Here is a 55634-nt window from a genome sequence, read left to right as displayed (position 1 = left end):
GCCGGGGTAGACCGACGCCCGACCCGGCTGGGCCGACAGGCCGCCCGCATCTGCGCCGATGGTCGCCGCATCTGCGCCGATGGTCGCCGCATCTGCGCCGATGGTCGCCGCGCCCGCGCCGAGGGTCGCCGGGATCGGGAGGTCCGCGCCGAGCGTGTGCACGCGGATGCCGGGTTGGGAGTCGACCCGCGCCGATCTCGGGATGAGCACGTGTACGTCGTCGGCGAAGGATGCCGCGTGCTCGATGCCGTGCAGCCAGGCCGCCGAGGGGCCGGCGAGCAGCGCGTCGGGCGGCAGCCGCAGCATGGCGGCGCGACAGGCCAGCCCGTGGTCGCGGTGCAGGCGGACGTCGGCGTACACGTCATGGCGTACGCGCAGCCAGGACGCGCCGCGGAGCTGGTGTCGGGTGAGCAACCCGCGCCGGACGGCCTCCGAACCGCGGAAGACCTGCCACTCCAGTGCGCCGGGCCGGTGAGGTTGTGGGGGCATGTCCACAGCGTCACGGTCATCCGACCCGTCGCGACACCCCTGTGGACAACCGCCGCACGCCACGCGCTGTCCCCCTGTGGACAACCGGCCCGATCGGGGCTCGATGTGGTAAGGGCGACGCGATGTCGGCGACATGGTGGTATCCGGCAGCCGGTACAGCCCCATGTCGCCGACATGGCGGGCAGCCCCGCCGCCTGCGACCGGGCAGCCCCGCTGCCTGCGGCCGGGCGGTCCTGCTGCCTGCGGCCGGGCGGTCCTGCTGCCTGCGGCCGGGCGGTCCTGCTGCCTGCGGCCGGGCGGTCCTGCTGCCTGCGGCCGGGCGGTCCTGCTGCCTGCGGCCGGGCGGTCCTGCGCCTGCGGCCGGGCGGCGGGTCAGGTTGCGAACGCCGCCGCTACGGCGGCGGCCGCTGCCAGCACCTGTTCGCCCACCACCTCCGGGTCCAGCGGTGCCAGCGCCACCACCCCGACGCTCGCCTCCAAGCCCGGTACGCCGAGCACCGGCGCGGCCACCCCGTACGCCCCGGGCTGCAACTCACCCGTGGTGCTCACCGGGCCAGCCGTGCCCGCCCGGCCGGCGAGGATGGCCCGTCCGGCCGCCCCCCGTTCCAGCGGGTGCCGCGTCCCCGTCCGGTACGCGACGTGGAACGACGTCCAGCTCGGCTCCACCACCGCCAGGGCGACCCCTTCTCCGCCCTCCACCACCGTCAGGTGCGCGGTCGCCCCGGCCTGCTCGGCCAGGCGGCGCAGGGCCGGCAGCGCCCCCTCGGCGAGCAGCGGCTGGGCCCGCCGGGCCAGGTGCAGCACTCCGGCGCCGAGGCGCAGGCGGCCGTCGGCGTCCCGCCGCACCATGCCGTGTCCGCTCAGCGCCCCGACCAACCGGTACACGGCGGCCCGGCCGATGCCCAGCCGGTGCGCCGCCTCGGTCACGGTCAGCCCGGCCGGCGCGTCGGCGACCAGGTGCAGCAGCCGCAGCCCCCGGTCCAGGGTCTGCGCCGTCTCGCCTCCGCGCGCCGTGTCGCCTCCGCGCGCCGTGTCGCCTCCGCGTGCCGTGTCGCCTCCGCGTGCGGTGTCGCCTCCGCGTGCGGTGTCGCCTCCGCGTGCGGTGTCGCCTCCGCGTGCGGTGTCGCCTCCGCGTGCGGTGTCGCCTCCGCGTGCGGTGTCGCCTCCGCGTGCGGTGTCGCCTCCGCGTGCCGTGTCGCCTCCGCGTGCCGTGTCGCCTCCGCGTGCCGTGTCGCCTCCGCGTGCCGTGTCGCCTCCGCGCGCCGTGTCGCCTCCGCGCGCCGTCTCGCCTCCGCGCGCCGGCGCGTTCCCGGCGCCGTCCGTCCGCTCCGCCGCCCGGGCCGTTCCGTCCGGCCGTCCCGCCTCGTCCACGAGGGGCAGCCTATGACCCGGCTCCGCCTCCGACCGTCCCGGTTCGCCGCGCGCCGCGGCGGGCGGCGTGCGGCCCAACTCGGAGCGACCCGGGGAAGCGCGGGCGGCTACCCTTGTACGGTGACGCTACGCCTGTATGACACCGCCACCCGATCGGTGCGGGACTTCGTCCCGCGGGAAGCCGGCAAGGTGGGGGTCTACCTGTGTGGCCTCACCCTCCAGGCGCCCCCGCACATCGGTCACCTTCGCTCCGGCGTCAACTACGACGTGCTGCGCCGCTGGTTGCTGGCCTCGGGCTTCGAGGTCACCTTCATCCGCAACCTCACCGACATCGACGACAAGATCCTGATCCGGGCGATGGACCAGGGCCGCCCGTTCTGGTCGATCGCGTACGCCAACGAGCAGGCGCTGGACGCCGCGTACCGGGCGCTGAACGTGCTCCCGCCGACGTACGAGCCGCGGGCCACCGGGCACGTCCCGGAGATGCACGAGCTGATCGCGAAGCTGATCGGCACCGGGCACGCCTACCCGGCCACCGACGGCTCCGGCGACGTCTACTTCGACGTGGCCTCCTGGCCCGCGTACGGGTCGCTGTCGGGTCAGTCGCCGGACGCCATGCAGCCGGCCGACGACGCCCCGGAGCGGGGCAAGCGCGACCCGCGCGACTTCGCCCTCTGGAAGGGCGTCAAGCCCGACGAGCCGGCCGACGCGTACTGGCCCTCACCGTGGGGGCGCGGACGCCCCGGCTGGCACATCGAGTGCTCGGCGATGTGCCGGCGCTACCTGGGCGCGGAGTTCGACATCCACGGCGGCGGGCTCGACCTGACCTTCCCGCACCACGAGAACGAGATCGCCCAGTCGCAGGCCGCCGGCCTGCCGTTCGCCCGCTACTGGGTGCACCACGGGCTGGTCAGCATCGCCGGCACCAAGATGGGCAAGTCGCTCGGCAACGCCCTCGACCTGGCGTACGTCGACTCGCTCGGGGTGCGCCCGGTGGAGCTGCGCTACTACTACGCCGCCGCGCACTACCGCTCCCGGATCGACTACTCCGAGGACGCGCTGCGCGAGGCCGGGGTGGCGTACCGGCGGATCGAGGGGTTCGTGCAGCGGGCCGCCGAGCGGGTCGGCACCGGGCAGCTCGGCACGCTGCCGCCCGGCTTCGTCGCCGCGATGGACGACGACCTCAACACCTCGGCGGCGCTCGCCGTGCTGCACGAGACGATCCGGGACGGCAACACCGCGCTGACCGCCGGCGACGATGTGACGGTCCGCACCGCGCTCGCCGACGCCCGGGCGATGCTGGATATCCTCGGGCTCGACCCCCTCGACGCCGTCTGGACCGGCGGCGGCCGGGCCGGCGACCTGCGCGACGCGGTGGACTCGCTGGTCGCGCTCGCCCTGGAGCAGCGCGCGCAGGCCCGGGCCCGTAAGGACTGGGCCGCCGCGGACGCCGTCCGCGACCAGCTCAAGCAGGCGGGTGTGGTGGTCGAGGACACCCCCCAGGGCCCCCGTTGGACTATTGGAGAGCAGGACTGATGGCCGGCAACTCGCAGCGCCGTGGCCGGCGACTGACGCCGAAGGCGGGCGCCCCCAAGGGCTCCGGTGGCAAGAACCGAGACGCCCTCGCGGGCCGCGGCAAGACGCTGCCGGCCGACGAGCGACCCTGGCACAAGGCGTACTCGGGCACCGAGAAGCTGCCCCAGCGCACCGCCTGGAAGCAGGAGAAGGAGCGCCGGGCGGCGGCCGAGGAGGGGCGCGCCCCGAAGGTCGGCCAGCCGGGCAGCAAGGACACCACCTGGGGCAGGGGCGGCGGGCGCGGCACCGCCGCTGCCGGTCGGGGCGGGGGCGCCGGCCGGGGCGGCAAGCCGACGGGCCGCACCGGCCCCCGGGTCGCCCCGGGCCGCAAGTCCAACCCGGCCAAGGACAGCCCGGAGCTGCTCGTCGGGCGCAATCCGGTGCTGGAGGCGCTGCGCGCCCAGGTGCCGGCCACCGCGCTCTACACGGCCCAGGGCATCGACATCGACGACCGGGTCAAGGAGGCCATCCGCACCGCGGCCGACCGGGGCATCGCGATTCTGGAGGTCAGCCGGGCCGAGCTGGACCGGATGACCGGCGGGGTGCTGCACCAGGGCGTCGGCCTCCAGGTGCCGCCGTTCGGGTACGAGCCGTTCGAGGACATGGTGGCGGCCGCGCTGGAGCAGGCGTGCCCGCTGCTGGTCGCGCTGGACGGGGTGACCGACCCGCGCAACCTCGGCGCCGTGATCCGGTCCGCCGCCGCGTTCGGCGCGCAGGGTGTCTTCGTACCCGAGCGGCGGGCGGCCGGGATCACCGCGACCGCCTGGCGGACCAGCGCCGGCGCGGCGGCGCGGGTGCCCGTCGCCCAGGTCACCAACCTGACCCGGTCGCTGAAGGCATGCCGGGACGCCGGCTTCATGGTCGTCGGGCTGGACGCCGACGGCGGCACCGACCTGTACGACCTGGAGGCGGCGGTCGGCCCGCTGGTCGTCGTGGTGGGCTCCGAGGGGCGCGGGCTGTCCCGGCTGGTCGGGGAGACCTGCGACCTGACCGTGCGCATTCCGATGGTCTCCGACGTGGAGTCGCTCAACGCCAGCGTCGCCGCCGCCGTCACCCTCGCCGAGGTGGCCCGCCGGCGCGCCGCGGAGGCGTGACCCGGCCGCGTCATCCGCGTACGACGAAAGGGGGCGGCCCGCCGGTCGGCGGGCCGCCCCCTTTCTCGCGTACGTCAGATCCGGTTGCCGGTGCCGGCGTGGAAGACGTGGGTACGGTCGGCGCGCGGCTTGACGAACACGGTGTCGCCCATGTTCGGCATGTTGCGCCGGTCGGTGCGGACCACGAACCGCTCGTTCTGGCCCTCCAGCGCGGCGTGGCCGTAGATGTTGGCGTCCGAGCCGAGGTCCTCGACCAGCTCGACCACGACCGGCATGCCGCCCTCGGTCGGGCTGACCAGGTCGCAGTCCTCCGGGCGGAAGCCGACGGTCACCTTGCCGTTGGCGCCGTCGGCGCGGGCCGCCTCGGTCTGCTCCCGGGTCAGCGGGATGACCAGCTCGGCGAACTCGGCGCCGTTGTCGGTCAGCGGCACGGTCTTGATGTTCATGGCGGGGGAGCCCATGAAGCCGGCGACGAAGACGTTGGCCGGGGTGTCGTAGAGGGCCCGCGGGGTGTCCACCTGCTGGAGGTTGCCGTCGAGCATGACCGCCACGCGGTGACCCATCGTCATGGCCTCGACCTGGTCGTGGGTGACGTAGACCGTGGTGATGCCCAGCTTGGCCTGCAGCGACGCGATCTGGGTACGGGTCTGCACGCGGAGCTTGGCGTCGAGGTTCGACAGCGGCTCGTCCATGAGGAAGACCTGCGGCTCGCGGACGATGGCCCGGCCCATGGCGACCCGCTGACGCTGACCGCCGGAGAGGGCCTTCGGCTTGCGGTTGAGGAAGTCCTCCAGCTGGAGCAGGCCGGCCGCCTCCTTGACCCGCCGGTCGATCTCGTCCTTCGGGGTCTTGCGCAGCTTGAGGGCGAACGCCATGTTCTCGTACACCGACATGTGCGGGTAGAGGGCGTAGTTCTGGAAGACCATCGCGATGTCGCGGGCCTTCGGCGGCAGGTGGGTGACGTCCCGGTCGTCGATGTAGATCGCGCCGTCGTCGACGTCCTCCAGGCCGGCGAGCATGCGCAGGCTGGTGGACTTGCCGCAACCGGAGGGACCGACCAGGACGAGGAACTCCCCGTCGCCGATCTCGAGGTCGAGCTGGTTCACTGCGGGACGCTCGGTGCCCGGGTAGATCCGGGACGCCTTCGCGTAGGTGACCGTGGCCATGCTGGAACGCTTCCTTTCACCGGCAGGAACGTGCCGGACGATCCGAGTGAAGGAGCGACCGGCGTCGTGCGACGCCGGCCTTCCGGGCGACGACCAGGCCAACCTGACGGCGACCTGGTGTCATCCGTGCCACTGCACGGTAAACGGCTTTCCGTGACCTGCCAAGACGGGGAGCATGGGGTGGGACGGACGGCATGCGCATTCCGGTCACTCGGGCACAGGCAGGCATCAATCTCCGCGTAGACCGGTCCGCCTGCCGACGAATGGCCGGCAACGGGTCGGCAAAACGGCGTTTTCCGTGCTCGGAGGGCCTGCCGAGGCGGATCTTCCGGCCTGCGTCGCTTATGCTGGCCACGAACGACGCGCCCCTGTAGCTCAGCTGGCCAGAGCACTCGCCTTGTAAGCGAGATGTCGCCGGTTCGATCCCGGCCGGGGGCTCCAACTCCATCGGGCTGTCCGGGACGGGTGGGTGCCGACCGAGAGCCGGCGGTTGACAGTGACGCTGACAGCCACCGGCTCACGGCAGCCCCCCGGCCCGCTGCCGCTCCCGACGTTCGGGGAGTTCGGCGACACCATTGCCCTCGTGGACGACACGGTGCGGGAACCCCAGGGCCTGACCCTCGTGCCGGTCCCGGACCGGCCGGGGCCAGCCTGTCGCAGTTGCGGGACGTGCACGATCGCATCGGGCTCGCGCATCGCTGGTCGAGCCTGGCATGGTCGCCACGAGACTGGGTCGACTGGCTCAGCGACCCGGCGTTGCGGCACTGGTGGATCCAGGTGAACGGCAACCTGGCCGGCTGGGGCTGCCTGCGCTGGCATCCGGGGCCGGAAGTGGAACTGGACACCTTCGGCCTCACGCGCCACCTGTGACGGCTCGTATCCTGGCCAGGTACGAAGGGGTGGGCATGAGTCGGGCGGTCGAGGAGTCCAACCGGGCGATGCTGCGCGCCCGCGACGCCATGGACCGGGCGTACGCCCAACCTCTGGACATCCCCGCGCTGGCCCGGATAGCGCACGTCTCCGAGGCGCACTTCATCCGTACCTTCCGCGCCACGTTCGGCGAGACCCCGCACCGTTACCTCCAGCGGCGCCGGGTCGAGCGGGCGATGTACCTGCTGACGCGGACCGACCGGGACGTCACCGACGTCTGCTTCGCCGTGGGCTTCGGCAGCCTCGGCACCTTCAGCCGAACGTTCCGGCAGATCGTCGGTGAGTCTCCGACGGAGTACCGCCGGCGCAAGGTCCCGGCGAACGTGCCGTCGTGCTTCGTGAAGGCGTGGATGAGACCGAGCAGTTTCGGATAAGCGGCAGGTCAGGCCAATGCCATAGCGTTCCGGGCATGACGATGAACGCGATCAGCCGCTCCCAGATCTACGTGCTCGACCAGGACGAGGCCCTCGACTTCTACGTGGGCAAGCTCGGCATGGAGGTCAACACCGACGTCGACCTCGGCTTCATGCGCTGGCTCACGGTCAACCTGCCCGGCGACCCGGAGCGCGAGGTCCTGCTGGAGAAGCCCGGGCCGCCGGCCCTCGACCCGGCCACCGCCGAGCAGGTCCGGGAGCTGCTCACCAAGGGCGCGCTGGGCGGCCACCTCTTCATGACCACGGACGACGCCCACAAGACGTACGAGGAGCTGGTGGCGAAGGGCGTGGAGTGCTACGACGAGCCGACCGAGCGGCCGTACGGCATCGACTTCGGCATCCGGGACCCGTTCGGCAACAAGATCCGTATCGGCCAGATGTTCCCGCGGGCCTGAGGGGCCCGCGGCGGCACGGCGACGAGGGGCCGGGGAGGCGCGGGTTGGCATCGCGCCTCCCGACCCGTGCGAGGTGACGATGGCGAGCCGCCTGCTCTATCTGGCCCGGCACGGCGAGCAGGACCGGCCCGCCGACGCCACCGAAGACCCGCCGGATGTCGGGCTTCTCCGACCGGGGCCGGCGGCAGGCGCTGCTGCTCGGCGAGCGGCTGCGTGGCGTACCGTTGCGCGCCGTCCACCACGGCCCGCTGCCCCGGGCCGCGGAGACCGCCACGCTGGTCACCCGGTCCCTGCCCGGGATCCCGGTGTACGCGACCGAGTTGGCCGGCGACCATCTGCCGCACGACACCGACCCGGCCGGCCTGCCCCCGGCGTACGCGAACCTCCTGGCCAAATTCTCCGCGCGCGAGCGGGTCGACGGGCCGCGGCTGACGGCGGACGCCGTACGACGGTTCGCCGGGCCGCCGGCCGACGGTGACGACCGGATCCTGGTCGTCACCCACACGTTCCTGATCGCCTGGCTGGTCCGGCATGCCCTGGACGCCCCGGCCGGGCGCTGGCTCGGGCTGAACCACCACAACGCGGGACTGACGGTGATCCGCTACTCCGACGCCGCCCCGCCGACCCTGATCGCGGCGAACGACGTGGCCCACCTGCCGCCCGAGCTGCGCGGCACGGGGCTGCCGGCGGATCATCGGGTGTGAGCGACGCCGCCCTGCGGCTACCGTCGGAGCTTGTGACGCCGCCGAACACGCCCGACCTGCCGAGGACCTACTTCGCCTTCCCGGGGCCGTTGCGCGACCAACTGGTCGCGGCCGTGCTCTCCGGGGCCAAGACCTCCACCACCGGCCTGCTCGCCGACTACGAGCGGGACGGCGAGCCGCTGTCGGCGGTCGGCGACCGCTCGGTGGTGGTCGACTCCGCCGACCGCCCGGTCGCGGTGATCGAGGTGACCGACGTGCGCGTGGTCCGGCTCGGCGACGTCGATCTCGACCACGCGCGCGACGAGGGCGAGGGGTACGACTCGGTCGCCGCCTGGCGGGCCGGCCACGAGGAGTACTGGCACGGCCCCGACTACCGCGGCTACCTCGGCGACCCGGAGTTCACGGTGGACGACGACATGCTGGCGGTCGCCGTGCGGTTCCGGCTGGTGCGGCGGCTCTGACAGGTCGCGAGGCGGGCCCCCGGGCTCCGGTTGATCGGCGGCTCCGGCCGACCACCGGTCAGCCGGCCGCCGGCGTCGGCCGGGCCGGTCGGCGTGCCTCGGCGACGGCGGATCGCTGGGCGGCTTCGATCGCTGGGCGGCTTCGATCACTGGGCGGCTTCGAGGATGAGGGCGGCCAGCGCCGACGCGGCCTCGGGCGGGGTGCCTGCCGCGGCGCAGTCGAGCCAGTTCACCGTGGTCGCGCCGATGGTGAGGCGATAGGCGAAGGCGTCGGCGCAGTGGCCGTCCGGTTCGGGGCTGGCGGCGCTCCGTAGCGTGGGGTCGGCGGCGAGCCGCCGCAGCCGGTCGAGATCGGCCGCGCCCAGTCGGCCGCTGCTCCGGGCGCCGGTGTGGTCCACGGCCGTCCACCGGCCGTCCCGCTCCACGGTGACCGTGTGGTGCTGTCCGGCGATGCCGCCCGAACGGCGGAGGGTGACCCGGACGGCGGCGGCGGAGGGGGTGCCCGCCGGCGCGGTCGCGGTGGGCGTTCCGGCGTCGGGCGGGGCCGGTGCGCTGGTGGTGGAGGGCGACGCGGCGGCCGCCGAAGGCGGCGGTGCGGGTGGGTCGGGCTGCTTCGTCGAACACCCGCTCAGCGCCACGAACAGCACGGCGATCGGGGCCAGGCGCGCGGGGAAGGGTCTCATGCCGGTCGGACGTGTCCGGACTCTGTGTGGTTCCTCACCTGCGGTCCCTCCCCCGAACGGCCAGTGTTGGGATCGGGAATCGGCTGCCCTCTTCTCTTTTCCTCGATGCATAGCTATATCTACATACGTGACTACCCTCGTCACGCATTCCTTGCAGGAGGGCACGTGAAGAAATCCCTCGCAGCCGTCGGCGTAGCGCTGCTGACCGGCGGCCTGCTGACCGTCGCCACAACCGCGCAGGCAGCACCCACCGCCGCGGCCCCGGACTCCTCGCCCGCCACCCGCGCCGAGTCGATCCTCCGCAGCAACCCCGGCGCCGTCCAGGGCGCCAGCGGAGAGGCGTACCAGGCCGTCCGCACGAAGGTGGACGCCGACGGCGCGGCGCACACCAAGTACACCCGGACCTACCACGGGCTGCGTGTCTACGGTGGTGACTTCGTCATCCACACCGCGGCGAACGGCGCGTACGCCGGGTCCTCGGTGGGCCTCGCGGCCCCGCTGGCCCTCAGCGTGACCCCGAAGGTCTCCTCCGCGAAGGCCAAGGAGGCCGCCCGCCAGGAGTTCTCCGGTTCGCTCACCGAGGTGGGTGCTCCCGAGCTCTTCGTCGACGCCAGCTCCGGCAAGGGGCGGCTGGCCTGGGAGACCGTCGCCTCCGGCTGGCAGGCCGACAAGCAGACGCCGTCGCGCCTGCACGTCATCACCGACGCGGTCACCGGCAAGGTCATCGGCTCCTTCGACGAGATCGAGTCGGTCGCCGGCACCGGCAACAGCATCTACTCCGGCACCGTCACCGTCGACACGACGCTCTCCGGCAGCACGTACCAGATGGTCGACCCGTCGCACGGCAACGGCACGACCTGCGACATGAACAACGGCACGTCGACCTGCACCACGTTCACCGACGCCGACAACGTCTGGGGCAACGGCACCAACTCCAACCGGCAGTCGGCCGGCGTCGACGCCCACTTCGGCGCCGCCAAGACGTTCGACTACTTCAAGCTGGTGCACGGCCGCAACGGCATCTTCGGCGACGGCCGGGGCGTGCCGAGCCGGGTGCACTACGGCAACAACTACGCCAACGCCTTCTGGGACGGCTCCCGGATGACCTACGGTGACGGCGCGAGCAACGCCCGCCCGCTGGTCGCCCTCGACGTGGCCGGCCACGAGATGGCCCACGGCGTCACCGAGGCGCTCTCCGGCCTGGTCTACTCCGGCGAGTCCGGCGGCCTCAACGAGGCCACCAGCGACATCTTCGGCACCGCGGTCGAGTTCTACGCCAACACGACCTCCGACCCGGGCGACTACCAGATCGGCGAGAAGATCAACATCAACGGCGACGGCACGCCGCTGCGCTACATGTACAACCCCGGCCTGGACGGCGCGTCGCACACCTGCTGGTCGACCAGCACCAAGAACGTCGACGTGCACTACTCCTCCGGCCCGGGCAACCACTTCTTCTTCAACCTCGCCGAGGGCACCGGCTCCACCGCGTACGGCACCTCGCCGCTCTGCGGCTCCGCCCCGGCGGTGACCGGCATCGGCCGGACCAAGGCGGAGAAGATCTGGTACCGCGCGCTCGACGTGTACTTCACCTCCAGCACGTCGTACGTCAACACCACCAACCCGGCCAACACCGCCCGGGCGTACACCCTGCGCGCGGCGACCGACCTGTACGGCACCTGCTCCACCGAGTACAAGACCGTCCAGGCGGCGTGGACCGCGGTGAACGTGGCCGGCAACGACGCGCCCTGCTCGACCGGCAACGACTTCTCCGTGACGCTGTCGCCGACCGCCGGCTCGGTGAACCCGGGCAGCGCCGTCTCCACCACCGTGTCGACCGCGACCACCAGCGGCTCCGCGCAGACCGTGACGTTCTCCGCGTCCGGCCTGCCGAGCGGCGCGTCCGCGTCGTTCAACCCGGCCTCGGTCACCTCGGGCGGCTCGTCCACCCTGACCATCAGCACCTCGGCCAGCACCGCGCCGGGCACGTACACCGTCACGGTCACCGGCGCGGCCACCTCGGGCAACCGCACGGCGACGTACACGCTGACCGTCAACGGCACCGGCGGCTGCACCAGCCCGGGCCAGAAGCTCGGCAACCCCGGCTTCGAGTCCGGCAACACGGTCTGGACGGCCAGCGCCGGCGTCATCGGCCAGAACGGCAGCGGTGGTCAGCCGCCGCGCACCGGCACCTGGAACGCCTGGATGGACGGCTACGGCACCAGCCACACCGACACGCTCTCCCAGTCCGTGAGCCTGCCGGCCGGCTGCGCCTCGTACACCTTCAGCTTCTGGCTGCACATCGACTCGGCCGAGAGCACCACGACCACGGCGTACGACACGCTGCGGGTGCAGGTGCTCAACTCGTCCGGGACGGTGCTGGCGACCCTGGCCACCTACTCGAACCTGAACAAGGCCACCGGGTACAGCCAGAAGTCGTTCTCCCTGGCCGCGTACGCGGGCCAGACCGTCACCCTGAAGTTCACCGGCACGGAGGACGTCTCGCTGCAGACCTCGTTCGTCGTGGACGACACGGCGGTCAACGTCTCCTGACGTAGCCGGACCGCCGGCGGGCCCGGCGGCCACCCCACACGGGTGGTCGCCGGGCCCGCGCCGTTATGGTCGCCGCACCGGTCGGCGCGCTCCCGAGCGCCGGGGGTCGGGCGAGGCGAGGGGGCGGTGACGGTGTCGGACGCGGAGTTGACCGTGGCGACGGCCGGGCCGGTGGCCAGGATCGTGATCTCCAATCCGGGGCGGCGCAACGCCATGACCCCGGCGATGTGGCGGCGGCTGCCGGTGCTGCTGGACCGGCTGGAGGCGGACGAGCGGGTCCGCGTCCTGGTGCTCACCGGCGCCGGCGGCACCTTCTGCGCCGGCGCCGACCTCGGGGATCTCGACGAGCTGCTGAACGCCGGGGACGCCAGCATCGCCGTCGCCGCGGAGGAACGGCTCGCCGCGTTCGACCGGCCGACCGTGGCCGCGATCGAGGGCGCCTGCGTCGGGGGCGGCTGCCAGCTCGCGGTGGCCTGCGACCTGCGGATCGCCGCCGCCGACGCGCGGTTCGGCGTGCCGCCGGCGCGGCTGGGCCTGGTGTACCCCGCGCCGACCACCCGGCGGCTGACCCGCCTGGTCGGCCCGTCCGCCGCGAAGCACCTGCTCTTCACCGCCGAGCTGATCGACGCCGAGCGGGCGCTGCGGATCGGCCTGGTCGACGAGGTGCTGCCGCCCGACGGGCTCTCCGCGCGAACGGACGCGCTGACGGCCACGATCGCGGAGCGCTCCCGGCTCACGATCGCCGCGGCCAAGGAGATCGTCGACGACCGGGCCGGCCCGGCCCGCATCGCCTGGTGGCACCGGAAGGCGCGGGAGAGCGGGGAGGCCCGCGAAGGGGTGGCGGCGGCCAACGAGCGCCGGCCCCCCGTGTTCCGCTGGACCCCGCCCACCGCCGGCTGACGCCCACCGCCGGCTGACGCCCACCGCCGGCTGACGCCCACCGCCGGTTGACGCCCGGGCGTCGCTCGCGGTGGGCGGGGCCGTGGAGGTACGCCCCGGAGGGGCCGACGGGTGCCGCGCCGGGGCGTACCCCGATGCGGCCCCCCGATGCCCGCCGGCCCCGCTCGTCACCGCCCGGCGAGCGACGCCCAGCTCGGTACGACCGGCTCGCGCCGCAGCGGCATGCCCGCCTCGGCCGGCGTCAGGTCGCCCTTGCGCTGGTTGCAGCCGTAGCAGGCGGCGGTGGTGTTCCGCCAGGTGTTCCGGCCGCCGCGCGAGCGGGGCAGGATGTGGTCGACCGTGCTGGCCGGCCCGCCGCAGTACGCGCAGCGCCGGCCGTCGCGGCGCAGCACCCCGGCCCGGGACCAGGGCGGGCCGGCGCCGAACCGCCAGCGGGTCACCGGCTCGACGCGTGCGGGCACGCGTCAGTCGGGCCACCCGCCCCGGAGACCAACGGATCGGCAACCGTCGACGGGTAGCCTCGACGACACGCTGGTGACGTGCGACAACGGCATGACCTGCTCCCGGCGTACTGGTTGACCTTGCGCGATCACGGTAGGTCGGCGGGCGCGCGGCGGGCAACGCATTTCGATCCGCCGACGCGCGCCGGGTCAGCGCCGGGCGAGCAGGCCGCGGGGGCGGATCGAGCGGACCGGCTCGGCCGCCGCGCCCGCGGCCCGCAGGATGTGGTTCGCGGCGACGATCCCGGTGGCCGCCGCCCGCTCCATCAGCGCGCTCGGGAAGTCCGTCCGGATGCCGTCGCCGGCCAGGTACAGCCCGGCGGCGTCGGTGCGTACCGCCGGTCGCCCGGCGTGGCTGCCCGGGGTGAACGCCGGGGCCTGGGCGGCCACCCGGGCCCGCAGCTCCCGGACCCGCAGCCGGGCCGCCTCCGGCCAGAGCGCGGCCAGCTCGCGCCACATCCGCCGCGCCAGCTCCTCGGCCGGCACGCCCGGATCACAGGCGTACGCGTGCAGCTCGACCACGGAGCCGCCGACGCGCTCCGCCCAGCGGCGAGGCTCGCGCTCCAGCCGGTGGTAGAGGGTCACCGAGTCCAGCGTCGGCTGCCGGGACACCCCGCTGAACACCGCCCGGCCGGGGCCGACGTCCCCGTCGCACCAGTACCGCGCCACCGCGTACGGCGGGCCGGGCGCGCCGAACGACGGCATCCGCGCCGCCAGCCCCGGTGCCGCCCGGGCGAGGCCGGGGGAGTTCGCGACGAGCGCCGCCAGCGCGGGCGGGTCGACGGCGAGCACCAGGTGCCCGGCCGCGTACGCGGCGCCGTCGGCCGTGGTCACCCGCCAGCCGTCCGGGCCCGGGTCCACCCGGCCGGCGGCGGCCCCGGTGACCACCCGCCCACCGCACCCCTCCACGTACCGGGCCAGCGGCCGCCAGATCGCGCTCGCGTAGTCCTCGTCCGGGCAGTCGAAGGCCAGCCCCTCCGGGTTGCCGAGCAGATAGAAGTGGAACTGGGCGACCAGCTCGGCGGCCGACATCTCCGCCTCGCGGTTGAAGAACGAGTGCGCGAAGACCTCGAAGAGCATCGCGCGGGCCCGATCCGGCAGCCGCAAGGAGTCGAGCAGCTCCTCCGCGGTGCTGGTGTCCAGCTCCGCGTACGTGCGTACCGGGTCGTAGGCGAGCAGCGACAGCGCGGCGTCCCGGTCCATCGCGCGCAGGTCGGCCAGGCGCACGCTGGGGCTGCCCAGCAGCAGGGCGAGCAGGTTCGCCGGCGGGGCCGGCGGCAGCCGGCCGAACTCCTCGGCGGGCCACCGCGCCGACAGGACGGGGTAGCCGGGGACCGGCCGGAGGAAGCCCAGCGACGGGTCGACCCGGCGCAGGATCGAGCGCCAGTTGTAGTACTGCCGGAAGAACGCGTGGAAGCCGTGCTCGACCGTCTGCGGTGTGCCGTCGGCCAGCGTCTCCGGCCATGCGCCCAGCCGGCCGCCGAGCGTCGGGGCCGCCTCCAGCACCGTCACGCCCACCCCGCGCTCGGCGAGCACCACGGCGGCCGACATGCCGGCGATCCCGCCGCCGACGACCAGGGCCGCGACCGGTTCCGGCACGCGGGGCGCACCACCGCCGCCCGGGTCCACCACGTGCTCCCGTACGCCGAGGAGGCGTCCGACCAGCCGCGACACGTCCATCCGCTCAGGCCGCGCAGCGGCGGGGACGGTCCGAGGGCGGCCAGACGTACTCCAGGTCGGGCGGGACGTCGCCGAACAGGGGCCGGTAGTGCTCGGGGTCCTTGCGCAGCAGCGAGGAACGGTGGCTGCGGTGCAGATCCTCCCGACCCAGCCAGGGCGGCAGCTCGCCGGCCTCGGCCAGCTCCGGCTGGATGCGTACCCTGCCGAACCCGCAGGCGGCGGCGAGGTCGGTGGCCAGCGTGGCCGCGCAGGTGTCGGCCCGGCCGGGCTCGCACCAGACCGCGCAGACGTCCAGGCCGTACCGGACCAGCGCCTCCTCGTACCCGGCCCACATCTTCACCGCCGGGTGGTTGCGCCAGCCGTACGTCGGCCAGGTCAGCCCGCGCAGCACCTGGATCGTCTCCACCCGCTGCTTGCCGAGCCGCTTCTGGTCCAGCGTCCGGGCGCTCGCCAGGAAGTCCGGGTACGGCAGGAACGTCTGCATGCCACCGTTCTACCCGCCGGCGTGCCCCGCGCGTTCGTGATCACGGGGCTGCGCCGGATTCCGCCCGCTGACTACGATTCGGTCATGGGGGAGCCGCTGCGGGACCGCGCGCGCCGCGCGACGGGTTGGCGGCTACGGATGAACGGGGAGCACCGGCCCCACTACGTCGTCTGCGGCTCGGATCCGCTGGCGTACTGGGTGGTGCGGGCGCTGCTCGCCACCGAGCTGGAGTTTGGCCGCGTACGGATCACGCTGGTGGTGCCGGAGCGCCGCCGCTCCGACGGCCCGGACGGCCGGGACGTCGACGGCATCCAGGTCGTCCGCGCCGACCGGCTCGACGAGGCGACGTTCCGGCGGGCCGGGCTGGCCGGCGCCGACGGGCTGGCCCTGCTGCACCAGGACGACGTGGGCAACATGCACGCCGCGCTGTGCGCCCAGGAGGTCGAGCCCCGGCTGCGCCTGGTGGTACGGATGTTCAACACCAGCCTGGCCAACGGGGTGCGGCAGCTCTTCCCCGACTCGGCGGTGCTCTCCGACGCGTCGATGGCCGCCCCCGCGTTCGTGGCCGCCGCGCTCGGCGAGGTCGCCCCGACCCACTTCCGGCACGGCGGGCGCACCCTGTACGTGGCCCGCCGCGCCGACGTACGCCCGCAGGACGTGGTGTGCGGGGTGGCCGACACCAGCGACCCGGCCCGCGCCCGGGTGCTGCCCGCCGACGAGGCGAGCGCCGACGTGGTGCTCGCCGAGGCGACCGGTCAGCCGCCCGGCACCGAGCTGGCGGCCCGCCGGCTCGCCCGGGCCCGGCGCCGCCGCCGGCCGGTCGCCGTGCTGCTGCGGGCGGTCCGCAGCTTCGCGACCCGTAAGATCGGGATCGCCGTGCTCGTGCTGCTCGGGGTCATCGCCGTGCTGGGCTGGCTCAACGCCCGGGCCGCGCGGGTCGGCTGGGCCGACGCGCTCTACCTCACCCTGGTCACCACGCTCACCGGCGAGGACCCGAACGTCGACAAGCCGGTCGCCGCGCAGGTCATGCAGGTGGTGCTCAACCTGGCCGGGCTGGCCCTGATCCCGCTGATCACCGCCGCGGTGGTCGACGGCATCGTCAACGCCCGGCTGGCCCTGCACACCGGTTGGCTCCAGCCGCACCGGTCCGGGCACATCGTGGTGGTCGGCCTCGGCAACATCGGCACCCGGGTGATGGCCCAGCTGCACGACTTCGGCGTCGAGGTGGTGGCCATCGACAAGAACCCGGAGGCCCGCGGCGCCTCGCTGGCGCACCGGCTCGGCGTGCCGCTGGTGGTCGGCGACGCGGCGCTGGAGGAGACCCTGCGGTCCGCCTCCGTCGCGACGTGTCAGGCCCTGGTCGTGGTCTCCACCGACGACGGGGTCAACCTCCGCGCGGCGCTGAACGCCCGGGGGTTCGACCCGGACCTGCGGGTGGTGCTGCGCCTGTTCGACGGTGACTTCGCCGAGCGCGTCCAGAAGGCGTTCGGCATCGGCATCTCGCGCAGCGTGTCGTACCTGGCCGCGCCCTCGTTCGCCGCCGCGCTGCTGGACCGGGCCGTGATCGCCACGATCCCGGTGGGCCGGCACGCGCTGCTGGTCACGGAGGTGCCGGTGGCCGCCGGGTCGCCGCTGGACGGCCGCCCGCTCGCCAGCGTGGCCCACCCCGGCGAGGTGCGCCTGCTCGCGCACGCCCGCCCCGGGCAGAAGGCGGACTGGTCCGCCGACCCGCGCCTGGTGATCACCGCGGGGGACCGGCTGACCGTGCTGGCCCGCCGGGCCGGGCTGACCGCGCTACTGCGCCAGACCACCCCGCCCCCGGCGCCCCATCAGCCCGAGGCCCCGGGCGCGCCCCTGCCCCGGGCGGGCGATTAGTCAGCGGGCGGCCGGACGGCGCCGGCGGCCCGGGGCGGCGGCACCACCCGGTCAGCGGCCGAGGCGGCGACGCAGCGCGTACCAGGCGGCGCCGAGGGCGAGCACGCCGAGGCCGGCGAGGACGCTGGCCGCCGGCAGGCTGACCGCGAGCGTCACGCAGCCGACCAGCCCCAGCGCGGCGAGCAGCCGCACGGGCAGCTTCCGGTCCGGGTCCCGGCCCAGGGTGAGCGCCGCCGCGTTGGTGATCGCGTAGTAGACCAGCACCGTGCAGCTGGAGAAGCCGATCGCCCCGCGTACGTCGCCGGCGGCGACCACCAGCGTCACCACCGCGGCCACCGCCAGCTCCGCCCGGCGCGGCACCCGGTGGACGGCGTCGACGGCGGCCAGCGCGTGCGGCACGTCCCGGCGGCGGGCCATCGCCAGCAGCGTCCGGCCGACCCCGGCGAGCAGGGAGAGCAGCACCCCGGTCACCGCGACGGTCGCCCCGGCGCGGACCACCCAGGCCAGGCCGGGCAGCCCGGAGGCGGTCACCACGTCGGCCAGCGGCGCGGCCGACCCGGCCAGCCGGTCGGCCCCGAGCACGCCGAGCGCGACCACCGCCAGCACCAGGTAGATCGCGAGCACGACGCCGAGGGCCAGCGGCACCGCGCGGGGGATGGTGCGCTCCGGGTCGCGTACCTCCTCGCCGAGGGTGGCGATCCGGGCGTACCCGGCGAACGCGAAGAACAGCAGCCCGGCGGCGGCGAGCACGCCGTGCGCCCCGCCACCGGGGCTGCCGAGCCGGGTCGGGGCGAACCCGCCGCCGACGATCCCGGTGGCCGCGACCAGGGCGAGCACGGCCAGCACCACGCCGACCAGGACCTTGGTGGCCGTCGCGGTCTTGCCGATGCCGCGCAGGTTCACCGCGGTCACGGCGATCACCGCGACCACCGCGACGAGCCGGGCCCGCCCCGGCCAGAGGTACGCCCCGATCGTCAGCGCCATCGCCGCGCAGCTCGCGGTCTTGCCGACCACGAACCCCCAGCCGGCGAGGAAGCCGGCGAACGGGCCGAGCCGTTCCCGGCCGTAGACGTACGTGCCGCCGGACTCGGGGTAGCGGGCCGCCAGCCGGGCCGAGCTGGTCGCGTTGCAGAAGGCGACGAACCCGGCGACGGCGAGCGCGACGAGCAGCCCGGATCCGCCGGCCGCGGCGGCCGCCGGCGCGAAGACCACGAAGACGCCCGCGCCGAGCATCGACCCCAGACCGACGACCACCGCATCGGGTACGCCCAACCGCCGTGCCAACCGTTCCACGGACCGGACCCTAGGGGGTCGAGGTGAACAACGCGGGACGGTCGGGGCTGTCGAACCGTGCCGGCAGCGGCAGGTCGTCCCAGGGCACCCGGCGCAACACCCGGCCGATCAGGAGGCCGAGCAGCAGCCCGGCCACCGAGTCGGTGAGCCAGTGCCAGCCCAGGTACGTGGTGGTGCAGAGCACGACGACCGGCGGGACCAGCCGGACCACGGTGACCAGCCGGGGCGGCACGGCCCGGCCGAAGCTGCGCAGCAGCGGGGCCAGCAGCAGCGCGATCACCGTGTACCAGACGATCGCGTTGGCGACGTGCCCCGACGGGTACGACTGCGCGTACTTCAGCGGCAGTTCGTGCTGGAACAGCGGCAGGGTCTGCTCGGGGGCCAGGAAGGGGTCCTTGGTGCTGGCGCTGGGCGCCGGCCGGGCGGTCCACACCTTGAGCGGGCCGATGGTCAGGTAGTTCAGCACGAACGCGCACACCGGCGGCAGCACCGGCAGCACCGACCGCACCCGGACGGCCAGCAGCACCCCCGCGCCCAGCGCGATCAACGTCAGGGGGCTGCCCTGGCCCAGGTAGTTGAGGACCACCGCCGTCCACTCGGCCGGCGCCGGCCGGTGTGCGTCCGCCCAGTCGGCCACCGCCCGGTCGACGCCGAGGAGCCGGTCGGCGGCGAGCGCGGCCGTGAGCCCGGCCAGGGCGGCGAGCAGCAGCGCGTCGAACCACCAGCCGGCCGGGCGCACCGGCCGCAGCCGTACGGTCCTGCTCTTCTGCACGCGCCCACGCTACCGGCCCGCCCGGGGGCCGGCTGTGGGGCGAGCCACGATGGGAGGCGCTCAGCGGAACCAGCGGTCATGCTTGTCGCGTGCGGATCACCTCTGCCCTCGTGGACCCGGCGCTCCTCGACCTGCCCTGGTCGACCCCGCTGGAGGAGTGGCCTGCCGAGCACCTGGTGGCGTTGCCGCAGGGCATCTCCCGGCACATCGTCCGGTTCGTCCGCCTCGGCGGCTACGTGTACGCGGTGAAGGAGACCGGCGAGCGGGTCGCCGAGCGGGAGTACGACCTGCTCCGTGCGCTGGAGCGGATCGACTTCCCCGCGGTGGAGGCGGTGGCCATCGTCGCCGACCGGCAGGCCGAGGACGGCGAGCCGCTCGACCCGGTGCTGATCACCCGGCACCTGCAGTTCTCCCTGCCGTACCGGGCGCTGTTCTCCCGTACGCTGCGCCCGGAGACCATGGGCCGGCTGCTGGACGCGCTGGCGGCGCTGCTCGTCCGGATGCACCTGACCGGCTTCTTCTGGGGCGACTGCTCGCTGTCCAACACGCTGTTCCGGCGGGACGCCGGCGCGTTCGCCGCGTACCTCGTCGACGCCGAGACCGGCACGCTGCGCGCCTCCCTCTCCAACGGTCAGCGGGGCGAGGACCTGGAGATCGCCCGGGTCAACATCTTCGGCGAGGCGCTCGACCTCGAGGCCGCCGGTCTGCTGCACGAGTCGATCGACCCGGAGATGGTGTGCGAGGAGGTCGTGCAGCGGTACGAGCGGCTCTGGCACGAGGTCACGTACGAGCAGCAGGTCGAGCGGGACGCCCGGCACGACATCGAGCGCCGGATCCGCCGCCTCAACGAGTTGGGCTTCGACGTGGCCGAGGTGTCCATGTCGACGATCTCCGACGGCCGGTACCTGGTCCGGCCGAAGGTGGTCGACGCCGGCTACCACACCCGCCGGCTGCTCCGCCTCACCGGCCTCGACGCCGAGGAGAACCAGGCCCGCAAGCTCCTCAACGACCTGGACGCCTACCGGGCCGAGAGCGACCTGAGCGACGAGCAGCAGGCGGCGCACCGCTGGCTGACCGAGGTCTTCGAGCCGGTGGTCCGGGCGGTGCCGGCACACCTGCGCCGCAAGCTGGAGCCGCAGGAGCTGTTCATCCAGATCATCGAACACAAGTGGCTGCTGTCGGAGAAGGCCGGCCGGGACGTCGGCATGGCCCCGGCGGTGCAGTCGTACCTGTCCGACGTGCTGGTGCACCGTCCGGACGAGCAGGCCGTCCTCGGCGTCGAGGTGTAGCCCGCCGGCCGGTGAGATCGGGTGCCGGTCGGGGCGCCTGTGGAGCTGCCCGCACGAACGGGGCACGCCGCGCCCAGTGCCGGGGCCCAGTGCCCGAGGCCGAGGCCGAGGCTCGTGCTCGTGCCCGAGCCTGGGCCGGGCGCCGGGGGCCGGGGGCCGGGGGCCGGGGGCCGGGGGCGGGGCCGGGAGGGCCGGGGCGGGCGCACGGGTGGGGCAGCTCCAAAGGCGCCGGCTACCGCACCGTATCCCCCCTGTGGAGCTGATGACGCCGACGCATCGGCGCGGCTCGGCGATCAGGCCCCGCGGTCGCCCGCTGCGGTCGGAGCGGTCACTCCACCCAGGCGCCGCCGCGCATCACCCGGACCACGTTCAGGTCGTCGTCGAGCACGACCAGGTCGGCGCGGAGCCCGGCCTGGAGCGCGCCGACCCGGTCGCCGAGGCCGATCGCCCGGGCCGGGGTGGTGGCCACCATCCGGCAGGCGTCGGCCATGGGGATGCCGGCCCGCACGGCGTGCCGGAGGGCCGCGTCCATGGTGAGCGTGCTGCCGGCGATCGCGCCGTCGCGGGCGAGGCGGGCCACCCCGTCGGCCACGGTGACGGCCTGGCCGCCCAGCTCGTACTCGCCGTCGGGCATCCCGGCCGCGGCCATCGCGTCGGTGATCAGGGCTGCCCGCTCCGGCCCGGCCGTCGAGGTGGCGAAGGCGAGCATCCCGTCGTGCAGGTGCACCCCGTCCGCCACCAGTTCGCACACCACGTTCGGGGCGTCCAGCAGGGCGACCACCGGCCCGGGCTCGCGGTGGTGCACCGGGCGCATGCCGTTGAACAGGTGGGTGCCGACGCTCGCGCCGGCGGCCACCGCGGCGCGGGTCTGGTCGTACGTGGCGTCGGTGTGCCCGACGGCGGCGACCACGCGGTGGGCGGTGAGGAGCTTGATCGCCTCCAGCGCGCCGTCCCGCTCGGGGGCCAGGGTGACCATCCGGACCGCGCCCTCGCCCAGCTCGATCAGCGCGGCCAGTTCCTCGGTGGACGGGTCGCGCAGGAACTCCGGGTTCTGTGCCCCGCAGCGGGCGGCGGACAGGTACGGCCCCTCGAAGTGGACGCCGGCCAGCAGTCCCTCGGCGACCAGCGGCCGGAACGCCGCCGTGGCGTCGCGCATCAGCTCGAACGGCGAGCTGACCAGGCTGGCCAGCAGCGTGGTGGTGCCGTGCCGCAGGTGGAACGCCGCCGCCGTGCGGGCGGAGTCGGCGTCGCCCGTGGTGAAGGTGTGCCCGCCGCCGCCGTGGGTGTGCATGTCCACGAAACCGGGCACGATCCAGTGGCCGTCGCGCGCCGCCGGGTACTCCGCGACCGCGGTGATCCGGTCGTCCTGCAACTCCACGCAGCCCTGCCGGAGCACGCCGGTCGGGGTCACCACCTTGCCGCTCACCCGCAGGGTCATCAACGTCTCCAGAGTGTCGAGGTCGGTCGGGGGCGGGGGATCGGCCCGGGCCGGTCGGTCAGGGGTGGGGCCGGGCGTCCAGGGCGAGCAGCGCGGCGCCGAGGCAGCCGGCCTGGTCGCCGAGGGCCGCCGCGACCAGGACCGGCTCCCGGTGGAACGTCATCCGCTCGCGCAGCGCCGCCCGCAGCGGGTCGAACAGGTGGGGGCCGGCCTGGGCCAGGCCGCCCCCGATGACGACGCGTTCCACGTCGAAGAGGGCCTGCGCGGTGGCCAGCCCGTCCGCCAGCGCCTCGACGGCCTCCCGCCACACGCGGACGGCGGTGGGCTCCCCGGTGGCGGCCCGACGCGCCACGTCGGCGGCCGAGGCCGGCGAGTCGGCCAGCTCCGCGTACCGGCGGGCGATGGCGGCCGCCGAAGCCACCGCCTCCAGGCAGCCGGGCCGCCCGCAGCCGCAGCGCGGACCGCAGGGGCGTACCAGGATGTGGCCGAACTCCCCGGCGGCGCCGTGCGCGCCGACGGCGGCCACCCCGCCGACCACGTGCGCGGCGGCGATCCCGGTGCCGATCGCGACGAAGAGCAACTGCCCGCTGCCCTGGCCCGCGCCGAGCCGCGCCTCGGCCAGGCCGCCGGCGCGCACGTCGTGGCCGAGCGCCGTCGGCAGCCCGAGCCGCGCCACCGCCAGGTCCCGCAGCGGTACGTTCCGGAAGCCCACGTTCGCCGACCACACGGCCACCCCGCGAACCTCGTCGACGACGCCCGGCACCGCGATCCCGAGCGCGACCGGGTCGAGCCCGTCGGCCCGCGCCTTGCCGGCCAGCCCCTCGGCGACCTCCAGGATGCTCCTGACCACGGCGTCCGGGCCGCGGCCGGCGTCGGTCGGGTGCCGCTCGGCGTGCACGATGTCGCCGTCGGGGCGGACCAGGGCGCACTTCATCCCCGTGCCGCCCACGTCCAGCGCGACGACGACGTCCCCTGAGCTCACGCCAGTACCACGGACCGGGCCAGGTGGCGTGGGGCGTCCGGGTCGAGGCCGCGGCTGGTGGCCAACTGGACGGCGAAGCGCTGGGCCAGGATCAGGTCGGCCATCGGGTCCAGGGGCGTACGCCCCGCCGCCCAGCTCGTCAGCACCGTGCGGCAGCCGTGGGTGCGGCTGTGCACGAAGGCGGCGCCGGTGGCGGCGACGTCCTCGGGCAGCCCGTCGGGGATCCCGCCGAACGCCCAGACCAGCCGGCCCGGGGCGGCCACGGAGATGGGGCCGTGCCGGTAGTCCATCGCCGGGTACGCCTCGGCCCAGAAGGTGGCGGCCTCGCGGCACTTCAGCGCGGCCTCCTGGGCCAGCCCGACGGTCCAGCCCCGGCCGAGGAAGGTGACCTGCTCGATCCGGGCCGGGTCGATCGGCAGCGGCGCCCGGACGGCGACCTCGGCGTCGGCGGAGAGCGCGACGAGGTTGTCGCCGAGGTGGGCGCGGAGCAGGGCCAGCGCGGTGGTGGCGAACCGGGTCTGCACGACCGCGCGCTCGTCGGCGAACGGCATGGTGACCGCGGCGGCCGCCAGCTCGACGGCGGGGGAGCCCGGGTCGCCGACGAGCACCGTCGTGGGGAGTTGGCCGCGCAGCGCGGCGAGCAGCTCCAGCACCTCGGTGGTGGTGCCCGAGCGGGTGATCGCGACCAGCCGATCGTAGTGGCGGCCGGGCGGGAACTCGGACGCCTGGAAGGCGTCGGTCTCGCCCTGCCCGGCGGCCTCGCGCAGCCCGGCGTACGCCGTCGCCATGAACCACGACGTGCCGCAACCGACGACGGCGACCCGCTCGCCGGGGCGCGGCAGGTGCTCGGCGACCGTGGGGGCCAGCAGCGCCGCCTCCCGCCAACAGTCGGGTTGACTCGCGATCTCCGCGTGGACGAACGCCATGAGAACTCCTCGCCAGGGGCGGTCCTGCGCGATACGGCGCGTTAGGGCCGTCTTTCGCGCGTCATTCTGCGCGAATCCAGGTGGCTCTGGCAACAGGCTCCCGGATCGCGCAGGCCGGAGTTTTGCGCCTTCGTAGTTTCGCGCACTACTGTGCACGCAATCAATCACCCTTCGTGCAGAGTCAGTGGAGGCCCCCGCGGTGGACCGGTACGCCCGATGGAACGCCCTGCTGGAGATGCTGACCGACAGCGGACGGGTGACCGTCGAGGAGGCCGCCGAGCGGCTGGACGTCTCGCAGGCCACCATCCGGCGCGACTTCGACCAGCTCGCCCAGCAGCAGATGATCACCCGTACCCGGGGCGGGGCGGTCGCCAACGGCGTGTCGTACGACCTGCCGCTGCGCTACAAGACGGCCAAGCACTCAGCCGAGAAGCAGCGGATCGGCGCCGCCGCCGCCGCGCTGGTCTCCCCGGGCACCGTGGTGGGCCTCAACGGCGGCACCACCAGCACGGAGGTCGCCCGGGCCCTGGCCGTCCGGCCCGACCTGAACACCAGCGCCGAGGGCGCCCAGCTCACCGTGGTCACCAACGCGCTGAACATCGCCAACGAGCTGCTGGTCCGGTCCCGGATGAAGGTGGTGGTGGCCGGCGGCGTGGTCCGGCCGAAGTCGTTCGAGCTGGTCGGCCCGCTGGGCGGGGCGCTGCTGCGCGAGGTCACCCTGGACGTGGCCCTGCTCGGCGTGGACGCCATCGACCCGCAGCTCGGCGCCGCCGCGCATCACGAGGGCGAGGCGGCGATGAACAGCCTCATGGTGGCCCGGGCGAAGCGGGTGGTGGTCATCGCCGACTCGTCCAAGCTGGGCGGTCACGCGTTCGCCCGGATCTGCCCCGTCGACCGGGTGGAGACCCTGGTGACCGACTCGGGCGCCGCGCCGGAGGTCGTCGCCGCGTTCCGGGCGGCGGGCGTCCACGTCGTCTGCGCCTGAGGTGTAAGGAAGGGCCCCTTCTTAACGCCTGCGGTAGAGAAGGGAACCCCTCTCACCGCCGCACCGGTGAGGCGGTGAGGCGCCGTTGTGCATACCGCGTATTGCGAGCAGATGTATACCGCGTATGGTGTGCTTCGTCACCGACACTCATCGGGGGAGGTACAGCTTTGCCGGCTGTCCTGGAGATAGAAGGTCTACGCAAGACATACAAGAGCCGCCGCCGGGGCGTACGGCACGCCCTCGACGGCTTCGACATGCTGGTGGAGCAGGGGCAGGTGCACGGCTTCCTCGGGCCCAACGGCTCGGGCAAGACCACCACCCTGCGTACGCTGCTCGGCCTGATCCGGCCCAACGGCGGCCGGATGGCGATCCTCGGGCAGGAGGTGCCGGACGCCCTGCCCGCCGTGGTCGGCCGGGTGGGCGCGATCGTGGAGAGCCCCCAGTTCTTCCCCCACTTCTCGGCGCGGGACACCCTCTCGCTGCTCGCCGGGGCGGGCGAGGTGCCGCGGACCCGGGTCGAGGAGGTGCTGGAACTGGTCGGCCTGCGGGACCGGGCCGCGGAGCGGGTCAAGACGTACTCGCTCGGCATGAAGCAGCGCCTCGCCGTCGCCTCGGCCCTGCTCAAGGAGCCGAAGCTGCTCATCCTCGACGAGCCGGCCAACGGCCTGGACCCGGGCGGCATCCGGGAGATGCGCACCCTGATGCGCGACCTGGCCGCGTCGGGGATGACCGTCGTGCTCTCCAGCCACATCCTCGGCGAGATCCAGCTGATCTGCGACTCGGTCACCATCATCTCGCTCGGCCGACGGGTCGCCTTCGGCCCGGTCGAGCAGGTGCTCGCCGCGCACTCCCGGGGCGCCGTACGGGTCCGCCTGGAGGCGGTCGCCGACCTGCCCGCCGCGGCCGACGCGCTGACCCGGGCCGGCGTCCAGGTGACCGCCCGGCCCGACCACCTCATGCTCGCCGGCGTCGACAAGCCGGCCGCCGTGAGCCGGCTCCTCGCCGAGAACGGCCTGTACGTCAGCGAACTGGCGCCGGTCACGGTCGACCTGGAGAGCGTCTTCCTGGAGCTGACCGCCACCGCCCCGGTGCCGGGACAGCACCGCCAGGTCGACCAGTCCACGAAGGTGGGCGACGGGGGCCAGCCCAACGTCGCCGGAGGAGGGTGGGGCGTGTGAGCCTCTATCGCACGGAGCTGCGCCGGCTGGGCAAGCGGCGCTTCGCCCGCTGGATGACGCTGGCCGGTCTGCTGGTGCTCGGGGCGGTGCTGGTCGGGATCTTCCTCACCAACCACAAGATCGGCCCGGCCGAGCGGGCCGAGGCGCAGCGCAAGGCCGAGCGGCAGTACCAGCTGCAGGTGCGCCAGGTGGAGCAGGAGCGGACGGCCTGCGAGCAGGCCAGGGCGTCCGGGCAGGCGCAGGACGGTCGGTTCCCGCCGGACTGCGAGATGATCGAGCCGCCGCCCCCGGAGAGCGCCGACCCGCAGTGGTTCCTGCCGTCCACCTTCGACTTCCGCGCGAGCTTCGGCAGCACCCTCACCACGTTCACCGCGATCCTGGCCCTGGTCGGGTTCGTGGTCGGCGCTTCCTTCGTCGGCGCCGAGTGGAGCTCCGGCGGGATGATGAACCTGCTGCTCTGGCGGCCGCAACGGCTCAGGGTGCTGCTGACCAAGCTATCGGCGCTGCTGACCGGCGCGCTCGCCGTCACCCTGCCCGCCGCCGCCCTGTGGACGGCCGGGTTCTGGCTCGTCGGGACGCTGCGCGGCACCACCGCGAAGACGACCTCCGGGGTGTGGCAGTCGTTCGCGCTGACCGGGCTGCGCGGGCTGACGCTGATCGTGGTCGCCGCGACGGTCGGGTTCGCGCTGGCCTCGCTCGGCCGGCACACCGCGATGGCCCTCGGCGGGGCGATCGGGGTCGTCGTGGTCGGTCAGTTCGGGCTCGGCATCGTGCTGGCGATGGCCGGGGCGCGCTTCGTCGAGGCGTGGCTGCTGCCGACGTACATGCTGGCCTGGATGGACAAGAAGGTGACCCTGGAGAACTGGCGGTCCTGCGCCGTCTCGTACACAGGTGAGTGCAAGCCGGAGACCCTGGAGCTGACCTGGCAGCACTCCTCGGTCCTGTTCGCGGTGGGCCTCGTGCTGGCCCTCGGCGCGGCACTGGTGGCCATGCGCCGGCGCGACATCGCCTGACGCCGCCCGGCCCCGCTCCCGCCCGCCCGGTTCGCCGTCGGGGCGGGGGCGGGGCCGTTCCGCGTCCGCCGCCCGGCGGCCGCCGGTGGCGGACCGCCGTGGGGCGCCGACGGCGGCCCGCCGTCGCGCGCCGGTACTGGCCCGCCGTCGCGCGCCGGTACTGGCCCGCCGTCGGGCGCCGGTGGCGGCCCGCCGTCGCGTGCGACGGACCGCGCGTCCGATGCGGTCCTGGTCGGCCCTGGTTAGGCTGGGGTTCCCCCCGGTCGGCGCGTCCCCGCCGGCCCTTCGCACGCCCGCGTGAGGAGCGCCATGCCGCCTGCCGACGTCTCCCCGGCCGCCACCGACCGGCCCGAGCCGTCCGGCCCCGGCGGACCCGAGGGCGCCGGGGGCGTCCGCGAGGGCGGCGGCCCCACCGTCCCCCCGCCCCGCTCCGCCCCCGAGGCGTCGACCCGGCCGTCCACTCCCGGCCGGGAGGCCCCGAGCGGGGACGGGCCGGGCGCGGAGCGCGCGCCGACCGGCGGCACGGACGACCTGACCGAGCGGGAGCGGAAGATCCTCGCCTTCGAACGGCGGTGGTGGCGGCACGCCGGCGCCAAGGAGCAGGCGATCCGGGACACCTTCGAGCTCTCCGCGACGCGCTACTACCAACTGCTCAACGCGCTGCTGGACAATCCGGCCGCGCTGGCCGCCGAGCCGGTGCTGGTCGCGCGGCTACGCCGGCTGCGTGCCTCCCGGGCACGCAACCGGCGCCGCTGAGCCCCTGCCGGATGGCCGTCGCCGCGCCGACGCGGCGCCGTCGTCCCATCGCCGGTCAACGCGTTTCGTAACTGCGCAGGCCGTTGCCGATGGCGAAGAACGTCGGAGCCCACTCCCCGATGAAGATGCCCCACCGGTCCGCCCGGGCCACGCCCGCGCGCTCCAGGTGGGTGGAGAGGAACCAACTGCTGAAGGCCAGACCGATACTGATGAACCCGGCCAGGTACGCGTGCTCCGCCTTGACGCCCGACTGGTGCAACCGTGCCAACATGCGATCCCCCTGTCGCCGTAGAACGGCTCCCGGCTCCGACCGTCCCGGCCCGGCGAGCGCGTGCGCCGCGGCGCCGGCCCGGTCCGGGAGCCACCGCCCCCGACGCTACCGCCCACGGCTCGGGCGTACTGCCGGGTCGCGGCGAAGGACGTCGGCCGCACCCCCGGCCGGGCATGTCCCCGGCGCGGCGGGGTAGCCGGCCCGCGACGGAGGGAGCGGAGCATGGCGGCAGCACAGGGGGGCGTACCGCCGGGGGGTGCCCGGGCGGGCCGGGCGGCGCGCGGGCCGGCGGCGGCGGAGGCGGCGGCCGCGCCCGGCACCCGGGCCGGGACGGCGGGGCCGCTGATGCGGGTACGGTCGGCGTCCGCGCCCGCCCCCGGGCGCGCGGTGAACGAGGACCTGGTCCTCCGGCACGGGCCGGTGGTCGGGGTGCTGGACGGGGCGACGGTGCCGGAGGGCTTCGACACCGGCTGCGTGCACGGGCCCGGCTGGTACGTCCGGCACCTCGCCGCCCGGATCGGGCTGGCCGTGGCCGCCCGCCCGGCGGCCACCCTGATGAGCAGTCTCGCGGCGGCGATCCTCGCGGTCCGGGCCGACCACGGCGGAGGGTGCGACCTCGACCACCCCGGTACGCCCTCGGCCACCGTCTGCCTCCTGCGCGAGAGCGGCGACGAGGTGGACTGGCTGGTGCTCTGCGACAGCCCGCTGGTGCTCGACGTCGGCGGCCGGGTCGACGTGGTCTCCGACGACCGGCTGGAGACCGCGATGGCGGACCTGCGCCGGATGGCCGCGACCATGCCGGCCGGCGACACCGACCCGGCGACCCGCTTCCGGCGGTCCGTCGCGGTGCAGCGGGAGCGGATGAACCGCACGCACGGCTACTGGGTCGCCGCGGCCGACCCCGACGCCGCGTACCACGCGGTCACCGGGACCGTGCCGCTGCGCGGCCCGGCCGGACTGCGCCGGGCCGCCCTGCTCACCGACGGCGCCTCCTGCGCGGTGGAGCAGTTCGGGCTCCTGGACTGGGCCGGCCTGCTGGACCTGGTGACCGCCGAGGGGCCGGAGGCGCTGATCGGCCTGGTCCGCGCGGCCGAACGCGACCGGCCCGACCTGCTGCGCCGGCAGAAGGCCACGGACGACGCCTCCGTCGTCCTGTGCGAGTTCGAGCCGGCGTGAGGCGGAACACCCACCCGGTCCGACCGGCCCGAACCGGGCGCCGGACCGGTGGCGCGGGGCGGAAGGGGTGGACTCGGGCGGATACGGGCGGCAGACTGCGGCACGTGGCAGGTGCGGTACGGCTGGAGCCGGTGGACGAGCGGAATCTGGAGCCGTTGCTCTCGGTTGCCGTCGCCGAGGCCGAGCCGGACGACGTGATGCCCCCGGTGGAGGCGCCGGCGGGCTGGTCGCACGCGCGCCGGGAGGCGTTCCGGGACTACTACCGCAACGCGTTCGCGGGCTTCGACGGCCCGACCCGTACCCGGATGTACGCGATCGTCGTCGGCGGCGAGGTGCTGGGGATGATCCGGATGACCCGCTGCGCCGAGCCCGGGACGGTGGAGACCGGCATCTGGCTGGGCCGGTCCGCCCGGGGTCAGGGAATCGGCGGGGCGGCCCTGCGTGAACTGCTGAACCAGGCGGCGGCGGCCGGGATGCGTACGGTCGTGGCGAGCACCACCCGGGACAACGCCGGCGCGGTTTCGGTACTGCGGAAGTGCGGCGCGAAATTGCACGAGGACGGCGAGGCGGTACGCGCGGAAATCTGCCTCGACGCAATTCCGCCGGCCCTCTGACGCACCCCGCCCAAAACCGTATGGCGGTTTTCCTGCCTTGCTGTTCCCTCTGGGCTCGGCGTCCGGTTTGCCGCACGGCGTGACCTATCCGCCCCGGTTTCCGGATGCCTCTCCCCGGTTTCCCGTGCCCGCCGAGCAGGGATGTTTCGCGAATATGGGTCGGGGTACTGCCGGCCGGGTCCGCTGAAGCGTGACGCCCAGGTGGGGGCCGTCGCAGAGCTGAATCCCCGGTAGCTCTTCCGGCCATTGCCGAAAATGGCGTCCCGGGGCCGGGGAGCTAAGGAGAAACGGATGAGGAGCGAGGTTCGGATCGGACTCGCGGTGGGTTTCGGATATCTCCTCGGCCGCCGGAGAAAATTGGGCAGGGTGCTCACCCTCGCCGCCGCCGTGGCGATCGGGCGGGCCAGCCGGAACCCGGGCGGACTGCTGCGCTACGGCCAGGAACTGATCGAGTCCTCCCCGCAGTTGAGCAATCTCAGCCGCCTCGGCGGTCCGCTCGCCTCGGCTGGCCGGGCCGCCGCCACGAGCGCCGCCAACAGCGGCATCGAGGCCGTGAGCGGGACCCTGCGCAGCGGCGCCGACGCCCTGCGGCGCAGGTCGGCGGGCGGCGGTCAGCGGGACGCGGCCGACCGGGACGACGAGCCGGCGGACCGGTCGGAGTCGGGCGCGGAGACCGCGGAGCCCGCCTCCGCCCGACGGAGGCGCTGACCGTGGCCGAGAACCGCAAGCCCGGCGGCCTCGTCGACCAGGCCCGCGACCGGCTCGGCGGCGAGCTGCGCAACCTGGCCTCCGCGATCGGCGAGCGCGCCGCGTCCGTGGTGACCGAGAAGGTGACCGGCGCGACCGGGCGGCTCAGCGAGTACGCCCGGCAGGGCGGCGGCCCGGGCCTGATCGCGGCCGCGACCGGCGTGCAGCGGCTGGCCGAGGGCGACTCCCCGACGCGGGCCATGTTCCATGCCGGCCTGGCCGGCGGTAAGGAGAAGCTGATGTCGGCTCTCGGCGGTGGCAGGGGCGGCCGGGACGGGAAGAAGAAGCTCAAGGTCACCAACATCGTCGAGTCGGTCGAGGTCGGCGTGCCGGTCCGGGTCGCGTACAACCAGTGGACGCAGTTCGGCGACTTCCCGAGCTTCATGAAGAAGGTCGGGTCCGTCGACGCCGCGAGCGACGAGAAGCTGACCTGGAAGGCCCAGGTGTTCTGGTCGCACCGGAGCTGGGAGTCGACGATCGTCCGGCAGATCCCGGACCGGCTGATCCACTGGCGGTCCAAGGGCGAGAAGGGCTCGGTGGACGGCACCGTCAGCTTCCACGCGCTGGCCCCGGACCTGACCCGCATCCTCGTCGTCCTGGAGTACCACCCGCAGGGCCTCTTCGAGCACACCGGCAACCTGTGGCGCGCCCAGGGCCGCCGGGTGCGGCTGGAGCTGAAGCACTTCGTGCGGCACGTGATGACCAGCACGGTCCTCGACCCGGACGCGGTCGAGGGCTGGCGCGGCGAGATCGCGGACTCGCGGGTGGTGCGCGACCACGAGACCGCCCTGCGCGAGGAGCGGGAGCAGCGGCAGGAGGAGCCGGAGGGCCGGCAGCCCGCGGGGGCGCGGGGCCGGCCCGAGGAGGAGCCGGAGGAGGAGCGCGAACGGCGGCGGCCCGCCGGGCGCGCCCGCCGTCGTCCGCCCGAGCGCCGCCCTCCGGAGGAGGAGTACGACGAGTACGACGACGAGTACGACGCCTACGACGAGGGCCGCTACGAGGAGGAACCGGAGGAGGAGCCCCCGCCGCCGCGCCGGCGGCAACCGGATCGGGCCCGCCGTCCCCAGCCGCGCGAGGAGGCGGAGCGCCCCCGCCCGGCGGTCCGCCGGTCCCCCGAGCCACCCCGGCGGCCCGTCGTCCGGCGCAGGCGAGAGGAGCGTGAGGAATGACCGTCGCGACGACCGGTGAGGCCGGGGGAGCCCTGGAGCGTCAGGGCTCCGGCACCAGCCTGGCCGACGTGGTGGAGACCGTGCTCGACAAGGGCGTAGTGATCGACGCGCAGGTGTCGGTGGCCGTGGTCGGCATCCAGTTGTTGGAGATCAACGCGCGGGTGGTGATCGCCGGCGTCGACACGTACCTGCGGTTCGCCGAGGCGGTCGACCGGCTCGACATCATCCCGAAGGACCAGAAGGGGCTGCCGGACCTCGTCCAGGGCGCCACCGAGTCGGCCGGCAGGGCCAAGGCGGCCGCCGGGATCGGCAAGACCGTCGGGGCGATCGGCGACGCGGTCCGCGACGTCGTCGGCGGGCACGGCCCGGACGAGGAGGGCCGACGTGAGGGCGGCGGGCGCGAGCGGACGCGCCGGCGCCGGGACGAGGAGCGTTGAGATGGGGCAGGAGACCGGGCTGTTCGTCTACGGCATCGTGCCGTCCGACGTGGAGCCGACCCCGGACGCGCCCGGGGTCGGCGACCCGCCGGGCGAGGTCAGGGCGATCCGGCACGGCGAGTTGGCCGCGCTGGTCAGCGAGGTGGGGCTGGAGGAACCGCTGGGCCGGCCGGCGGACCTGACCGCGTACCAGGAACTGCTGGACGGGACGGCGGCGGTGGCCCCGGTGCTGCCGGTGCGTTTCGGCACGGTGGTCACCGGGCCGGACGCGGTGGCCGACCTGCTCCAGGCCCACCACGAGCGGTTCGCCGCCGCCCTGGACGAGCTGGAGAACCGGGTGGAGTACGTCGTGCACGGCCGCTACGAGGAGCGGGAGCTGATCGGCGACGTGCTGGCGGACGACCCGTCCGCCGCCGACCTGGCCCGGCAGGTACGCGGGCAGCCGGAGGAGGCCACCCGGCCCGAGCGCATCCGGCTGGGCGAGATGATCAGCCAGGCGGTGGAGCTGCGCCGCGAGGCGGAGAACCGGCAGGTGCTGGACGCCGTGGCGGGGCTGGTGGTGGACAGCGTCGCCCGGGCCCCGAGCAGCGAGCTGGACGCGGTGCACCTCGCGTTCCTGGTGGACGCCGACCGGGCGGACGACTTCGTCGACGCCCTGGAGCGGTACGCCGGGCAGCGGGGGAACCTGGTCCGGCTGCGCCTGCTCGGCCCGCACGCCCCGTACGACTTCGTCGACGCGCACCAGCTGGTGGGCTGAGGCGTGGACATCCTGTGGACGCTGCTGACCCTTCCGTACGCCCCGGTGCGCGGGGTGACCGCGGTGGTGAAGGTGATCGCCCGGGAGGCCGAGTCCCGGCAGCGGAACCCGGCGAACATCCGCCGCGAGCTGGAGGAGCTGGACCGGGCCGCGGCGGCCGGCGAGATCACCGAGTCGGAGCGGGACCGGGCCCAGGCGGAGGTCCTCGACCGGCTCACCGGCGCGGACCACCCGGCACCCGCCGGTGAGCGGCGCGGGGCCGGCGACGGCGGGCGGCGGGGCACCGCCGCCCCCGTCGTGCGGCGGCCCACCGGGAACGGCGGGCGGCGGACCCGGCGAGGGAGGTGAGCGGGATGACCCAGGGGCGGGACCGGGAACGCCGGCGCGGCCCGGCGGAGCCGGACGACGACCGGTACGACGACGAGGCGGAGTACGTCGAACCGCTGTCGGCCGTCGAGGCGGCCCGCGAGGGGCTGCGCATGATCGCCGCGCTGACCGGCCGGGACGTGCAGGGCACCACCTCGCTGGAGGCCACGTCGGACGGCTGGCGGGTGGGCGTCGAGGTGGTCGAGGACCACCGCGTCCCCGCCTCGACCGACCTGCTCGGCCTGTACGAGGTGGACCTCGACGTCGACGGCGAGCTGCTCGGGTACCGGCGGGTGCGCCGCTACCAGCGCGGGAAGGGGGAGGTGGGCTGAGATGACCAGTGGGCGCGTGCCGTCCGTCGTGCAGAACTCCGGTCAGGTGCTGCCGGCCGGTCACGAGCCGGCGAACCTCGGCGACATCCTCGAACGGGTCCTGGACCGGGGCATCGTGATCGCCGGCGACATCCGGGTCAGCCTGCTCGACATCGAGCTGCTGACCCTGAAGCTGCGCCTGGTCGTCGCCTCCGTCGACACCGCGCGCCAGATCGGCATCGACTGGTGGGAGCACGACCCCTGGCTCAGCTCGCGGGCCCGGCCGCCGGTCGAGGCGGGGCCCCGGGACCCGGAGGAGGTGGAGGCGAGCCGGCGGCCCCGGGTCGCGCGGCGGGCCGCGGAGAGGGAGGACTGGGATGAGTGCGACGGCTGAACCGCCGACCGGAGCCCGTCCGGCCGCCCCCGGGGCGGCCGTCGGGTGCTGGCTGCACGGGGTGGTGCGGTCGGCCGGGCCGGCCGTGCTGGCCGGCATCACCGGGATGGACGGCGGCCCGGTGCGCGCCGTACCGGGCGCGGGTCTGGTCGCCGTGGTCAGCGCCGCGCCGCTGGCCGAGTACGGCGAGGAGCCGCTGCGCCGGAACCTGGAGGACCTGGCCTGGCTGGAGCGGGCCGCGCGGACGCACCACGAGGTGGTGGCCGCGCTGTCCCGGGCCGGCGCGGTGGTGCCGACCCGGCTCGCCACCGTCTACCACGACTCCGACGGCGTCGCCCGGCTGCTCGCCGAGCGCGCGGCCGGGCTGGCCGCGACCCTCGACCGGCTCACCGACCGCACCGAGTGGGGCGTCAAGGGGTACGTCGGTCCGGACGCCGCCGCCCGGGCCGCCTCCGGTGGCGCCCGGGGTGGTACGGCCGTCGGCGGGGCCGGGGCGGCGTACCTGCGGCGGCGCCGGGCGGAGCTGACCGCCCGGGACGAGGGGCAGCGGGCCGCCGCCGAGGCCGCCGCGACGGTGCACGAGGCCCTCGCCGGGTACGCCGTGGCCGCCCACCGGCACGCCCCCCAGGACCGGCGGCTCTCCGGGGCGCCCACCGCGATGGTGCTCAACGGGGCGTACCTGGTGGACACCGCCGCGCTGAGCGGCTTCACGGCGCTGGTCGCCGCCCTCGCCGGCCGCCACCCGGAGGTGCGCCTGGAGCTGACCGGCCCCTGGCCGGCGTACTCGTTCGCGGAGGAACGCCCGCCGGAGCCGGCGCGGACCCTCCGGGAGGCGGCGCGGTGACCACGACCCTCGCCCCGAGCAGCGCCGACGATCCGCTGGCGTACCGGCCGGTGGCGCTGGTCGACCTGCTCGACCGGGTGCTCGCCGCCGGCGTGGTGGTCACCGGGGACATCACCCTGGCCATCGCCGGGGTCGACCTGGTCCGGATCTCGCTGCGGGCGCTGATCGCCTCGGTCGGCGCGCTCACCCCGCCCGAGCTGCGGGAGGCGGTCGGACCCGGCCCGGAGGGCCCCGTCGCCGGCGGCGGGCAGGGCGGGGCATGACCGGGCCGATCCCGCAGGGCCGGCGGGACGAGGCGGCCGAGCTGGCCGCCGCGCTGGGCGAGCCGGACTGGCGGGCCCCCCGGGTACGACCGCTGGACCGGCGGCTCGCGGTGGACCGGGACTCCGTCGAGCGGGGGCTGGCCAGCCTCGTGCTCACCGTGATCGAGCTGCTGCGTCAGCTGATGGAGCGCCAGGCGCTGCGCCGGGTCGACGTCGGCGACCTCACCGAGGAGCAGGTGGAGCGGATCGGCGTCACGCTGATGGCGCTGGAGGAGCAGATGACGGCGCTGCGGGAGCATTTCGGCCTCGCCCCGGAGGACCTCAACCTCGACCTCGGCCCGCTGGGCCCGCTGCTGTAGGCGGGGCCGGTCAGGTCGCGCGGGCCTGCGCGTACGCGGCCAGCCACGCCACCTGGGCGGGGCCGAGCGACGGGCGGACCCGGCGCCGGGCCGCCGCGACGTGCGCGGCGGTGACCGTGGACGCGCTCAGCGACTCGCGCATCGCGGCGAGCGCCGCCTCCCGGACCAGCGCCGCGCAGTCCGCCGCCGAGAAGCCGTCCAGCCCGTCGCCGAGGGCGGCCAGGTCGACGTCCGGCGCCAGCGGGACGTTCCGGGCGGCGGCCCGCAGGATCTCCGCCCGGGCCGCCCCGTCCGGCGGCGGCACGTAGACCAGCCGCTCCAGCCGGCCGGGGCGCAGCAGCGCCGGGTCCACCAGGTCGGGCCGGTTCGTCGCGCCGACCACCACGACGTTGCGCAGCGCCTCCACCCCGTCCAGCTCGGTGAGCAGGGCGGCCACCACCCGGTCCGTGGTGCCGCCGTCGCTGGCCTGGCCGCGTACCGGGGCGAGCGCGTCGACCTCGTCGAGGAAGACCAGCGTGGGCGCGGCCTCCCGGGCGCGGCGGAACAGCTCCCGGACCGCCCGCTCGCTCTCGCCGACCCACTTCGACAGCAGCTCCGCGCCCTTCACCGAGAGCACGTTCGCCCGCCCGGATCCGGCCAGCGCCGTGACCAGGTACGTCTTGCCGCAGCCGGGCGGCCCGTACAGCAGCACCCCGCGCGGCGGGCGCACCCCGAGCCGGGCGAAGGTGTCCGGGTAGGTCAGCGGCCAGAGCACCGACTCGGTCAGCGTCTCCTTCACCTCCGCCATGTCCCCGACGTCGTCGAGGGTGACGTCGGCCAACTCCAGCGTGGATGCCGCCATGCTGGTCGGCCGGACCACCTCCAGGGCGGCCGCGAAGTCGGCCATCGCCACCGTCGGCGCCTCGGCCGCCTTCTGCCGCAGCGCCGCCCGCACCCCGGCCTCCCGGACGAGCGCGGCCAGGTCGGCGGCGACGAACCCCGGCGTACGGCCGGCCACCTCGTCGAGCCGGACGTCGCCGGCCAGCGGCACCTGCCGGGTCAGCGCCGCCAACTGCTCCCGGCGCAGGGCCTGGTCGGGCAGCGGGACGGTGATCCGCAGCGAGAGCAGGTCCGGCCCGCGCAGCGCCGGGTCGACCTGCTCGGGGCGACTGGTCGTGCAGACCACCGCCGCCCCGGCCCGGACGGTCTCGGCGACCACCTGGCGGAACACGGTGGCCAGCGGGCCGGGGCGCTCGGCGGGGGCCACCGCCTCCACGTCGGTGACCAGCAGCACCGCCGGGCCGTCGGCGCGTACGGCCTCGGCCGCGGCCCGCAGCCGCCGCGCCGCCGCGTCGTCGGTGAGCGCGGCCAGCTCGGGCGCCCACAGCGGGCGGAGGCCGGCACCCACCCGGGCCGCGACCGCCCGGGCCAGGGCGGACTTGCCCGACCCGGCCGGCCCGGCGACCAGCACCCCGAGCGACACGCCGGTGCCGAGCCGGTCCAGCACGTCGCGGTGGTGGAACCCGAGGTCGAGCAGCTCGGTCAGCTCCTCGGCCTGGGCCCGCAGCCCGGGCAGCTCGTCCACGGTCGGCGCGCCGTCGGGCCCCTCCGGCTCCGGCGCGGCGGCGTCGCGTCCGTCCAGCCCGGCCCCGGCCGGCGCGCCGTGGGGCCCGGTGACCCCGGCCGCGGGCGACGGCGCCCGGGCCGTGTCCGGCGGGCCGCCGCTGCGGGTGACCGGCCCGTGCTCCCAGCCCACGACGGTGTCCATGGTGACCAGCGCGCCGACCGCCGGCTCGGCGGCGGCCACGGTGAGCAGGGTGCTCGTCCAGGCGTACCCGACGGTGCCGGAAAGGCTGCGCCGGGCGCCCTCGACGAGGGTGCGTGCCGAGGGGTCCGGCAGGACGTCCTGGGGCAGCAGGGAGACGTCGTCCCCGGCCGTGACCACCTTGCCGAGCAGCGCGAGCCGGAGCATCTCCGGGGAGACCGCGGCGACCACCGGCACCGGCCCGGTCAGCGTCACCCGCCGCGCCGCGGTCACCGGCGCGCGACGTACCGTCACCTGCCCACCGTCGCGGACGCCCAGGTTGCCCAGCAGCAGGTCGTCGGCGTAGAGGAGGGCGGTGCTCGCGGTCGCCGCGGCCGGCGCGACGATCCCGGCCGTCACCCGCCGGCCGGTCAGCCGGACCGGGTCGCCGGGGCGCAGCGCCAGGGCGGTCAGCACCTCCGGGTGCAGCCGCACCACGCCGCGCCGGGCGTCCAGCGCGGCCGGTCGCAGGCTGGCGGTCAGGGTCAGCTCGGGCTCGGCCACCCGCCCGAGGGTAGCCGCGGCATGCTCGCCAACCGGCGACTCGCCAGGCACATCGCCGACGCTGGGCGCACTGAAAGGCAACGGATCTCAGCCAACGCTCAGGAACGGGCCCGTACCGTTGCCGCATGAGATCGCCGTTGACGGCCGCGCGGGTCCGGCGGACCCTGGCCACCCGCCGCCGCCGGATCGTCGCCGGGGCGGTGGTGGTGGCGTTGGTGGCCGCCGCCGCGCTGTGGGCGACCCGGCCGGAGCGGACCGGCTTCCGCACCGAGTCCGCCCTGGTCACCGTGCGCTCCGGGCCCGCCGGCGACGAGCCGGTCGATCTGGACACCACGTTCTACCTGCCGGACGGCGCCTCGGCCGGTCACCGGGTGCCGGCGGTGCTGCTCGCGCACGGCTTCGGCGGCACCAAGGACTCGGTCCGCTCCGACGCGGAGGACCTGGCCGCCCGGGGGTACGCGGTGCTCACCTGGACGGCGCGCGGCTTCGGCCGCAGCGGCGGCCAGATCCACCTCGACAGCCCCGACCACGAGGTCCGGGACGCCCAGCGGCTGCTGGACTGGCTGGCCGCCCGCCCCGAGGTGCGTACGGACACCGGCGGCGACCCCCGGGTGGGCGTGGTCGGCGGCTCGTACGGCGGCGGCCTGGCGCTGCTGCTCGCCGCCCAGGACCGGCGGGTCGACGCGATCGTCCCGATGATCACCTGGAACGACCTGTCCCGCGCGTTCCTGCCGGAGAGCACCGGGAAGCCGGCCACGGAGGGCGTGTTCAAGAAGGGCTGGGCCGGCATCTTCTTCGGCGGCGGCGGCAACGCCGGCTCGGGTCCGGCCGGCCTCTCCGGCAACTCGGCCGCCCAGCTGGAGGGCGCCCCCGCGTCCGCCGGCCCGCCGAGCCCCGGGCCGGGCGCGGGGCCGGGCACCCGGTCGGGGCGCGTCCCGACCGGCGCGGCCGACCCGTCCTGCGGCCGGTTCGCCGCCGACGTCTGCGCCGCGTACCTGCGGATCGCCACCACCGGCCGGGCCGACCAGGCGGCGCTGGACCTGCTGCGCCGGTCCAGCCCGGCCGGCGTCCTCGACCGGATCAAGGCGCCCACCCTGCTCGTGCAGGGCGAGGCGGACACCCTCTTCCCGCTGAGCGAGGCCGACGCCAACGCCCGGGGCATCGCGGCGGGCGGCACCCCGGTCCGGGTGGCCTGGTTCACCGGCGGCCACGACGGCGGCGACGGGCCGGCCAACGACTCCGACCGGGTGCGGTTCCTGACCGCCCAGTGGCTCGACCACCACGTCAAGGGCGAGGGGGCCCCGCCGGGCGGGGACTTCACGTACTCCCGGATCGCCGGTTTCGACGCCCTCGACCGCGGCCTGGTCGCCACCGGCTACCGCACCCGCGACTACCCTGGCCTCACCGGCGACGACCGCCGCCAGGTCGCAGTGGCCGGCCCGGCCCAGCCGGTCGCGAACCCGCCGAACGGCAACCCGGCGGCCATCTCGGCGGTGCCGTTCGCGGGCGCGCTCGGCTCGCTGCTCGACGGCGTGGCCGGCGACATCCCCGGCCAGCACGCCCGGTTCGAGTCCGCGCCGCTGACCGAGGCGGTCGACGTGGCCGGCGCGCCGACGGTCTCGCTGCGGGCCGCGTCGCCCACCGGCGAGGCGGTGCTCTTCGTGAAGCTCTACGACGTCGACCCGTCCGGCGCCGCGACCCTGCCGAACGGGCTGGTCGCCCCGGTCCGGCTGACCGGCCTGCCGGCGGAGGTCGGCGCCGCGGCGCCGGTGACGGTCACCCTGCCGGCGATCGTCCGCCGGATCGAGGCCGGGCACCGGCTGCGGGTGGTGGTGGCCAGCTCCGACCAGGCGTACGCCACGCCGGTCGAGCCGACCGTCTACACGGTCGCGGCCGGTGACGGCCCGGTCGTGCTGCCCACGGTGGCCGGCGAGCCGATCCCCACCACGGCCGCCGTCTGGCGCTGGGTGCTCGCCGGGCTGCTCGCCGCGATCGCGGTCGGGCTCGCCGTGGTCCTCCTGGTCGTCCGCCGCCGGCACCGCCGCCAGGACAGCTCGGTGCATCCCGCGTACGCGGACACCCCGCTGGCCGTCCGGCAGCTCCGCAAGGAGTACGCGGACGGCTTCGTCGCCGTGTCGAACGTCGACTTCGAGGTGCACCCCGGCCAGGTGGTCGGCCTGCTCGGGCCGAACGGCGCGGGCAAGACCACCACGCTGCGGGTGCTGATGGGGCTGACGCAGCCGACGGCGGGGGAGATCTACGTCTTCGGCCGGCGGCTGGTGCCCGGCTCGCCGGTGCTGTCCCGGATCGGCGCGCTCGTCGAGGGGCCCGGCTTCCTGCCGCACCTGTCCGGGCTGGACAACCTGAGGGCGTACTGGCGGGCCACCGGCAGGCCGTGGGAGGACGCGCACTTCGACGAGGCGCTGGAGATCGCCGGGCTGGGCGACTCGGTGCACCGCAGGACGCGCAAGTACAGCCACGGGATGCGGCAGCGGCTGGCCATCGCCCAGGCCATGCTCGGCCTGCCCGAGCTGCTGGTGCTGGACGAGCCGACGGACGGGCTGGACCCGCCGCAGATCGCCGAGATGCGCCGGGTGCTCCAGCGCTACGCCACCGACGGCCGGGCGGTGCTGGTCTCCAGCCACCTGCTCGCCGAGGTGGAGCAGACCTGCACCCACGCCGTGGTGGTCAACAAGGGGCGGATCGTGGCGTCCGGCCCGGTGGAGGAGATCGTGGGCGAGTCGCCGAGTGTGCTGTTCGACGTGACCGACCCGGACGCGGCGCGGACCGTGCTGGACCGGCTCGACGGGGTCCGGGTGCTGCCCGACTCCGACGGGCACCTGGTGGTGGACACCAACGGCACCGCGCGCAGCGAGGTGGTGGCCGAGCTGGTCCGGGCCGGGATCGGGGTGGACCGGGTGGTGCCGCGGCGCCGCCTGGAGGACGCGTTCCTCGCCCTGGTGGGCGAGAACTCTCGGGGAAGCGGGGACCGGTGATGGCGCAGTCGTCTTCCACGGTGGGCGCGGCGGCCGGCTACCGCCCGTCGGCCACGCTGCCGTTCGGGGCGGAGTTCCGCCGGCAGGCGTCCCGGCGGCGTACCCAGCTCGCGCTCGGGTTCATGGTGCTGCTGCCGCTGATCATCCTGGTCGCGTTCCAGTTCGACTCCGGGGAGGACGACCGGGGCGGCCGGGGCGAGTTCTCCAGCATGTCCGAGCTGGCCACCTCGGGCGGGCTGAACTTCACCCTGTTCTCGCTGCTGGTGTCGGCGTCGTTCCTGCTGGTCGTGGTGGTCGCGCTGTTCTTCGGGGACACGGTGGCCAGCGAGGCGAGCTGGGGGAGCCTGCGGTACCTGCTCGCCGTGCCGGTGCCCCGGGCCCGGCTGCTGACGGTGAAGCTGCTGGTGGCGCTCGCGTACGCGGGGCTGGCGCTCGTGCTGCTCGCCGGCACCGCCCTGGCCGCCGGCACCCTCCGGTACGGCTGGGAGCCGCTGCACAGCCAGGTCGCGGCACAGTTGGAGCCGGGCGAGGGGCTGCTGCGGCTGCTGGCGGTGCTCGGCTACCTGGCGGTCGTCCTGCTGGCGGTGGCCGGGCTGGCGTTCCTGCTGTCGGTGGTCACGGACGCGGCGCTCGGAGCGGTCGGCGGGGCGGTGCTGCTCTGGATCCTCTCCAGCATCCTGGACCAGATCACCGCGCTCGGTGCGCTGCGCGCCTTCCTGCCGACCCACTACAGCACCGCCTGGTTGGGGCTGCTGTCGACGCCGGTGCAGACGGACGACGTGGTGCGCGGCTGCGTCTCGGCGGTCGGCTACGCCACCGTCTTCTGGTCGCTAGCGTACTGGCGGTTCACCCGCAAGGACATCACGAGCTGACCGTACGGGCACCCCGTGGAAACAACTTTTTAACGAGAAAGCTATCGACTCTCCTGAATTAATCCAGCATCCTTGCGTAGTCAATTGTTGACTCTGGAGGTGTTGGATGAGAGTCGATCGGTTGGGTCCGCCGGTGCTGTCCCTGTTCCGCATGGTGATCGGCCTGTTGTTCCTGCTCCACGGGATGTCGTCGCTGTTCGGCCTGTTCGGCGGGGCGCGGGGCACCGGGCAGGCGGTGCCGGTCGGCCAGTGGCCGGGCTGGTGGGCCGCGCTGATCCAGGCCGTCTGCGGCGCGCTCGTGCTGGTCGGGCTCCTCACCCGGCCCGCCGCGCTGCTCGCCTCCGGCTCCATGGCGTACGCGTACTTCGTGGTGCACCAGCCGGACGGGCTGCTGCCGCTGCGCAACGGCGGCGAGCTCGCGGCGCTGTTCTGCTGGTCGTTCGTGCTCGTCGCGGTGCTCGGCCCGGGCGGCTGGGCGCTCGACAGCGTCCTCGGCCGCCGCCGCTCCTCGACCGCCACTCCCACCCCCACCCTCACCCCCGCCCGCTGACCCACCGGGCGGCGACAACTTCCGGGAAGTAGTGGTCTCAGCCGGCGACGAGGCCACTACTTCCCTGAAGTTGTGCGGACACTGCGGCGCAGCTCACAGGGTGGGAAGAACGGGTGGCGGCCCGGGAGGACCGTCGTAGACTCGGCAGCACAACTGCATACCTCATCCAGAGGGGCTGAGGGATACGGCCCAAAGACGCCCCGGCAACCACCCACGCGCTCGACGACGAGCGGCGCGGGCAGGTGCCAATTCCGTCCCCGCCGCAGGGTGCGGTGTGGGGAAGATGAGAGGACTCCTCGACATGACGTCGACCCTCGCCGCGTCCGGCATCGACACCACCGCCAGCCCCGCCCGCGCCCTGGTCTGCCGGGCCTGTCAGGCCCGCTACCCGCTCGCCGCGCAGCACGCCTGTTTCGAATGTTTCGGCCCGCTGGAGGTCGACTACGACCCGGCCGCCCTGGCCCGCGTCACCCGCGAGCAGATCGAGGCCGGCCCCCGCAACCTGTGGCGGTACGCCGCCCTGCTCCCGGCCGGCCAGGACCCGGCCGCCCGGGTGACCCTCGATCCGGGGCTGACCCCGCTGGTCGCCGCCCCGCACCTGGCCGCCGAGCTGGGCATCACCGCCCCGCTCTGGGTCAAGGACGACAGCGCCAACCCCACCCACTCGTTCAAGGACCGGGTCGTCTCGGTGGCGTTGACCGCGGCCCGGGCGCTCGGCTTCACCCGGTTCGCCTGCGCGTCCACGGGCAACCTGGCCAACTCCGTCGCCGCGCACGCCGCCCGCGCCGGGGTCCCGTCCGTCGTGTTCATTCCGAGCGACCTGGAGCAGGGCAAGGTGATCACCACCGCCGTCTACGGCGGCGAGCTGGTCGCCATCGACGGTTCGTACGACGACGTGAACCGGCTCTGCGGCGAGCTGGTGGAGACCGACGAGTTCGAGGACACGGCGTTCGTCAACGTCAACGTCCGGCCGTACTACGCCGAGGGCTCCAAGACCCTCGGGTACGAGGTGGCCGAGCAGCTCGGCTGGCGCATCCCGGCCCAGGTGGTCATCCCGATGGCCAGCGGGGAACTGCTCACGAAGGTCGACAAGGCGTTCAGCGAGCTGGTCGAGATCGGTCTGGTCGAGGCGCCTGCCGGCGGCTGGAAGGTGTTCGGCGCCCAGTCCGCCGGCTGCAACCCGATCGCCACCGCCCTGCACGCCGGCAGCGACACCATCACCCCCGTCAAGCCCACCGGCATCGCCAAGTCGCTGAACATCGGCGACCCGGCCGCCGGCCTGTACGCGCTGGAGGCCGTCCGGCGCACCGGCGGGTGGATGGAGTACGCCGACGACGACGAGATCCGCGCGGGCATCCGCCTGCTGGCCCGGACGGCCGGCGTCTTCGCCGAGACGGCGGGCGGGGTGACCGTGGCGGTGTTGCGCAAGCTGGTCGAGTCCGGCCGGCTCGACCCGACGGCGGAGACGGTGGTGTTCAATACCGGCGAGGGCCTGAAGACCCTCGACGCGGTCGCCGGCCAGGTCGGCCCGACCCACCGGATCAGGCCGTCCCTGCGCGCCGCCCGCGACGCCGGCCTCCTCGGCTGACCCACCCACCCCGCCCCCACCCGACCTCGGCGATCTTGCACTTGTGGCCCTCGTTTCGGGGTGTTCGCGCCATATGTCGGGCCGTAACTGCAAGATCGCGGGAGGTTCGGGCGGGGCGGGGCAGCGGTGTCCGTCGGTCGGGTGGGGACGGATCGCCCGGACGGGGGATAGGGCGGATCCGTTGGGTAACGGGCTTTTCGCGTTCGGTGTGAAAAACCTGCCGGTAAGGACTTGACGGCAGGAACCGGACGGGCGCACGATGCTCCGTGCGGGAGGGCGTTTCGCCGGAGACTTTTCAAGTCATCCGACCCAGCGCCGGAGGCGTTGTGCGACCGTCCCTCCCGACCAACCTCCGATCGGGCCAGCGAGGAAATTCGCTGGCCCGATCGTCTTCTCCGGGCCACTCTCGGGCCATGGGTATCGACATCGCGCCGATCGACCCGGCCGACCAGGCGGCGGTCGACGGGGCGTACCGGATCAGGGCGGCGGCCGAAGCGGCGGACGTGCCGGACTTCCCGCCGGTGTGCCGGCGGCGGTTCGAGGGCGCGATCCGGCACCCGATGCCGGGCACCGAGGTCGTGGCGGCGCTCGCCCGGCTCGACGGGGTGCCGGCCGGGTACCTCCGCCTCGACCTGCCGCAGCTCGACAACACCGAGAACGCCAGCCTCGACCTGGCCGTGCACCCGGCGCACCGGAGGCGCGGCGTCGGCCGGGCGCTGCTCGGCCACTGCGTGCGCCTGCTGCGCGAGCGGGGGCGCAAGCGGGTGTTCGCCCCGGCCGTGTCGGCCCTGCCCGGCGGCCCGGAGCGGGGCGGGGCCGGTGGGGCGTTCGCCGCCGCGACGGGCGCGCTGCCCGCGCTGGCCGAGGTCCGCCGCCGGCTCGACCCGACCCGCCTCGACCGGGCCGCGCTCGACGACCTGCTGGCCGACGCCCGGTCCCGCGCCGCCGGCTACCGGGTCGTCCGCTGGTACGGCCACACTCCCGCCGAGTACGCGGCGGACGTCGCCTACCTCGACGGCCGGCTGATGGCCGACGTGCCGCTGGGCGACCTGGAGTGGGAGCCGGAGAACATCGACGTCGAGCGGCTGCGGGGGACCGAGCGGGCGCTGGACGTCCGGGGGCGGCGCCGCTACCACCAGGGGGCGGTGCACGTGGCGTCCGGCCGGCTGGTCGCCTGGACGCTGCTCGACGTCGGCCCGAGCACCCCGTGGCACGCGTTCCAGCAGATCACCATCGTCGACCCCGACCACCGGGGGCACCGGCTCGGGCTGCTCGTCAAGATCGAGAACCTGCGCCACCTGCTCGCCCACGAGCCGGAGCTGCGTGCCGTCGACACCTTCAACGCGGCGGCGAACGCCCACATGATCAGCATCAACGAGCGCCTCGGCTTCCGCCCGGTCGACGGCTGGACCGACTGGCAGCTGACGATCTGAGTTGTGACACGGCCCTACTGATCGGGGTGGTTCCTGTTGCATGATGGCGGGCATGACGGAGACCCCGCACCCCCTGTACGACAGGCACGCCGACACCCTCACCCGTGCGTTGACCGCCATCACGGAGCGCGGGTACTGGTCCGCCTACCCCGAGTCGCCCAGCCCCCGGGTGTACGGCGAGACCGCCGCCGCCGACGGCAAGGCCGCCTTCGAGGCGTACCTGAACGGCGACTTTCCCCTCGACCAGCCGGGCTCGGGCGACCGGGTCGCCACCGAGGCGAGCCCGTTCGGGCTGGAGCTGAACGTGCGCTACCCGCACGCCGCCGCCGCCGACCTGGTGGCCGCCGCCTCGGCCGCCCTGCCGGCCTGGCGCGACGCCGGCCCGCAGGCCCGGGCCGGGGTCTGTCTGGAGATCCTGGCGCGGCTGCACAAGCACGTCTTCGAGCTGGCCAACGCGGTGCAGTTCACCAGCGGCCAGGCGTTCGTGATGGCCTTCCAGGCCGGCGGCGCGCACGCGCTGGACCGGGCGCTGGAGGCGATCGCCTACGCGTACGCGGAGATGACCCGGCACCCGGGGACGGCCGGCTGGGAGAAGGCCGCCGGCAAGGGCGACCCGCTGCGGATGACCAAGACGTTCCACGTGGTGCCGCGCGGGGTGGCGCTGGTGATCGGCTGCAACACGTTCCCGACCTGGAACTCGTACCCGGGCCTGTTCGCCTCGCTGGTCACCGGCAATCCGGTGGTCGTCAAGCCGCACCCGCTCGCGGTGCTGCCGCTGGCGATCACGGTGAGGTACGCCCGGGAGGTGCTCGCCGAGGCGGGCTTCGACCCCAACCTGGTGCTGCTCGCCGCCGAGGCCCCCGGCGAGAAGCTGGCCTCGACGCTCGCGCTGCACCCGGCCGTGCGGATCGTCGACTTCACCGGCTCCACCGAGTACGGCGACTGGCTGGAGGCCAACGCCCGGCAGGCGGCCGTCTACACGGAGAAGGCCGGCCTGAACACGGTGGTGATCGACTCCACCGACGACTTCGCCGGCATGTGCCGCAACCTCGGCTTCACGTTGACGCTGTACAGCGGCCAGATGTGCACCACCTCGCAGAACATCCTGATCCCGTCCGGCGGCATCGAGACCGACCAGGGGCACCGGAGCTTCGACGAGGTGGCCGCCGGGATCGCCGCGGCGGTCGGCAAGCTCACCGCCGACCCGGCCCGTGGGGTCGAACTGACCGGCGCGATCGTCAACGACGGCGTGCTGGAGCGCCTCGACGAGGTCACCAAGGTCGGCGAGACGCTGCTGGAGTCCCGTACGGTCGAGCACCCGGCGTTCCCGGGCGCGGTGGTGCGGACGCCGACGATCGTCAAGCTGACCGCCGACGACACGGCGGTCTACTCGCGGGAGTGGTTCGGGCCGATCTCGTTCGTCATCGCCACCGACTCCACCGCGCACAGCCTGGAGATCATGCGGGCGACCGTCGGGGAGAAGGGCGCGCTGACGGCCGGCGTCTACTCGACCGACGAGGCGGTGCTGGACGCGGCCGAGGCGGCGGCGATCGACGCCGGGGTGCACCTGTCCTGCAACCTGACCGGCGGCGTCTTCGTCAACCAGTCGGCGGCGTTCTCGGACTTCCACGGCAGCGGCGCCAACCCGGCCGCGAACGCGGCGCTGACCGACGGCGCGTACGTCGCGAACCGGTTCCGCGTCGTCCAGAGTCGCCGCCACGTCTGAGGTGTGCGGAAGGGCCCCCTTCCGGGTGGGAGGGGGCCTCTCGACGCGTCGACCGGGCTCCGGCGACCTCGGCCGCCAGCGCCGTGACCCGCGCTCAGGCGGGGCGGCGCATCTGCAGCTCGCGCAGCGTGGGGAACTTCGGGTGCGGCACCCGTACCCCGGTGTCGACGAAGCCCAGCCGCCGGTACGCCCGGCAGGCCCGGTCGTTGCCCACCACCACCTCCAGCATCAGCTCCGGCCGCCCGCACTCGCGGGACCAGGCGGCCACCGCCTCGATCAGGTCGGCGAGCAGGCCGGTGCCGCGCCAGGCCGGCGTGACGTAGACGGCGTAGATGACGGTCAGCCCCGGGTCGTGCGGCGCGACGGTCCCGCCGGCGTGTCCGACGAGCCGGCCGGCCCGTCCGGTGAGCCGGCCGGGCTCGCCGACGGGCCGGCCGGCCCGTCCGAGCCGGTTGGCCTCGCCGATGGGCCGGTTGGCGTCGCCGGTGGGGCGGCCGGCGGGGGCGTCGTGCGGCTCGGCGACGAACTGCGCGGTGCGCGGGCCGGCGGCGACCGACGCCACCCGGGCCGCGATCTCGGCGTGCGGTCGGGCCGCGGCGTCGGCGACGGTCTCCAGGAAGGCCAGCGGCGCGTCGGCGAGCATCTCCAGCCGCAAGGCGCGCATCCGGGCCGTGTCCTGCGGCGTCACCCGGCGTACGGTGGCCGTCACCGCCGTGGCGGTCGGCGCGGTGCGGCCGGTGGCCTGCGGGCTTGGCGCTGCTGTCATCCCGCATGCCTACCGCAGTGATGGACGCCTATGCGGGTCCGGGTTGAGGTCGGTCCGATATTGGCCGTTTTGGGATCGTGCGCTGCTGTCACCGCTCGTGTACCGTGCGATTTCGGTCACTGATTTCGTGGTCGTCGTCGACCCCGGAAACGGTGGTCCGGGGCTGCCGGTTGGGCCGGTGTCCCGAGGGTTGTGAAAGGCCGCGCGACGTTAAGGAAGTGCACCGTGGCACAGGGCACCGTGAAGTGGTTCAACGCCGAGAAGGGCTACGGCTTCATCGCCGTCGACGGCGGTCAGGACGTATTCGTACACTTCTCCGCCATCGAGATGGACGGCTACAAGGCGCTGGACGACGGGCAGCGGGTGGAGTTCGAGATCGCCCAGGGGCAGAAGGGCCCGCAGGCCGAGCGGGTCCGCGTCGTCGCCTGACCCTCGACCGGTTCCGGGGCCCGCGCACGTGGCGGGCCCCGACCACGTTCCCGGGGGCCCGCCGCGTCCGTCCACCTGAAACGGGGCAGCGGATGCGGGGCGGGACCAGGCAGGATCATGAGCCGTTCCGGCGTCGCCGCTGAGGAGGGCTCATGTCGCAGCCGCCCGTACCCGACCGGCCTGCCCCGGGGTCCTGGGACCCGGGCGAGTTCGGCCAGACCACGAGCTGGGATCCGGCCGTGCCCGAACGGACGGATGGCTCGGGCGCGTGGACGGCTCCCCAGCCGGCCACCGGTCCGGGCCCGTACGCCGGACTGCCCGCGTACCCGTCACACCCCGGCCCGGTGCCGCCCGGTCAGCCGCCGGGAGCCGCGCCCTGGCCGCCGCCCGGATACGACCCCGCAGACCCGCTCGTCACACCGCCCGGGCAGGGCCTGAGCGGCTGGTTCTCGCGCTGCGCGGGTGCCGTGCGCCGCGGTTGGCGGCAGCTCATGCCCATCCTGCTGCTCACCCACGCCCTGCCGACGCTCGCGTTGCTGCTCGCGGTGGTGCCCCTGTACCCCGTGCTGCCGCCGGAACCCACGGCGCCGGGCGCGCCGCCCGCCGCGCTGCCCGACGGGTACTTCGCCGACTTCGGCGTCTTCCTCGCGGCCCTGCTCGGCCTCAGCTGTCTGCTCGCGCTCGTCGAGGCGGTCGGCTGGGCGGCCGGCACCTGGGTGGTCGCGCGCCAGGCGGCCGGCGAGCCCGCCCCGGTCGGCGCCGCCCTCCGGTACGGCCTGCGCCGCGCCCCGGCGCTGTGGGGCTGGACCCTGGTCTACGGCCTGTTGGTGGTGGTCGGGTTGGTCCTGTGCTACCTGCCGGGCCTGTACGCGATGGCCGCGCTGAGCCTGTTCGGCCCGGTGCTGCTCTTCGAGCGCGGTGCCCCGCTGGGCCGGGCCCGTGAGATGTTCCACGCCCGCCTCGGGCCGGTGCTGGGGCGGATCGCGCTGGTCGGGCTCGCGGCGTCCGTGTTCTCGCTGGTCCTGGCCCCGGTGCAGGTCGCGGGCGCGCTGCTCGGCGATCCCGCCGACGCGGCCAGCTTCAGCGGGTGGAACGTCGCGTACGCGGTGGTGGCCGCCGTGATCACGCTTCCGTACGGCCTGGTCCACCTTGTCGGCCTCGTCGTGACGTACGCCGAGCAGCGGGCGTGCGAGGCTCCGGTGACGGCCGCCCGGCTGGCGGGTGAACTCGGCTGACCGTGAGCGTGGCGCCCGGATCGGTTGCGCTGGTCGGGCCGCGCCGGAGCGGCCCGACTGGCCCATCGTGCTTGCACTCGGCAGGGCAGAGTGCTAAACAAGTCATTGGCACTCGCGTACGGCGAGTGCCAATGGTCGGGGCGGTGGGGCCACGGCCTCCCGGTGGGTGACCGCCGGGCGGCACATGGCCGGTCGTCGCGGGCTATCCGGCCCGGCCGAAGGACGTCGTCGTCGCCAGGTGGCGACGTCCCAAGGTGCGTACACCAGGCGGCCCATCCGGGACACAACACTCGGGTGGCCCGTGAGTGTCCAGGAGGACAACGCCGTATGGCCAAGATGATCGCGTTCGACGAGGAGGCTCGCCGCGGCCTCGAGCGGGGCATGAACCAGCTCGCCGACGCCGTGAAGGTGACCCTCGGCCCCAAGGGCCGCAACGTCGTGCTCGAGAAGAAGTGGGGCGCTCCCACCATCACCAACGATGGTGTGAGCATCGCCAAGGAGATCGAGCTCGAGGACCCGTACGAGAAGATCGGCGCCGAGCTGGTCAAGGAGGTCGCGAAGAAGACCGACGACGTCGCCGGTGACGGCACGACGACGGCGACCGTCCTGGCCCAGGCCCTGGTTCGCGAGGGCCTGCGCAACGTGGCCGCCGGCGCCAACCCGATGGCCCTGAAGCGGGGCATCGAGGCCGCCGTGGCCAGCGTCTCGGAGGAGCTGCTCAAGCTCGCCAAGGACGTGGAGACCAAGGAGCAGATCGCCTCCACCGCCTCCATCTCGGCCGGTGACACCAGCGTCGGCGAGATCATCGCCGAGGCGATGGACAAGGTCGGCAAGGAAGGCGTCATCACCGTCGAGGAGAGCAACACCTTCGGCCTGGAGCTGGAGCTCACCGAGGGCATGCGCTTCGACAAGGGCTACATCTCCGCGTACTTCATGACCGACCCGGAGCGTATGGAGGCCGTCTTCGACGACCCGTACCTCCTGATCGTCAACAGCAAGATCTCGTCCGTGAAGGACCTGCTCCCGATCCTCGAGAAGGTCATGCAGAGCGGCAAGCCGCTGCTGATCATCGCCGAGGACATCGAGGGCGAGGCCCTGGCGACCCTGGTCGTCAACAAGGTCCGGGGCACCTTCAAGTCGGTCGCCGTCAAGGCGCCGGGCTTCGGTGACCGCCGCAAGGCCATGCTCGCCGACATCGCCATCCTCACCGGTGGCCAGGTCATCAGCGAGGAGGTCGGCCTCAAGCTGGACGCCGTCGGCCTCGACATGCTGGGCCGCGCCCGCAAGGTCGTGGTGACCAAGGACGAGACGACCATCGTCGACGGTGCCGGCGACGCCGAGCAGATCCAGGGCCGGGTCAACCAGATCCGGGCCGAGATCGAGAAGAGCGACTCCGACTACGACCGCGAGAAGCTGCAGGAGCGCCTGGCCAAGCTGGCCGGCGGTGTTGCGGTGATCAAGGTCGGCGCGGCCACCGAGGTCGAGCTGAAGGAGCGCAAGCACCGCATCGAGGACGCGGTGCGCAACGCGAAGGCCGCCGTCGAGGAGGGCATCGTCCCGGGTGGTGGCGTCGCGCTGGTGCAGGCCGGCAAGACCGCCTTCGACAAGCTGGACCTGACCGGCGACGAGGCGACCGGCGCGCAGATCGTCAAGATCGCGCTGGACGCCCCGCTGCGGCAGATCGCCGTCAACGCCGGCCTGGAGGGTGGCGTCGTCGTCGAGCACGTCCGCAACCTGGAGGCGGGCCACGGCCTCAACGCCGCCAACGGCGAGTACGTGGACCTGCTGGCCGCGGGCATCATCGACCCGGCCAAGGTGACCCGCTCGGCGCTGCAGAACGCCTCGTCGATCGCCGCGCTGTTCCTCACCACCGAGGCCGTCGTCGCGGACAAGCCGGAGAAGACCCCGGCCGCCCCGGCTGGCCCGGGCGGCGGGGACATGGACTTCTGAGTCCAGCTCCACCAACGCCGAAGGGGGCGGGCCGCTGACGCGGTCCGCCCCCTTCGTCATCTCCGTACCGTCGCGGTCGCGCCCCCGGGCGGGGCCGCCGGGCGGGCCTACGTCGGCAGGGGACGCTGGTTGCGTCGCTTCCGCGCCCGGTCGTACGGCTGCTGGATGCGGATCGGCTCGTCCACCAGGGCCAGTGGCTCCTCGGCCATCGGCGCGCCCGCTCCCGCCATCTCGGCCAACTGCTCGGCGTCGCCGTAGTCCAGCCGGTCGAACGGTAGTTGCCCCGGGAGCTCGTCGACCGGCGCCCAGGTGACGGGCTGTACGTCGTCGGTCTGGTCGTCGTCCGTGGTCATGACTGCCTCCTCTACCGGAACGGTAGGGGCCGTCGATGGCCGACGCGGCCGAACGGGACTATTCGGATCTATATCCTTTTTGCGCTCTCCGGGTGCCCGCCGTCCCCGAACGGTCAGTCGACGGCCGCCCCGACCGGCTTGCGGTACAGGAAGAAGACCCGCCCGATCCGAGCCCCCACGCTGCCCGAATAGAACGACACCGGCCCGACCCAGCCGATCTGGGCAGATTCAGCCCCCTCGTCCCGCTGGTCACGCAGGCAGCGGCGCAGCAGCACCCCGCCGATCCCCGAGCCCTCCGCCTCGGGCGCGGTGCCCATCGGCCCGAACCAGGTCGGCCGGGACGAGCCGTAGGCGGCGAAGCCGATGATGCGCCCGTCGCGTTCGGCCAGGTGCGCCCCCGCGCCCGGCCGGCCCACCGAGCCGGCCAGCTCCCCGTCCCAGGCGCCGCCGAACGTGGACCGGGCGAACGCCGCCAGCGCCGGCAGGTCCGCCGGCTCCGCGCGCCGCACCGCGACGCCCCGGTCGGCCAGCCGCCGCACCGCCGGCTCCGTCGTCCGCAGCGCCGGCGACCCGTCGTACGACAGGTCGGCCGTCATGTTCAGGGCCGTCCGGTCCTGCGTGTAGCCCAGCGCCAGCGCCGCGCAGATCGCCGGCGTGTACCGCACGTCGATTCCCGGCCAGGCGTAGTACGGCGGATTGCCGGCCAGCAGCACCTCCACCGCGCCCCGCTCCGCCAGGACCCGCTCGGCCCGGGCGAGCAGCGCCCGGCCGACGCCCCGGCGGCGCTGCTCCGGGGCCACCGCGACCAGGTCGACGTGGCCGACGGCCGGCTCCCGGGCGGCCAGCGAACCGATCAGCACCCCGACCAGCTCCGCCCCCCGGTACGCGCCCAGCGCCAGCACCGCCCGGTCCGCCGAGGCGCGGGTGTGCAGGGTGTCGACGATCGCCGCCGCCTCGGCCGCGTCCTCGGGCAGGTCCAGCGCGCGCCGGCACAGGGCCACCACGTCGGGCAGCGCGTCCGCGGCCAGCTCGGCGACGATCGTCTCCGCGTCCATGGTCGCCGACCCTAGGCCATCGCCGCCGGGGCGGACACCCGCCCTTTCACCCGGCGCGGGCGGCGCGCACGGCGGCGTACGCGTCGACGACGCCCGCCCCGGTGATGTTGGCGTCGCCGGCGCAGGCGTCGGACGGGTTGCGGGAGCGGTACGTCGGCTCGGCCGGGGTGGCCGTCTCGCGCAGGATGCGGCGGGTGCGTTCCACGTCCCCGACCAGGGCCGGGTTCGCCGACCACATCAGCGCCACCACCCCGGCGACGTGCGGCGTCGCCATCGAGGTGCCGTCCAGGGTGGCGTACCCGCCGCCCGGCATCGCGGAGAGCACCCCCGCGCCCGGGGCGACCACGTCCGGCTTCGCCGCCCCCGGGACCGGCCCCCGGCTGGAGAACTCGGTGACCCGGCGCTGCCGGTCCACGGCGCCGACCGTGAACACCTCCGGGTACGTCGCCGGCGGGTCCTCGATCGACCCGCAGTACGGCCCGGTGTTGCCGGCCGCCGCCACCACGAACACGCCGGCCGCGTCCAGCGCCGCCGTCGCCGCCCGCAGCGCCCCCGGATCGCAGCCCTCGATCGGCGGGCAGCCCCACGAGTTGGTCAGCACCTGGGGGCCCCGCTCCGGGCGTCCGTCGGTGAAGGGGTCGCCGCCGGCGGGGAACGGGGCCAGCATGAACTGCAGGCAGTCGAGGTAGCGGGCCGGGCTGCCGAGGTTGCGGTCCAGGTTGACGCAGCCGACCCAGCTCGCCCCCGGCGCCACCCCGATGCCGCCGCGCCCGACCGCGCTGCCCGTCGTGTGGGTGCCGTGCCCGCCCCGGTCGGTGGGCGTACGGGTGTGCGACCACGGGTCGTACCAGGAGTCGTTTCCGCCCCGGAAGCCGTCGGCCAGCGCCGGGTGCCGGCCGTCCACCCCGGAGTCCGAGCTGCCGACCACGACGCCGGCGCCGGTCACGCCCAGCTGCGACCAGACCCGGTCGGCGCCGACGAGCGAGACGTTCCAGGCCGGACCCGTCGGGGCGGGCTGCCCGCCGCGGGTGGTCGGGGCGGCCGCCGGGAGCGGGCGCAGCCGCTGGCTCACCAGCACCCGGGCCACCTCGGGCCGGCGGGACAGCCACGCCCGCACGCCCGGCCCGCCGTCCACCTCGACCGCGTTGACCAGGTAGTACGGCCTCGGGGCGAGCCCGAGCCGGGACAGGTCGCGGCGCAGGCCGGCCTGGGTGCGCTCGGCCGTCCCGACCAGCCGTCGGTAGACCTCCCGGGCCCTGGCGTCGCGGCCCGCCCGGCCGGGCGCACCGGCCGGCACGCCGCTCAGGTCGGCCTGCTCGCGCAGCACCACCAGCAGCCGCTCCCCGTACAGGCCGGGTTGGCCGGGGACGGCGTACACCGCCGCCGCCCCGGCGAGCAGGACCGCGGCCGTCCCGGCCGCCACCCGTCGGCTCGGCGTCCGGCCGCGCGGGCGGGCCAGCAGCACGCCGTACGCGACGGCCAGGACCGCGGCCACCGCCAGCCCGGCGACGGCGGCGACCGCCACCCAGAACGGGACGTCCCGGTCCGCCGCCAGGAGGAGGGTGATCTCCTCGGGGTCGGCGAAGGCCAGCGGCCCGAACGCCGCGAGCCCGACCAGCCAGCGTGCCGGGGCGGGGCCGGCCGGGCCGTTCCCCCGGGCGGCCGGGGCCTGGAGCGCGGCCAGCGCGAAGCCGAGCGGCGGCAGGGTCAGCAGCGCGGGCAGTTGCGTCCCGGACTGGCCGACCCCGGCCGCGACCAGCAGCAGCGCCACCCCGGCCACCAGGCCGCCGACCAGCACCAGCCGGGCCGGCCGGGGCGGGCGGCCCACCGCGAAGCACGACCAGAACGGCGCGTCGAGCAACGCCCCCGCGAGGACGCCGACGGCCGCCGCCGCTGCCGCCGCGAGCACGGTCTCCAGCAGCCCGCCCAGCGCGCCGACCCACGCCCAGGGCAGCAGCGTGGCCAGCCCGGCGGCCGCCGCCAGCAGGGTCGCCGGGGCGGGCCGCCGGAACGCCCCGCCCGCCCGGCCCACGCCGCGGGCGGCGGCGACCGGCGGTCCGTCCGCGGGGGACGGCGGCGGTCCGTCCGCGGCGGCCAACGGCGGCCCGCCGGCGGGGGACGGCGGCGTCGGCCCGTCCAGGGCCCGCTGCGGCGCCGGGAGGCGCTTCCGCGGCAGCCGGCCGAGCACGGCGGCGAGCACCGCGGCGGTCAGGGCCAGCGCGGCCAGGTAGCCCTCGTGGTGCACCGGCGGGAGCGCGCGCAGCAGGGTGAGCGCCGCGAAGGCCAGCAGCCCGGCGAGCCAGGCCCGCCCGGTGGCCCGGACCGCCCCGGCGCGGGGCAGCAGGGCGAGCAGCAGCACCGGGACGCCGGCCAGCACGACGGTCAGCAGCGCGACCGCCGGCCACAGCCAGACTGTCCGGTCCAGCCCGGTGGCCAGCCGGGTCTGGTCGGCCAGCCAGCCGACCAGTTCGGTCGGGACGGTGACCCCGACCGTCCAGCAGCCGACCAGCGTCGCCGCCACCGCCGGCCAGGGACCGGGGCGGTGCGGCGGCGGGGGCGGCGGGACGGGACGACCGGGCGGCGGTGGGGGGCCGACCTCCATTCCGTTACCTTTCAGTGCGCTCTGGCGAGCTCACGGTTGGTAGTCCCGCCTTGCGGTGGGACGGTCCCGGTCTGACCGGCGGCTGCCGTGCCGGGTTCACGTTTCACAGCCGCCTGCCCGTGTTGGCGGGTCTTCTGGTCGGCTCCACGTGCTGCCAC

The 55634-nt window shown here is 74.9% G+C and carries 52 protein-coding genes, 1 tRNA gene, 2 pseudogenes and 1 riboswitch (1 of these 56 running past the window's edge); of the genes and pseudogenes, 37 read left to right on the top strand and 18 right to left on the bottom strand.

The window, feature by feature from the left end:
• Together ABGB16_RS20295 and ABGB16_RS20290 are read right to left on the bottom strand one after the other, a co-directional pair.
• Positions 1-489, bottom strand: partial view of a hypothetical protein gene (locus ABGB16_RS20295; protein ID WP_347669662.1) — the beginning only. 648 nt of this gene lie to the left of the window's left edge; 489 of the gene's 1137 nt are visible here — the first part of the coding sequence; the start codon lies at positions 487-489; its stop codon lies off the left edge, out of view.
• A gap of 372 nt (positions 490-861) precedes the next feature.
• Positions 862-1473, bottom strand: a complete 612-nt coding sequence (locus ABGB16_RS20290) for a helix-turn-helix domain-containing protein (protein ID WP_347669669.1) — start codon at positions 1471-1473, stop codon at positions 862-864.
• A 507-nt stretch (positions 1474-1980) separates the two neighbouring features.
• On the opposite strand from ABGB16_RS20290, the gene cysS reads away from it, so the two are divergent.
• Both cysS and rlmB read left to right on the top strand, forming a co-directional pair.
• Positions 1981-3396 (top strand): cysteine--tRNA ligase, encoded by a 1416-nt coding sequence (gene cysS / locus ABGB16_RS20285; protein WP_347669661.1) that lies wholly within the window; start codon positions 1981-1983, stop codon positions 3394-3396.
• Entirely contained in the window at positions 3396-4529 is a 1134-nt protein-coding gene (gene rlmB, locus ABGB16_RS20280) for a 23S rRNA (guanosine(2251)-2'-O)-methyltransferase RlmB (RefSeq protein WP_347669660.1), read from the top strand. Before cysS ends, rlmB begins: the two co-directional genes overlap by 1 nt.
• Positions 4530-4603: 74 nt before the next feature.
• On the opposite strand, the gene ugpC is transcribed toward rlmB, so the two are convergent.
• A complete protein-coding gene (ugpC, locus tag ABGB16_RS20275) occupies positions 4604-5695 on the bottom strand; it encodes a sn-glycerol-3-phosphate ABC transporter ATP-binding protein UgpC (RefSeq protein ID WP_347669659.1) in 1092 nt (363 codons plus the stop codon).
• 364 nt (positions 5696-6059) lie between these two features.
• Between ugpC and ABGB16_RS20270 the strand changes: the two genes are divergently transcribed.
• The 6 genes from ABGB16_RS20270 (at position 6060) to ABGB16_RS20245 (ending at position 8619) form a co-directional block, all read left to right on the top strand.
• A tRNA-Thr gene (locus ABGB16_RS20270) sits at positions 6060-6136 on the top strand.
• Between the two features lie 219 nt (positions 6137-6355).
• A complete protein-coding gene (locus ABGB16_RS20265; RefSeq protein WP_347669658.1) occupies positions 6356-6565 on the top strand; it encodes a hypothetical protein in 210 nt (69 codons plus the stop codon).
• A 35-nt stretch (positions 6566-6600) separates the two neighbouring features.
• Positions 6601-6999 (top strand): AraC family transcriptional regulator, encoded by a 399-nt coding sequence (locus tag ABGB16_RS20260; protein ID WP_347669657.1) that lies wholly within the window; start codon positions 6601-6603, stop codon positions 6997-6999.
• A 35-nt stretch (positions 7000-7034) separates the two neighbouring features.
• The gene (locus tag ABGB16_RS20255) at positions 7035-7454 is read left to right on the top strand and encodes a VOC family protein (RefSeq protein WP_347669656.1); all 420 of its coding nucleotides are present in this window, start codon (positions 7035-7037) and stop codon (positions 7452-7454) included.
• A 155-nt stretch (positions 7455-7609) separates the two neighbouring features.
• A complete protein-coding gene (locus tag ABGB16_RS20250) occupies positions 7610-8158 on the top strand; it encodes a histidine phosphatase family protein (RefSeq protein WP_347669655.1) in 549 nt (182 codons plus the stop codon).
• Between the two features lie 32 nt (positions 8159-8190).
• Complete coding sequence (locus ABGB16_RS20245) at positions 8191-8619, top strand: ASCH domain-containing protein (protein WP_347669668.1); 429 nt, start codon at positions 8191-8193, stop codon at positions 8617-8619.
• 146 nt (positions 8620-8765) lie between these two features.
• Here the strand turns inward: ABGB16_RS20245 and ABGB16_RS20240 are convergent, their stop codons facing one another.
• Positions 8766-9302 (bottom strand): hypothetical protein, encoded by a 537-nt coding sequence (locus ABGB16_RS20240; protein ID WP_347669654.1) that lies wholly within the window; start codon positions 9300-9302, stop codon positions 8766-8768.
• A gap of 165 nt (positions 9303-9467) precedes the next feature.
• On the opposite strand from ABGB16_RS20240, the gene ABGB16_RS20235 reads away from it, so the two are divergent.
• Positions 9468-11855, top strand: coding sequence for a M4 family metallopeptidase (locus tag ABGB16_RS20235; RefSeq protein ID WP_347669653.1), 2388 nt, complete (start codon positions 9468-9470; stop codon positions 11853-11855).
• 126 nt (positions 11856-11981) lie between these two features.
• Positions 11982-12755, top strand: coding sequence for an enoyl-CoA hydratase/isomerase family protein (locus tag ABGB16_RS20230; protein ID WP_347669652.1), 774 nt, complete (start codon positions 11982-11984; stop codon positions 12753-12755).
• A gap of 167 nt (positions 12756-12922) precedes the next feature.
• Here the strand turns inward: ABGB16_RS20230 and ABGB16_RS20225 are convergent.
• From ABGB16_RS20225 to ABGB16_RS20215, 3 genes and pseudogenes are all read right to left on the bottom strand, one after another.
• Positions 12923-13195 (bottom strand): annotated as a pseudogene (locus ABGB16_RS20225) (HNH endonuclease); the annotation flags it as partial.
• A gap of 210 nt (positions 13196-13405) precedes the next feature.
• Positions 13406-14935 (bottom strand): FAD-dependent oxidoreductase, encoded by a 1530-nt coding sequence (locus ABGB16_RS20220; protein ID WP_347669651.1) that lies wholly within the window; start codon positions 14933-14935, stop codon positions 13406-13408.
• A 4-nt stretch (positions 14936-14939) separates the two neighbouring features.
• A complete protein-coding gene (locus tag ABGB16_RS20215; protein ID WP_347669650.1) occupies positions 14940-15419 on the bottom strand; it encodes an MSMEG_6728 family protein in 480 nt (159 codons plus the stop codon).
• 84 nt (positions 15420-15503) lie between these two features.
• On the opposite strand from ABGB16_RS20215, the gene ABGB16_RS20210 reads away from it, so the two are divergent.
• Positions 15504-17294 carry an NAD-binding protein gene (locus ABGB16_RS20210; RefSeq protein ID WP_347669649.1) on the top strand — a complete coding sequence of 597 codons (1791 nt, stop codon included), beginning with the start codon at positions 15504-15506 and terminating at the stop codon, positions 17292-17294.
• A gap of 51 nt (positions 17295-17345) precedes the next feature.
• Here the strand turns inward: ABGB16_RS20210 and ABGB16_RS20205 are convergent, their stop codons facing one another.
• The gene (locus ABGB16_RS20205) at positions 17346-18587 is read right to left on the bottom strand and encodes an APC family permease (protein ID WP_347669648.1); all 1242 of its coding nucleotides are present in this window, start codon (positions 18585-18587) and stop codon (positions 17346-17348) included.
• 10 nt (positions 18588-18597) lie between these two features.
• On the bottom strand, positions 18598-19359 hold the full coding sequence (locus ABGB16_RS20200; RefSeq protein WP_347669647.1) for a phosphatase PAP2 family protein: 762 nt from the start codon (positions 19357-19359) through the stop codon (positions 18598-18600).
• Positions 19360-19448: 89 nt separating this feature from the next.
• Between ABGB16_RS20200 and ABGB16_RS20195 the strand changes: the two genes are divergently transcribed.
• Entirely contained in the window at positions 19449-20648 is a 1200-nt protein-coding gene (locus tag ABGB16_RS20195; RefSeq protein ID WP_347669646.1) for a DUF4032 domain-containing protein, read from the top strand.
• 328 nt (positions 20649-20976) lie between these two features.
• On the opposite strand, the gene nagA is transcribed toward ABGB16_RS20195, so the two are convergent.
• From nagA to ABGB16_RS20180, 3 genes are read right to left on the bottom strand one after another with little or no spacing between them, the layout of a single operon-like run.
• Positions 20977-22086 (bottom strand): N-acetylglucosamine-6-phosphate deacetylase, encoded by a 1110-nt coding sequence (nagA, locus tag ABGB16_RS20190; protein WP_347669645.1) that lies wholly within the window; start codon positions 22084-22086, stop codon positions 20977-20979.
• 58 nt (positions 22087-22144) lie between these two features.
• The gene (locus ABGB16_RS20185) at positions 22145-23068 is read right to left on the bottom strand and encodes an ROK family protein (protein ID WP_347669644.1); all 924 of its coding nucleotides are present in this window, start codon (positions 23066-23068) and stop codon (positions 22145-22147) included.
• Entirely contained in the window at positions 23065-23994 is a 930-nt protein-coding gene (locus ABGB16_RS20180) for a sugar isomerase (protein ID WP_347669643.1), read from the bottom strand. Before ABGB16_RS20180 ends, ABGB16_RS20185 begins: the two co-directional genes overlap by 4 nt.
• A 199-nt stretch (positions 23995-24193) precedes the next feature.
• Here ABGB16_RS20180 and ABGB16_RS20175 point away from each other — a divergent pair, with 199 nt between their 5' ends.
• From ABGB16_RS20175 to ABGB16_RS20160, 4 genes are all read left to right on the top strand, one after another.
• Positions 24194-24979 carry a DeoR/GlpR family DNA-binding transcription regulator gene (locus ABGB16_RS20175; RefSeq protein WP_347669667.1) on the top strand — a complete coding sequence of 262 codons (786 nt, stop codon included), beginning with the start codon at positions 24194-24196 and terminating at the stop codon, positions 24977-24979.
• Positions 24980-25233: 254 nt separating this feature from the next.
• On the top strand, positions 25234-26157 hold the full coding sequence (locus ABGB16_RS20170) for an ATP-binding cassette domain-containing protein (RefSeq protein WP_347669666.1): 924 nt from the start codon (positions 25234-25236) through the stop codon (positions 26155-26157).
• Positions 26154-27170 (top strand): ABC transporter permease subunit, encoded by a 1017-nt coding sequence (locus tag ABGB16_RS20165; protein WP_347669642.1) that lies wholly within the window; start codon positions 26154-26156, stop codon positions 27168-27170. The genes ABGB16_RS20170 and ABGB16_RS20165 overlap by 4 nt, the downstream gene beginning before the upstream one ends.
• Positions 27171-27479: 309 nt before the next feature.
• Positions 27480-27926, top strand: a complete 447-nt coding sequence (locus ABGB16_RS20160; protein WP_347669641.1) for a DUF3263 domain-containing protein — start codon at positions 27480-27482, stop codon at positions 27924-27926.
• 55 nt (positions 27927-27981) lie between these two features.
• On the opposite strand, the gene ABGB16_RS20155 is transcribed toward ABGB16_RS20160, so the two are convergent.
• Entirely contained in the window at positions 27982-28197 is a 216-nt protein-coding gene (locus ABGB16_RS20155) for a hypothetical protein (protein ID WP_347669640.1), read from the bottom strand.
• 222 nt (positions 28198-28419) lie between these two features.
• Here ABGB16_RS20155 and ABGB16_RS20150 point away from each other — a divergent pair, with 222 nt between their 5' ends.
• The 12 genes and pseudogenes from ABGB16_RS20150 to ABGB16_RS20095 all read left to right on the top strand — a co-directional run bounded on the left by ABGB16_RS20150 (position 28420) and on the right by ABGB16_RS20095 (position 35634).
• On the top strand, positions 28420-29373 hold the full coding sequence (locus tag ABGB16_RS20150) for a hypothetical protein (RefSeq protein ID WP_347669639.1): 954 nt from the start codon (positions 28420-28422) through the stop codon (positions 29371-29373).
• A gap of 104 nt (positions 29374-29477) precedes the next feature.
• Positions 29478-29987, top strand: coding sequence for a GNAT family N-acetyltransferase (locus ABGB16_RS20145; RefSeq protein WP_347669638.1), 510 nt, complete (start codon positions 29478-29480; stop codon positions 29985-29987).
• A 291-nt stretch (positions 29988-30278) separates the two neighbouring features.
• Positions 30279-30695: a hypothetical protein gene (locus tag ABGB16_RS20140; RefSeq protein ID WP_347669637.1), complete on the top strand. Its 417-nt coding sequence runs from the start codon at positions 30279-30281 to the stop codon at positions 30693-30695.
• A 2-nt stretch (positions 30696-30697) separates the two neighbouring features.
• Positions 30698-31903: an SRPBCC family protein gene (locus tag ABGB16_RS20135; protein WP_347669636.1), complete on the top strand. Its 1206-nt coding sequence runs from the start codon at positions 30698-30700 to the stop codon at positions 31901-31903.
• Positions 31900-32112, top strand: a pseudogene (gene gvpJ, locus ABGB16_RS20130) (gas vesicle protein GvpJ); the annotation flags it as partial. The gene ABGB16_RS20135 and the pseudogene gvpJ (ABGB16_RS20130), both read left to right, overlap by 4 nt.
• Positions 32113-32341: 229 nt before the next feature.
• Entirely contained in the window at positions 32342-33097 is a 756-nt protein-coding gene (locus ABGB16_RS20125) for a GvpL/GvpF family gas vesicle protein (RefSeq protein WP_347669635.1), read from the top strand.
• A gap of 3 nt (positions 33098-33100) precedes the next feature.
• On the top strand, positions 33101-33445 hold the full coding sequence (locus ABGB16_RS20120) for a gas vesicle protein GvpG (protein WP_347669634.1): 345 nt from the start codon (positions 33101-33103) through the stop codon (positions 33443-33445).
• A gap of 5 nt (positions 33446-33450) precedes the next feature.
• Positions 33451-33795: a gas vesicle protein gene (locus ABGB16_RS20115; RefSeq protein ID WP_347669633.1), complete on the top strand. Its 345-nt coding sequence runs from the start codon at positions 33451-33453 to the stop codon at positions 33793-33795.
• Between the two features lies 1 nt (position 33796).
• Positions 33797-34168: a gas vesicle protein GvpJ gene (gene gvpJ / locus ABGB16_RS20110; protein ID WP_347669632.1), complete on the top strand. Its 372-nt coding sequence runs from the start codon at positions 33797-33799 to the stop codon at positions 34166-34168.
• Positions 34152-35012, top strand: a complete 861-nt coding sequence (locus ABGB16_RS20105; protein WP_347669631.1) for a GvpL/GvpF family gas vesicle protein — start codon at positions 34152-34154, stop codon at positions 35010-35012. Before gvpJ (ABGB16_RS20110) ends, ABGB16_RS20105 begins: the two co-directional genes overlap by 17 nt.
• Positions 35009-35275, top strand: a complete 267-nt coding sequence (locus tag ABGB16_RS20100) for a gas vesicle protein (protein WP_347669630.1) — start codon at positions 35009-35011, stop codon at positions 35273-35275. Before ABGB16_RS20105 ends, ABGB16_RS20100 begins: the two co-directional genes overlap by 4 nt.
• Complete coding sequence (locus ABGB16_RS20095; protein WP_347669629.1) at positions 35272-35634, top strand: gas vesicle protein K; 363 nt, start codon at positions 35272-35274, stop codon at positions 35632-35634. The genes ABGB16_RS20100 and ABGB16_RS20095 overlap by 4 nt, the downstream gene beginning before the upstream one ends.
• A gap of 10 nt (positions 35635-35644) precedes the next feature.
• Here ABGB16_RS20095 and ABGB16_RS20090 read toward each other — a convergent pair whose 3' ends face one another.
• Positions 35645-37921 carry an AAA family ATPase gene (locus ABGB16_RS20090; RefSeq protein WP_347669628.1) on the bottom strand — a complete coding sequence of 759 codons (2277 nt, stop codon included), beginning with the start codon at positions 37919-37921 and terminating at the stop codon, positions 35645-35647.
• 125 nt (positions 37922-38046) lie between these two features.
• Here ABGB16_RS20090 and ABGB16_RS20085 point away from each other — a divergent pair, with 125 nt between their 5' ends.
• The 6 genes from ABGB16_RS20085 (at position 38047) to paaN (ending at position 47086) form a co-directional block, all read left to right on the top strand.
• Positions 38047-40917 (top strand): alpha/beta fold hydrolase, encoded by a 2871-nt coding sequence (locus ABGB16_RS20085; RefSeq protein WP_347669627.1) that lies wholly within the window; start codon positions 38047-38049, stop codon positions 40915-40917.
• Entirely contained in the window at positions 40917-41789 is an 873-nt protein-coding gene (locus tag ABGB16_RS20080; protein WP_347669626.1) for an ABC transporter permease subunit, read from the top strand. Before ABGB16_RS20085 ends, ABGB16_RS20080 begins: the two co-directional genes overlap by 1 nt.
• Positions 41790-41895: 106 nt before the next feature.
• Positions 41896-42339 carry a DoxX family protein gene (locus ABGB16_RS20075; RefSeq protein WP_347669625.1) on the top strand — a complete coding sequence of 148 codons (444 nt, stop codon included), beginning with the start codon at positions 41896-41898 and terminating at the stop codon, positions 42337-42339.
• A gap of 159 nt (positions 42340-42498) precedes the next feature.
• Positions 42499-42629: riboswitch (SAM riboswitch) on the top strand.
• Positions 42630-42640: 11 nt separating this feature from the next.
• The gene (gene thrC, locus ABGB16_RS20070) at positions 42641-43927 is read left to right on the top strand and encodes a threonine synthase (protein ID WP_347669624.1); all 1287 of its coding nucleotides are present in this window, start codon (positions 42641-42643) and stop codon (positions 43925-43927) included.
• Between the two features lie 413 nt (positions 43928-44340).
• The gene (locus tag ABGB16_RS20065; RefSeq protein WP_347669623.1) at positions 44341-45360 is read left to right on the top strand and encodes a GNAT family N-acetyltransferase; all 1020 of its coding nucleotides are present in this window, start codon (positions 44341-44343) and stop codon (positions 45358-45360) included.
• 52 nt (positions 45361-45412) lie between these two features.
• Entirely contained in the window at positions 45413-47086 is a 1674-nt protein-coding gene (gene paaN / locus ABGB16_RS20060) for a phenylacetic acid degradation protein PaaN (RefSeq protein WP_347669622.1), read from the top strand.
• Between the two features lie 94 nt (positions 47087-47180).
• On the opposite strand, the gene ABGB16_RS20055 is transcribed toward paaN, so the two are convergent.
• Positions 47181-47852, bottom strand: coding sequence for a GNAT family N-acetyltransferase (locus tag ABGB16_RS20055; protein ID WP_347669621.1), 672 nt, complete (start codon positions 47850-47852; stop codon positions 47181-47183).
• A 225-nt stretch (positions 47853-48077) separates the two neighbouring features.
• Here ABGB16_RS20055 and ABGB16_RS20050 point away from each other — a divergent pair, with 225 nt between their 5' ends.
• The 3 genes from ABGB16_RS20050 to groL all read left to right on the top strand — a co-directional run bounded on the left by ABGB16_RS20050 (position 48078) and on the right by groL (position 51466).
• The gene (locus ABGB16_RS20050) at positions 48078-48281 is read left to right on the top strand and encodes a cold-shock protein (RefSeq protein WP_007073263.1); all 204 of its coding nucleotides are present in this window, start codon (positions 48078-48080) and stop codon (positions 48279-48281) included.
• A gap of 152 nt (positions 48282-48433) precedes the next feature.
• Positions 48434-49516 carry a hypothetical protein gene (locus ABGB16_RS20045; protein WP_347669620.1) on the top strand — a complete coding sequence of 361 codons (1083 nt, stop codon included), beginning with the start codon at positions 48434-48436 and terminating at the stop codon, positions 49514-49516.
• 327 nt (positions 49517-49843) lie between these two features.
• Positions 49844-51466, top strand: coding sequence for a chaperonin GroEL (gene groL, locus ABGB16_RS20040; RefSeq protein WP_088976320.1), 1623 nt, complete (start codon positions 49844-49846; stop codon positions 51464-51466).
• 107 nt (positions 51467-51573) lie between these two features.
• Here groL and ABGB16_RS20035 read toward each other — a convergent pair whose 3' ends face one another.
• The 3 genes from ABGB16_RS20035 to ABGB16_RS20025 all read right to left on the bottom strand — a co-directional run bounded on the left by ABGB16_RS20035 (position 51574) and on the right by ABGB16_RS20025 (position 55476).
• Complete coding sequence (locus tag ABGB16_RS20035) at positions 51574-51819, bottom strand: hypothetical protein (RefSeq protein WP_347669619.1); 246 nt, start codon at positions 51817-51819, stop codon at positions 51574-51576.
• Between the two features lie 113 nt (positions 51820-51932).
• Complete coding sequence (locus ABGB16_RS20030; RefSeq protein WP_347669618.1) at positions 51933-52874, bottom strand: GNAT family N-acetyltransferase; 942 nt, start codon at positions 52872-52874, stop codon at positions 51933-51935.
• 46 nt (positions 52875-52920) lie between these two features.
• The gene (locus ABGB16_RS20025; protein WP_347669617.1) at positions 52921-55476 is read right to left on the bottom strand and encodes a S8 family serine peptidase; all 2556 of its coding nucleotides are present in this window, start codon (positions 55474-55476) and stop codon (positions 52921-52923) included.
• Between the last annotated feature and the right edge of the window lie 158 nt (positions 55477-55634).

Source organism: Micromonospora sp. B11E3 (assembly GCF_039871625.1).
Taxonomy (GTDB): domain Bacteria; phylum Actinomycetota; class Actinomycetes; order Mycobacteriales; family Micromonosporaceae; genus Micromonospora.
Note: the sequence above shows the minus strand (reverse complement) of the source record. Positions and strands in the feature narration are given on the sequence as shown.

What these genes read in the sequence shown, in the direction of transcription:
- rlmB (WP_347669660.1), top strand. Translation starts at nt 3,396, where the DNA reads ATGGCCGGCAACTCGCAGCGCCGTGGCCGGCGACTGACGCCGAAGGCG.
- ugpC (WP_347669659.1), bottom strand. Translation starts at nt 5,695, where the DNA reads ATGGCCACGGTCACCTACGCGAAGGCGTCCCGGATCTACCCGGGCACC.
- ABGB16_RS20260 (WP_347669657.1), top strand. Translation starts at nt 6,601, where the DNA reads ATGAGTCGGGCGGTCGAGGAGTCCAACCGGGCGATGCTGCGCGCCCGC.
- ABGB16_RS20255 (WP_347669656.1), top strand. Translation starts at nt 7,035, where the DNA reads ATGACGATGAACGCGATCAGCCGCTCCCAGATCTACGTGCTCGACCAG.
- ABGB16_RS20250 (WP_347669655.1), top strand. Translation starts at nt 7,610, where the DNA reads ATGTCGGGCTTCTCCGACCGGGGCCGGCGGCAGGCGCTGCTGCTCGGC.
- ABGB16_RS20240 (WP_347669654.1), bottom strand. Translation starts at nt 9,302, where the DNA reads ATGAGACCCTTCCCCGCGCGCCTGGCCCCGATCGCCGTGCTGTTCGTG.
- ABGB16_RS20220 (WP_347669651.1), bottom strand. Translation starts at nt 14,935, where the DNA reads ATGGACGTGTCGCGGCTGGTCGGACGCCTCCTCGGCGTACGGGAGCAC.
- ABGB16_RS20215 (WP_347669650.1), bottom strand. Translation starts at nt 15,419, where the DNA reads ATGCAGACGTTCCTGCCGTACCCGGACTTCCTGGCGAGCGCCCGGACG.
- ABGB16_RS20210 (WP_347669649.1), top strand. Translation starts at nt 15,504, where the DNA reads ATGGGGGAGCCGCTGCGGGACCGCGCGCGCCGCGCGACGGGTTGGCGG.
- nagA (WP_347669645.1), bottom strand. Translation starts at nt 22,086, where the DNA reads ATGACCCTGCGGGTGAGCGGCAAGGTGGTGACCCCGACCGGCGTGCTC.
- ABGB16_RS20180 (WP_347669643.1), bottom strand. Translation starts at nt 23,994, where the DNA reads ATGGCGTTCGTCCACGCGGAGATCGCGAGTCAACCCGACTGTTGGCGG.
- ABGB16_RS20170 (WP_347669666.1), top strand. Translation starts at nt 25,234, where the DNA reads ATGCTGGTGGAGCAGGGGCAGGTGCACGGCTTCCTCGGGCCCAACGGC.
- ABGB16_RS20160 (WP_347669641.1), top strand. Translation starts at nt 27,480, where the DNA reads ATGCCGCCTGCCGACGTCTCCCCGGCCGCCACCGACCGGCCCGAGCCG.
- ABGB16_RS20155 (WP_347669640.1), bottom strand. Translation starts at nt 28,197, where the DNA reads ATGTTGGCACGGTTGCACCAGTCGGGCGTCAAGGCGGAGCACGCGTAC.
- ABGB16_RS20150 (WP_347669639.1), top strand. Translation starts at nt 28,420, where the DNA reads ATGGCGGCAGCACAGGGGGGCGTACCGCCGGGGGGTGCCCGGGCGGGC.
- ABGB16_RS20140 (WP_347669637.1), top strand. Translation starts at nt 30,279, where the DNA reads ATGAGGAGCGAGGTTCGGATCGGACTCGCGGTGGGTTTCGGATATCTC.
- ABGB16_RS20125 (WP_347669635.1), top strand. Translation starts at nt 32,342, where the DNA reads ATGGGGCAGGAGACCGGGCTGTTCGTCTACGGCATCGTGCCGTCCGAC.
- ABGB16_RS20115 (WP_347669633.1), top strand. Translation starts at nt 33,451, where the DNA reads ATGACCCAGGGGCGGGACCGGGAACGCCGGCGCGGCCCGGCGGAGCCG.
- gvpJ (WP_347669632.1), top strand. Translation starts at nt 33,797, where the DNA reads ATGACCAGTGGGCGCGTGCCGTCCGTCGTGCAGAACTCCGGTCAGGTG.
- ABGB16_RS20105 (WP_347669631.1), top strand. Translation starts at nt 34,152, where the DNA reads ATGAGTGCGACGGCTGAACCGCCGACCGGAGCCCGTCCGGCCGCCCCC.
- ABGB16_RS20095 (WP_347669629.1), top strand. Translation starts at nt 35,272, where the DNA reads ATGACCGGGCCGATCCCGCAGGGCCGGCGGGACGAGGCGGCCGAGCTG.
- ABGB16_RS20085 (WP_347669627.1), top strand. Translation starts at nt 38,047, where the DNA reads ATGAGATCGCCGTTGACGGCCGCGCGGGTCCGGCGGACCCTGGCCACC.
- ABGB16_RS20080 (WP_347669626.1), top strand. Translation starts at nt 40,917, where the DNA reads ATGGCGCAGTCGTCTTCCACGGTGGGCGCGGCGGCCGGCTACCGCCCG.
- ABGB16_RS20075 (WP_347669625.1), top strand. Translation starts at nt 41,896, where the DNA reads ATGAGAGTCGATCGGTTGGGTCCGCCGGTGCTGTCCCTGTTCCGCATG.
- thrC (WP_347669624.1), top strand. Translation starts at nt 42,641, where the DNA reads ATGACGTCGACCCTCGCCGCGTCCGGCATCGACACCACCGCCAGCCCC.
- ABGB16_RS20065 (WP_347669623.1), top strand. Translation starts at nt 44,341, where the DNA reads ATGGGTATCGACATCGCGCCGATCGACCCGGCCGACCAGGCGGCGGTC.
- paaN (WP_347669622.1), top strand. Translation starts at nt 45,413, where the DNA reads ATGACGGAGACCCCGCACCCCCTGTACGACAGGCACGCCGACACCCTC.
- ABGB16_RS20055 (WP_347669621.1), bottom strand. Translation starts at nt 47,852, where the DNA reads ATGACAGCAGCGCCAAGCCCGCAGGCCACCGGCCGCACCGCGCCGACC.
- ABGB16_RS20045 (WP_347669620.1), top strand. Translation starts at nt 48,434, where the DNA reads ATGTCGCAGCCGCCCGTACCCGACCGGCCTGCCCCGGGGTCCTGGGAC.
- groL (WP_088976320.1), top strand. Translation starts at nt 49,844, where the DNA reads ATGGCCAAGATGATCGCGTTCGACGAGGAGGCTCGCCGCGGCCTCGAG.
- ABGB16_RS20035 (WP_347669619.1), bottom strand. Translation starts at nt 51,819, where the DNA reads ATGACCACGGACGACGACCAGACCGACGACGTACAGCCCGTCACCTGG.
- ABGB16_RS20030 (WP_347669618.1), bottom strand. Translation starts at nt 52,874, where the DNA reads ATGGACGCGGAGACGATCGTCGCCGAGCTGGCCGCGGACGCGCTGCCC.
- ABGB16_RS20025 (WP_347669617.1), bottom strand. Translation starts at nt 55,476, where the DNA reads ATGGAGGTCGGCCCCCCACCGCCGCCCGGTCGTCCCGTCCCGCCGCCC.